This is a genomic window from Candidatus Dechloromonas phosphoritropha (assembly GCA_016722705.1).
GTDB classification, from domain to species: domain Bacteria; phylum Pseudomonadota; class Gammaproteobacteria; order Burkholderiales; family Rhodocyclaceae; genus Azonexus; species Azonexus phosphoritrophus.
The window spans coordinates 1-57,150 of record JADKGN010000004.1 but is presented as its reverse complement, the minus strand read 5'-3'; the positions used below and the strand labels follow the sequence as shown (position 1 = coordinate 57,150).

53 protein-coding genes, 1 tRNA gene and 6 pseudogenes (1 of these 60 only partly in view) are annotated in these 57,150 nt (G+C 59.5%); 32 read left to right on the top strand and 28 right to left on the bottom strand.

Features of this window, described 5'->3' with window-relative positions; translation table 11 throughout:
* The 7 genes from purB to IPP03_05945 all read left to right on the top strand — a co-directional run.
* Positions 1–957, top strand: partial view of an adenylosuccinate lyase gene (gene purB, locus IPP03_05975; protein ID MBL0352206.1) — the 3' portion only. Its footprint begins 411 nt before the window's first position; the window shows 957 of its 1,368 coding nt (coding positions 412–1,368); its start codon lies off the left edge, out of view; the stop codon is at positions 955–957.
* Positions 958–987: 30 nt separating this feature from the next.
* Positions 988–1,236, top strand: coding sequence for a hypothetical protein (locus tag IPP03_05970; protein ID MBL0352205.1), 249 nt, complete (start codon positions 988–990; stop codon positions 1,234–1,236).
* 99 nt (positions 1,237–1,335) lie between these two features.
* On the top strand, positions 1,336–2,730 hold the full coding sequence (locus tag IPP03_05965) for an IS1380 family transposase (protein MBL0352204.1): 1,395 nt from the start codon (positions 1,336–1,338) through the stop codon (positions 2,728–2,730).
* Between the two features lie 302 nt (positions 2,731–3,032).
* The gene (locus IPP03_05960; protein MBL0352203.1) at positions 3,033–4,565 is read left to right on the top strand and encodes a MarR family transcriptional regulator; all 1,533 of its coding nucleotides are present in this window, start codon (positions 3,033–3,035) and stop codon (positions 4,563–4,565) included.
* A 57-nt stretch (positions 4,566–4,622) separates the two neighbouring features.
* The gene (locus IPP03_05955; protein ID MBL0352202.1) at positions 4,623–4,904 is read left to right on the top strand and encodes a DUF2322 family protein; all 282 of its coding nucleotides are present in this window, start codon (positions 4,623–4,625) and stop codon (positions 4,902–4,904) included.
* Between the two features lie 124 nt (positions 4,905–5,028).
* Complete coding sequence (locus IPP03_05950; GenBank protein MBL0352201.1) at positions 5,029–5,484, top strand: cytochrome c; 456 nt, start codon at positions 5,029–5,031, stop codon at positions 5,482–5,484.
* 68 nt (positions 5,485–5,552) lie between these two features.
* Positions 5,553–6,242 (top strand): cytochrome b/b6 domain-containing protein, encoded by a 690-nt coding sequence (locus IPP03_05945; protein ID MBL0352200.1) that lies wholly within the window; start codon positions 5,553–5,555, stop codon positions 6,240–6,242.
* A 61-nt stretch (positions 6,243–6,303) separates the two neighbouring features.
* On the opposite strand, the gene IPP03_05940 is transcribed toward IPP03_05945, so the two are convergent.
* Entirely contained in the window at positions 6,304–7,494 is a 1,191-nt protein-coding gene (locus IPP03_05940) for a cation transporter (protein ID MBL0352199.1), read from the bottom strand.
* A gap of 320 nt (positions 7,495–7,814) precedes the next feature.
* On the opposite strand from IPP03_05940, the gene IPP03_05935 reads away from it, so the two are divergent.
* Positions 7,815–8,834, top strand: coding sequence for a PstS family phosphate ABC transporter substrate-binding protein (locus tag IPP03_05935; protein MBL0352198.1), 1,020 nt, complete (start codon positions 7,815–7,817; stop codon positions 8,832–8,834).
* A gap of 69 nt (positions 8,835–8,903) precedes the next feature.
* On the opposite strand, the gene secF is transcribed toward IPP03_05935, so the two are convergent.
* From secF to queA, 5 genes are read right to left on the bottom strand one after another with little or no spacing between them, the layout of a single operon-like run.
* On the bottom strand, positions 8,904–9,851 hold the full coding sequence (gene secF / locus IPP03_05930; GenBank protein MBL0352197.1) for a protein translocase subunit SecF: 948 nt from the start codon (positions 9,849–9,851) through the stop codon (positions 8,904–8,906).
* Between the two features lie 12 nt (positions 9,852–9,863).
* Entirely contained in the window at positions 9,864–11,741 is a 1,878-nt protein-coding gene (gene secD / locus IPP03_05925) for a protein translocase subunit SecD (GenBank protein MBL0352196.1), read from the bottom strand.
* 48 nt (positions 11,742–11,789) lie between these two features.
* Positions 11,790–12,146: a preprotein translocase subunit YajC gene (gene yajC, locus IPP03_05920; protein ID MBL0352195.1), complete on the bottom strand. Its 357-nt coding sequence runs from the start codon at positions 12,144–12,146 to the stop codon at positions 11,790–11,792.
* Positions 12,147–12,186: 40 nt separating this feature from the next.
* A complete protein-coding gene (tgt, locus tag IPP03_05915; protein MBL0352194.1) occupies positions 12,187–13,299 on the bottom strand; it encodes a tRNA guanosine(34) transglycosylase Tgt in 1,113 nt (370 codons plus the stop codon).
* On the bottom strand, positions 13,289–14,335 hold the full coding sequence (gene queA / locus IPP03_05910) for a tRNA preQ1(34) S-adenosylmethionine ribosyltransferase-isomerase QueA (GenBank protein ID MBL0352193.1): 1,047 nt from the start codon (positions 14,333–14,335) through the stop codon (positions 13,289–13,291). The genes tgt and queA overlap by 11 nt, the downstream gene beginning before the upstream one ends.
* A gap of 280 nt (positions 14,336–14,615) precedes the next feature.
* On the opposite strand from queA, the gene IPP03_05905 reads away from it, so the two are divergent.
* A complete protein-coding gene (locus IPP03_05905; GenBank protein MBL0352192.1) occupies positions 14,616–15,725 on the top strand; it encodes a hypothetical protein in 1,110 nt (369 codons plus the stop codon).
* Positions 15,697–16,149, top strand: a complete 453-nt coding sequence (locus tag IPP03_05900) for an ArsR family transcriptional regulator (GenBank protein ID MBL0352191.1) — start codon at positions 15,697–15,699, stop codon at positions 16,147–16,149. The genes IPP03_05905 and IPP03_05900 overlap by 29 nt, the downstream gene beginning before the upstream one ends.
* Positions 16,150–16,597: 448 nt before the next feature.
* Here IPP03_05900 and IPP03_05895 read toward each other — a convergent pair whose 3' ends face one another.
* Genes IPP03_05895 through IPP03_05880 form a run of 4 tightly spaced genes read right to left on the bottom strand, consistent with a single transcriptional unit; the run spans position 16,598 to position 18,563 of the window.
* A complete protein-coding gene (locus IPP03_05895) occupies positions 16,598–16,828 on the bottom strand; it encodes a TM0996/MTH895 family glutaredoxin-like protein (GenBank protein ID MBL0352190.1) in 231 nt (76 codons plus the stop codon).
* A 20-nt stretch (positions 16,829–16,848) separates the two neighbouring features.
* Positions 16,849–17,172 carry a hypothetical protein gene (locus IPP03_05890; protein MBL0352189.1) on the bottom strand — a complete coding sequence of 108 codons (324 nt, stop codon included), beginning with the start codon at positions 17,170–17,172 and terminating at the stop codon, positions 16,849–16,851.
* A 9-nt stretch (positions 17,173–17,181) separates the two neighbouring features.
* Entirely contained in the window at positions 17,182–18,201 is a 1,020-nt protein-coding gene (locus tag IPP03_05885) for a permease (GenBank protein MBL0352188.1), read from the bottom strand.
* Between the two features lie 11 nt (positions 18,202–18,212).
* Positions 18,213–18,563, bottom strand: coding sequence for a helix-turn-helix transcriptional regulator (locus IPP03_05880; GenBank protein ID MBL0352187.1), 351 nt, complete (start codon positions 18,561–18,563; stop codon positions 18,213–18,215).
* Between the two features lie 237 nt (positions 18,564–18,800).
* On the opposite strand from IPP03_05880, the gene IPP03_05875 reads away from it, so the two are divergent.
* Complete coding sequence (locus tag IPP03_05875) at positions 18,801–19,367, top strand: cold shock domain-containing protein (GenBank protein MBL0352186.1); 567 nt, start codon at positions 18,801–18,803, stop codon at positions 19,365–19,367.
* A gap of 19 nt (positions 19,368–19,386) precedes the next feature.
* Here the strand turns inward: IPP03_05875 and IPP03_05870 are convergent.
* Positions 19,387–19,575: pseudogene (locus tag IPP03_05870) on the bottom strand (DUF4102 domain-containing protein).
* Between the two features lie 146 nt (positions 19,576–19,721).
* Between IPP03_05870 and IPP03_05865 the strand changes: the two are divergent.
* Positions 19,722–21,016: pseudogene (locus tag IPP03_05865) on the top strand (IS4 family transposase).
* Between the two features lie 332 nt (positions 21,017–21,348).
* Here the strand turns inward: IPP03_05865 and IPP03_05860 are convergent.
* The 3 genes and pseudogenes from IPP03_05860 to IPP03_05850 all read right to left on the bottom strand — a co-directional run bounded on the left by IPP03_05860 (position 21,349) and on the right by IPP03_05850 (position 23,723).
* Positions 21,349–21,633, bottom strand: coding sequence for a helix-turn-helix domain-containing protein (locus tag IPP03_05860; protein MBL0352185.1), 285 nt, complete (start codon positions 21,631–21,633; stop codon positions 21,349–21,351).
* A gap of 5 nt (positions 21,634–21,638) precedes the next feature.
* A complete protein-coding gene (locus IPP03_05855; GenBank protein ID MBL0352184.1) occupies positions 21,639–21,974 on the bottom strand; it encodes a type II toxin-antitoxin system RelE/ParE family toxin in 336 nt (111 codons plus the stop codon).
* Positions 21,975–22,329: 355 nt separating this feature from the next.
* Positions 22,330–23,723: pseudogene (locus IPP03_05850) on the bottom strand (IS1380 family transposase).
* 309 nt (positions 23,724–24,032) lie between these two features.
* Here IPP03_05850 and IPP03_05845 point away from each other — a divergent pair.
* Positions 24,033–24,908: a J domain-containing protein gene (locus IPP03_05845; GenBank protein ID MBL0352183.1), complete on the top strand. Its 876-nt coding sequence runs from the start codon at positions 24,033–24,035 to the stop codon at positions 24,906–24,908.
* 55 nt (positions 24,909–24,963) lie between these two features.
* On the top strand, positions 24,964–25,530 hold the full coding sequence (locus tag IPP03_05840; protein ID MBL0352182.1) for a hypothetical protein: 567 nt from the start codon (positions 24,964–24,966) through the stop codon (positions 25,528–25,530).
* A gap of 786 nt (positions 25,531–26,316) precedes the next feature.
* On the opposite strand, the gene IPP03_05835 is transcribed toward IPP03_05840, so the two are convergent.
* The 3 genes from IPP03_05835 to IPP03_05825 form a co-directional block, all read right to left on the bottom strand.
* The gene (locus tag IPP03_05835) at positions 26,317–26,886 is read right to left on the bottom strand and encodes a hypothetical protein (protein MBL0352181.1); all 570 of its coding nucleotides are present in this window, start codon (positions 26,884–26,886) and stop codon (positions 26,317–26,319) included.
* Between the two features lie 117 nt (positions 26,887–27,003).
* Positions 27,004–27,534 carry a hypothetical protein gene (locus IPP03_05830; protein MBL0352180.1) on the bottom strand — a complete coding sequence of 177 codons (531 nt, stop codon included), beginning with the start codon at positions 27,532–27,534 and terminating at the stop codon, positions 27,004–27,006.
* Positions 27,535–27,644: 110 nt separating this feature from the next.
* Positions 27,645–28,055 (bottom strand): hypothetical protein, encoded by a 411-nt coding sequence (locus IPP03_05825; protein ID MBL0352179.1) that lies wholly within the window; start codon positions 28,053–28,055, stop codon positions 27,645–27,647.
* A 508-nt stretch (positions 28,056–28,563) separates the two neighbouring features.
* On the opposite strand from IPP03_05825, the pseudogene IPP03_05820 reads away from it, so the two are divergent.
* Positions 28,564–28,923 (top strand): annotated as a pseudogene (locus IPP03_05820) (transposase).
* A gap of 239 nt (positions 28,924–29,162) precedes the next feature.
* On the opposite strand, the gene IPP03_05815 reads toward IPP03_05820, so the two are convergent.
* From IPP03_05815 to cobA, 7 genes are all read right to left on the bottom strand, one after another.
* On the bottom strand, positions 29,163–29,921 hold the full coding sequence (locus IPP03_05815) for a hypothetical protein (GenBank protein MBL0352178.1): 759 nt from the start codon (positions 29,919–29,921) through the stop codon (positions 29,163–29,165).
* A 277-nt stretch (positions 29,922–30,198) separates the two neighbouring features.
* Entirely contained in the window at positions 30,199–30,501 is a 303-nt protein-coding gene (locus IPP03_05810; protein MBL0352177.1) for a helix-turn-helix domain-containing protein, read from the bottom strand.
* Between the two features lie 293 nt (positions 30,502–30,794).
* Positions 30,795–31,379 carry a hypothetical protein gene (locus IPP03_05805; protein MBL0352176.1) on the bottom strand — a complete coding sequence of 195 codons (585 nt, stop codon included), beginning with the start codon at positions 31,377–31,379 and terminating at the stop codon, positions 30,795–30,797.
* A 104-nt stretch (positions 31,380–31,483) separates the two neighbouring features.
* Positions 31,484–32,698 (bottom strand): integrase arm-type DNA-binding domain-containing protein, encoded by a 1,215-nt coding sequence (locus IPP03_05800; protein MBL0352175.1) that lies wholly within the window; start codon positions 32,696–32,698, stop codon positions 31,484–31,486.
* Positions 32,699–32,862: 164 nt separating this feature from the next.
* Positions 32,863–32,947: transfer RNA gene (locus IPP03_05795), tRNA-Leu, on the bottom strand.
* 25 nt (positions 32,948–32,972) lie between these two features.
* Positions 32,973–33,374: a hypothetical protein gene (locus tag IPP03_05790; protein ID MBL0352174.1), complete on the bottom strand. Its 402-nt coding sequence runs from the start codon at positions 33,372–33,374 to the stop codon at positions 32,973–32,975.
* The gene (gene cobA, locus IPP03_05785) at positions 33,371–34,135 is read right to left on the bottom strand and encodes a uroporphyrinogen-III C-methyltransferase (GenBank protein MBL0352173.1); all 765 of its coding nucleotides are present in this window, start codon (positions 34,133–34,135) and stop codon (positions 33,371–33,373) included. The genes IPP03_05790 and cobA overlap by 4 nt, the downstream gene beginning before the upstream one ends.
* A gap of 697 nt (positions 34,136–34,832) precedes the next feature.
* Between cobA and IPP03_05780 the strand changes: the two genes are divergently transcribed.
* The 7 genes from IPP03_05780 (at position 34,833) to IPP03_05750 (ending at position 40,125) form a co-directional block, all read left to right on the top strand.
* Positions 34,833–35,099 (top strand): cytochrome c, encoded by a 267-nt coding sequence (locus IPP03_05780; protein MBL0352172.1) that lies wholly within the window; start codon positions 34,833–34,835, stop codon positions 35,097–35,099.
* A gap of 8 nt (positions 35,100–35,107) precedes the next feature.
* Entirely contained in the window at positions 35,108–36,274 is a 1,167-nt protein-coding gene (locus IPP03_05775) for a protein nirF (GenBank protein MBL0352171.1), read from the top strand.
* Positions 36,274–37,242 carry an Lrp/AsnC family transcriptional regulator gene (locus tag IPP03_05770; protein MBL0352170.1) on the top strand — a complete coding sequence of 323 codons (969 nt, stop codon included), beginning with the start codon at positions 36,274–36,276 and terminating at the stop codon, positions 37,240–37,242. Before IPP03_05775 ends, IPP03_05770 begins: the two co-directional genes overlap by 1 nt.
* Positions 37,235–37,720: an AsnC family transcriptional regulator gene (locus IPP03_05765; GenBank protein MBL0352169.1), complete on the top strand. Its 486-nt coding sequence runs from the start codon at positions 37,235–37,237 to the stop codon at positions 37,718–37,720. Before IPP03_05770 ends, IPP03_05765 begins: the two co-directional genes overlap by 8 nt.
* Positions 37,717–38,202 (top strand): Lrp/AsnC family transcriptional regulator, encoded by a 486-nt coding sequence (locus tag IPP03_05760; protein ID MBL0352168.1) that lies wholly within the window; start codon positions 37,717–37,719, stop codon positions 38,200–38,202. The genes IPP03_05765 and IPP03_05760 overlap by 4 nt, the downstream gene beginning before the upstream one ends.
* A 133-nt stretch (positions 38,203–38,335) precedes the next feature.
* Positions 38,336–39,513 (top strand): IS3 family transposase gene (locus IPP03_05755; protein ID MBL0352167.1). Its coding sequence is split into 2 segments (ribosomal slippage): positions 38,336–38,588 and positions 38,588–39,513, totalling 1,179 coding nucleotides; the frame shifts between segments, so codons are not numbered across the junction.
* A 150-nt stretch (positions 39,514–39,663) separates the two neighbouring features.
* Positions 39,664–40,125 carry a hypothetical protein gene (locus IPP03_05750; GenBank protein ID MBL0352166.1) on the top strand — a complete coding sequence of 154 codons (462 nt, stop codon included), beginning with the start codon at positions 39,664–39,666 and terminating at the stop codon, positions 40,123–40,125.
* A 32-nt stretch (positions 40,126–40,157) separates the two neighbouring features.
* Here IPP03_05750 and IPP03_05745 read toward each other — a convergent pair whose 3' ends face one another.
* Entirely contained in the window at positions 40,158–41,690 is a 1,533-nt protein-coding gene (locus tag IPP03_05745) for a MarR family transcriptional regulator (protein ID MBL0352165.1), read from the bottom strand.
* A gap of 397 nt (positions 41,691–42,087) precedes the next feature.
* Here IPP03_05745 and IPP03_05740 point away from each other — a divergent pair, with 397 nt between their 5' ends.
* Entirely contained in the window at positions 42,088–42,375 is a 288-nt protein-coding gene (locus IPP03_05740) for a TIGR02647 family protein (GenBank protein ID MBL0352164.1), read from the top strand.
* Positions 42,376–42,448: 73 nt separating this feature from the next.
* Here IPP03_05740 and IPP03_05735 read toward each other — a convergent pair whose 3' ends face one another.
* Positions 42,449–42,727 carry a hypothetical protein gene (locus tag IPP03_05735; protein MBL0352163.1) on the bottom strand — a complete coding sequence of 93 codons (279 nt, stop codon included), beginning with the start codon at positions 42,725–42,727 and terminating at the stop codon, positions 42,449–42,451.
* A gap of 329 nt (positions 42,728–43,056) precedes the next feature.
* Between IPP03_05735 and IPP03_05730 the strand changes: the two genes are divergently transcribed.
* On the top strand, positions 43,057–43,491 hold the full coding sequence (locus IPP03_05730; protein MBL0352162.1) for a glycine zipper 2TM domain-containing protein: 435 nt from the start codon (positions 43,057–43,059) through the stop codon (positions 43,489–43,491).
* 117 nt (positions 43,492–43,608) lie between these two features.
* Here the strand turns inward: IPP03_05730 and IPP03_05725 are convergent, their stop codons facing one another.
* Both IPP03_05725 and IPP03_05720 read right to left on the bottom strand, forming a co-directional pair.
* Positions 43,609–45,141 (bottom strand): fumarate hydratase, encoded by a 1,533-nt coding sequence (locus tag IPP03_05725; protein MBL0352161.1) that lies wholly within the window; start codon positions 45,139–45,141, stop codon positions 43,609–43,611.
* 13 nt (positions 45,142–45,154) lie between these two features.
* A complete protein-coding gene (locus IPP03_05720; protein MBL0352160.1) occupies positions 45,155–45,691 on the bottom strand; it encodes a TIGR00645 family protein in 537 nt (178 codons plus the stop codon).
* Positions 45,692–45,955: 264 nt separating this feature from the next.
* Between IPP03_05720 and acs the strand changes: the two genes are divergently transcribed.
* The 8 genes and pseudogenes from acs to IPP03_05680 all read left to right on the top strand — a co-directional run.
* Entirely contained in the window at positions 45,956–47,917 is a 1,962-nt protein-coding gene (gene acs / locus IPP03_05715) for an acetate--CoA ligase (GenBank protein MBL0352159.1), read from the top strand.
* 227 nt (positions 47,918–48,144) lie between these two features.
* Positions 48,145–48,339, top strand: a complete 195-nt coding sequence (locus IPP03_05710) for a hypothetical protein (GenBank protein ID MBL0352158.1) — start codon at positions 48,145–48,147, stop codon at positions 48,337–48,339.
* Positions 48,340–48,342: 3 nt separating this feature from the next.
* Positions 48,343–51,046, top strand: a pseudogene (locus tag IPP03_05705) (histidine kinase).
* A 16-nt stretch (positions 51,047–51,062) separates the two neighbouring features.
* Entirely contained in the window at positions 51,063–51,431 is a 369-nt protein-coding gene (locus IPP03_05700) for a response regulator (protein MBL0352157.1), read from the top strand.
* Between the two features lie 52 nt (positions 51,432–51,483).
* Positions 51,484–53,640, top strand: a complete 2,157-nt coding sequence (locus tag IPP03_05695) for a DNA polymerase III subunit epsilon (protein ID MBL0352156.1) — start codon at positions 51,484–51,486, stop codon at positions 53,638–53,640.
* A gap of 1 nt (position 53,641) precedes the next feature.
* Complete coding sequence (locus IPP03_05690; GenBank protein ID MBL0352155.1) at positions 53,642–54,712, top strand: hypothetical protein; 1,071 nt, start codon at positions 53,642–53,644, stop codon at positions 54,710–54,712.
* Positions 54,713–54,765: 53 nt separating this feature from the next.
* Positions 54,766–56,558, top strand: a pseudogene (locus IPP03_05685) (CBS domain-containing protein).
* On the top strand, positions 56,558–57,150 hold a 593-nt coding region (locus tag IPP03_05680), incomplete at its 3' end, for a hypothetical protein (GenBank protein ID MBL0352154.1). The pseudogene IPP03_05685 and the gene IPP03_05680, both read left to right, overlap by 1 nt.

The following is a 57,150-nucleotide window of genomic DNA, read 5'->3' as shown; positions in this document are numbered from 1 at the left end:
GCCCGCGAACAGGCGATGTTGCCGATGCTCGACAAGTTGCTCGCCCGCCTGCGCGAACTGGCCCACGCCAATGCCGAGGTGCCGATGATGAGCCGCACGCACGGCCAGCCGGCAACGCCGACAACGCTCGGCAAGGAAATGGCCAACGTCGCTTACCGCCTGCAGCGCGCCCGCGAGCGTATCGCCGCCGTCGAGTTGCTCGGCAAGATCAACGGCGCGGTCGGCAACTACAACGCCCATCTCTGCGCCTACCCGGGTTACGACTGGGAAGGTTTCGCGAAGCAGTTTGTCGAATCGCTTGGCCTTGTCTTCAACCCTTACACCATCCAGATTGAGCCGCATGATGCGCTGGCCGAGCTGTTCGATGCCTTTGCTCGTGCCAACAGCATCCTGATCGACTTTGATCGCGATGTCTGGGGTTATATCTCGCTCGGCTTCTTCAAGCAGAAGGTCAAGGCTGGCGAAATCGGCTCGTCTACGATGCCGCACAAGGTCAATCCGATCGATTTCGAGAACTCCGAGGGTAACCTTGGCCTGGCCAACGCCGTATTGAAGCACCTTGCCGAAAAGCTGCCGATCTCGCGCTGGCAGCGCGACCTGACCGATTCCACGGTACTGCGCAACATGGGCGTCGGCCTCGGCTACTCCCTGCTCGCCTACGATTCGTTGTTGAAGGGCATGAGCAAGCTGGAAGTTAATGCCGACACCATGAAGGCTGATCTCGACGCCAACTGGGAACTGCTCGCCGAGCCGATCCAGACCGTCATGCGCCGCTACGCCGTGCCGAATGCTTACGAAAAGCTCAAGGAACTGACGCGCGGCACCCGCGTTTCGCGTGAGGGTATGCAGGCCTTCGTATCAACGCTGGAAATCCCGGAAGCTGCCAGGGCTGAACTGCTCAAGCTGACGCCGTGGGATTACACCGGCAAGGCCGCCGAACTGGCGAAGCGCATCTGAGAGGCCGGAACGATGACCCGCAGGAGGCGAATGCCACGGGTGCCCGTGGCCCTGGTCACCGGAACTCCCGGCTCGACCGCGCGTGCCCCGTCGCGCCTGCGGGCTGGACTCGCCGGTGGGTTGAAGGGGTTCTTCCTCGGCCTGCTACCGGCAATCTGGCTGCTGACCCCGATGGGGGTAGGCTACGCCGATCAAAGGATTGCCTTCGCTATCCCGGTCGCAACTTCCCTGGCCGGATTCATCGCCGGCCTGATCTTCACCAAACGGAAATCGAGCTAACCCGAATTTTTCATAAAAGCAGGCGAATCTCGTTTAACCCATTGATATAATTGGGGTTACGCCAATAACGCTTCGTAAGAAGCCTAAACGAGACCGCCCATGGACAATTCTATCCCAACCCAGCTTCGCTTTCCCGCCAGCGCCGGATTTACGATCCGGGCAGAGTTTGACGGCGGGGCGATGTCCTCCGACTTTGGCGCACTCCTGTTGCGTGGCATCGACCTGCAAATCGGCCTGATTCCCCGCCTGGTCAGCGCGATTCACGACAAACGCCACGCCTCGTACATTGACCATCCCCTGGCCGACCTGCTCCGCCAGCGGATATTCCAGACCGCCAGCGGTTACGCCGACGGTAATGACGCCAACACGCTGCGGCGCGATCCGCTGTTCAAACTGGCGGTCGGTCGTGCCCCGCTGGACGAGGGAAATGACCTGGCCTCCGGCCCCACGCTCTCCCGGCTCGAAAACAGCGTATCGCGCAAAGACATTTACCGCCTGGCCAAAAGCTTCGTCGACGCCTTCATCGCCAGCTACGCCCAGGCGCCTGCCGTGATCGTGCTCGATATGGATCACTCGGAGGATGCCACTCACGGGCAGCAGGAACTGGCGTTCTATAACCCCCACTACGGGAATCACTGCTACCTGCCGCTGTTTCTCTTCGAAGGACTTTCCGGGAAGTTCATTACTGCCGTCCTGTGTCCGGGCAAACGCCCGACTGGCAAGGAGAACGCGGCCATCATCAAGCGCGTGCTGCGCTTGCTCCGCCAGGCTTGGCCCGAGACCCACATCATTCTGCGCGGGGATGGCCACTTCTCGAATCCCGAACTGATGGCCTTGTGCGCGTCCGATCCGCATCTGGACTTCCTCTTCGGCCTGGCCGGCAACCAGGTGCTCTCGCCCAAGGCCGAGCCGCTGCTGAAGAAAGCCCGTGCGCTGCACCAGACACACAGCGCCAACGCCCAGCGCCTGGGGAACGCCGAGCCTGCGGCGACACGACTGTACGACGATATCGAGTATCAGGCGGGCTCGTGGCCCAAGGCTTACCGCGTGGTGGTCAAGGCCGAGGTGATGGCCTTGGGTGACAACCCGCGGTACGTGGTGACCTCGCTGTCCGACCCGACGCCTGATGTGCTTTACAAAGAGCTGTACTGTGCTCGAGGGCAGGACGAGAACTTCATCAAGGCGGTGAAGAACGACTTGGCCAGTGACCGGACCTCCGATCATGCCTTCCTCGCCAATCACCTGCGGCTGTTCTATTCGTGTGCGGCGTATGGGTTGATTCACGGCTTGCGCGAGAACACGCTGGTGCATACGGAACTGGCCAAGGCGCAACCGCTGTCGATTATCCTGAAACTCTTTAAGTTGGCGGTGCGCGTGGTGCAGTACAAGGATCGGATCAAGCTGTCCTTGCCTACGTCGTGTCCGATGAAGGGGGTGCTGGCGCGGGTGACCGAGTTGCTTTACCTCGTCCCGCGCCCGCCGGCACCGGCCTGATCGACTCGGCGACGCCGTCTCATGCTGCCGACTCGAATCCGCTTGAGCGGAGGTGAGGTCTCGCCAGCGCTCTGTCCAGGGATCGATGGCGGCAGGGTGTGATGCCCAAAAGTTGGGGTATTTGGCCGATCGTGGCGGGTTGGCAGCAAAATTCGCAGCAAGCTGACTCGCATCACGGCTGGAATGGCACGACATTGACATCGCGCGGCGGGTTTATGAAACATCCGGGCTAAATGTCTTTTGCTGAAAACCTAAGCCGGACGAGCCGGAACCAAACAGGTATTACGATAGAAGCCTGACGAATGACCGAGGAGGCGATCATGTTGGCGATGGCTCTGGCGGAACGATACGCGACGAACATGCATGGCGTGCTTTCGTGCTTTGACCGGATCATTATCACCGGCACGCTGCCTGGTGCGTGCTACGCGGCAGGAATGACGAGTTATTTGTACACGCACGGAATTCGGGTATTCGACTACCCGCGATTTGCCGAGCCGCTGCGAGATCGCATTCGTGAGCGTGCGCAGGAGGTGTGTCTGGCGGCGGGTATTGAAATCGAGCACGTCAGCAAAAGCCATATTCGCAAGGAAGAGTTGGTCGCGCGAGTGCTCGCCGGTCGCGGCGACGCACCGGGTTTGGTGCATGTGCTCTCGGCCATGGAAGCCTGTCCGAGCTACAAACCGTGGCATGACAAAGGCAGTGGCAAGACTTACCTGCGCCCCGATCAAGGCAAGTGCCTGCACTACTACTTCTATTTCATCGACGAGGAACTGGGGTTGTGCTACCTGCGTGTGCCGACGTGGGCACCGTTCGGGTTGCAGTTCTACTGTAATGGTCACAGCGCTCTGGCAAGAACTCTGACGCGAGAAAGGATCGACTTCCTCCAGCAGGACAACGCCTTCCTGCGTGTCGCCGACATCGCGCAGGCGCAGGCGCTGGCGGATGCGTTCAGTCCCGACGTACTTCACCCGCGACTGGATCGCTATGCGCAGTGGTTGTGCCCAGTGCTTGACGTCTTTGGATCCTCGTATCACTGGAGCTTGCGCCAAGTCGAATACTCCACCGACCTGATGTTTCGCAGTGAGCAGATATTGGTTCCACTGTATGACGCCATTTCGCGCCAAGCGGTCTTGGCCGCCAACGCAGAACGCGTCTCCAGCTTTCTGGGCAAGAAGGTCACGCCACAACTGGCCCAGGAGATCGGTTCCCGGTTGTCCACCCGTATCGAGGGGCGCTGCATCAAGCACACCATGGGCGCCGCTGGCGTCAAGGTGTATGACAAATTCTCCCGCGTACTGCGGGTCGAAACGACCGTCAATGACGTGAGTTTCTTCAAACACCACCGCAAGGTGGAACACAAGGACAGGCACGCCACCCGAGAATTGGCGCCCCTGAAGAAGACAATCTATAGCCTGATCGACCTGCGCGACATCCTGCTCGGCTGCAACCAACGTTACCTGGCGTTCCTCTCCAGCCTCGATGACCCCAGTGCCGGCGAGCGTGACTTGGAGCGATTGAGCATGCCACGGTTGGGGGCGGCTCCCGGTGTCAAAGGGGTGAACTTCTTTGATCCTGCCGAGAAAGCCTTGCTGAAAACCATGCAACGCGGCGAGTTCAACATTCACGGTTGGCGTCGTGCCGATCTTCTCAGCTATCTGAAGCTCACTCCGTCCGCCATGTCGCGCCAACTTGCCCGACTGCGTACGCTCGGCTTGATCAAGAAAGTCACTCATACCTATCGCTACTACCTCACTCGATTGGGACGTTCAGTCGTCGCTGCGGCCTGCTCATTGACCCGCTTCAACATAGTGCCAACCATGGCTTGCGCATCCTGAATTCTTCTCATGATTTGTGATGATTGAACTGGTTAGTGACTAAAAAAACTCCCGGGAATTTCCCACCTCGCAGCTATCAACCTGCTCGACGCCGACGGCAATGTCGTTGCCGCCATCGAGAACAAGCCGGGCAGCCAGGGTTCGCTGGCGGTCTATAACCATCTGGCGCAAACCTTCGGCTCGATCAACCGCGAGGCCGCAAGGAAAGGCCTGGAAATCTTCGCCGAGCATACCGAGGATGCCCGGATCAACCCTGGCAGACACCCCAATATCGACCGCCTGATCGCCGTCGAGCAGGATGGGCCGGCATTGCGTGTCAAGCACGTTTTCGAGTTGTGACCCGGGTGGGGTTAGCTGTCGTCCACTGCATGGGGAGCGCTATAATATTGCGGAATTTAAGCGGCTTGGGCCTCGCATACTGTCCGCAACCTGGAATTTCCTCAACCACCATGGAGAACACGCGATGAAGTCGAAACTTCTGCTTGCACTTTTGGCTATCACCCTGACCGGCACGGCCGTGGCGCAGATCAAGCCAGAAGATGCCATCAAGTGGCGCCAGTCCGGTTACGGCTTCATGGCCTGGAACATGGCCCGCATCAAGATGAACGTTGAAGGCACCTACAACAAGGAGGAGGTCATCAAGGCCGCCAATGCGATTCAGGCCATCGCCAATTCGGGTATGGGCGCCCTTTTCATGCCCGGGACCGACAAGGGTACCGGCTGGGAAAAGACCAGGGTCAAGCCCGCATTCTTCACCAACCGGGATGGTGTAAACAAGGTGGCGCTGGCGTTCATCAAGGAAGCCAACGAAATGGCCAAGGTTGCCGCGGTTGGTGATGCGGCGGCGACCAAGGAGCAACTGGGCAAGTTGAGCGCTAGCTGCAAGGGTTGCCACGACGACTTCAAGATCAAGGACTGATCGGTTTGCCGTGAATCGTGCCGCAGGCGCCGCAGGGCGCCTGTTCCATTTGACGAAGGAGGATGGCCATGAACCAACAAAAATTCCGCCTGTGGGATCTGCCGACCCGCGTCTTCCACTGGGCGCTCGTCCTTGCCGTTGTCGCGGCCATTGTCAGCGGCCAGCTCGGCGGTAACCTGATCGACTGGCACGGCCGCATAGGCCTCTTCATCGTCGGGTTGCTCGCCTTTCGCCTGGCCTGGGGCGTGGTCGGTTCGACCTATGCCCGTTTCCTGCAATTCCTGCCGACGCCGGGAAAGATCGCATCCTACCTGCGTGGCGAATGGCAAGGCGAGGGCCACAGCCCGCTCGGCGCGCTGTCGGTTTTCGGTCTTCTGGCGCTGTTGACCGCGCAAGTTGGCAGCGGCCTCTTCGCCAATGACGACATCACCTTTGTCGGTCCGCTGTTCGATCTGGTTGACAAGAACCTGAGCAATCGTCTGACCGGAATTCACTATCTGGTTGCCAACGCGATCTATGTACTGATCGCACTGCACATCGCCGCGATTGCCTTCTATGCTCGCGTCAGGAGGCGGAATCTCGTCAAGCCGATGCTGACCGGCTGGATGGACGGCAAGGGAGACTCGGCGACGGGTGGTGGCGTGCCAGCCCTGATTCTTGCCCTCGTAGTTGCTGGCGCAGCGGGCTATGGCGCAAGCGGCGCCTGGTTGCCGGCGCCTCCGCTGCCGCCACCCGCTGCCGAGACACCGAGCTGGTGAGGCTGCCGCCGCCTTGTCGGAGGCGACGCGAGAAGAATCAGCCCAAGCGCCCGGGCGGCAATCAGTGGCCTTTGGCCGGAAAGACTCGCTGCCGGTAGTTGATCGACAGGGCGCTGACCAGCGGATTCCTGGTCAGTTGCTGGCAGATTTCGTGTTCGGCGCGGCTCACGGCCATCGCATTTTCGAGCGTATCACGCGGCAGGTAGACCTCGGCCTCGACCCCGTCGTCGAGATAGTGCAGGAGAATGCGCTGCGGTTCAGGCAGGCCGGCGAGCAGGGGCGAGAGCGCCTTGGTCAGTTCTTCGCGGTCGGCCATGTTCTGGCTCTTGAGGTCGTGATCCGGATTGTCTTCGACGTCGACATGAACGAGCACATCGGAAACCGACTGGTGGCTGTTGAGTATCCGCTGGCGGGTCAACTCGGCGATGCGATGACCTTCCGATACGCTGATTCGCGGATCCACGCAGATGTGGGCATCGACCAGCGAGCGATGCGCCATGCGGCGGGTGCGCAACTCATGCAGGCTGGTGACCCCGGGGGTGTCGACGACGACCTGGTGGATGCTGGCGACTTCCTCGACCGACAGCCCAGTGTCGATCAACTCCTGAACCGCATCCCAGGCGAACACCGCACCCATGCGGACGATCATGAAGCCGACGATCACGGCGGCAACCGAGTCGGCGAAGGTGTAGCCCATCATGTTGGCGACGATCCCCAGCGCAACCACCAGCGAAGAGGCGGCGTCGGAGCGCGCATGCCAGGCGTTGGCGATGAGCATCGGCGAACGCAGCTTTTCGCCGACGCGCAGCATGTAGCGAAACAGCCCTTCCTTGGCGACCAGCGCGAGGCCCGCGGTCCATAGCGCCAGCGGCGCCACCGGCGGCAGGTTGTCGAGATTCTGAAGCTTCATCCCGGCGCTCCAGATGATCCCGGCGCCGGTCACCGCCAGAATCGCTCCGAGGGCAAACGATGCCATCGTTTCGATGCGTGCATGGCCGTAGGGATGTTTTTCGTCGGCCGGTTCCTTACTGTGATGGGCGGCGAAAAGGACGAGAAAGTCGCAGACGAGATCGGAAAGCGAATGCAGGCCGTCGGCAATCAAACCCTGGGAATGGGCAACGATACCCGCGAGAACCTGGGCACAGGTGAGAAAAACATTCACCACCACGCTGATCCACGTGACCCGCTGGGTCATGCCGTGGCGGGCGGGGTCGTCGAAAGAGATTTCGGGAAGGTTGTCGTGGGTGCTCATGGTCGAGGCAGGATCTCAAAGATAGTTGACAGCGGCAGGAAAAGCTTGGTCGAAAACGCAACGTTTAAGTATCCTGCAAACTGGCAATCGCAGTCAAAGGTTATTGCCAAGGATGGTCCTGAAACACTGTCCTTGAAGGGATTGTGCTCGCCGCCGCCAGCGGGTCTTGCCTCGGCAAGAAGACAGCGGCGGGCGAGAAGCGCGGTTTCGGTTAAAACCGCATGTCATGGCCGCGGGAGCGGCAGTGCGATGTAACACCGGCTGTTGCCGCGGCCGGTTTTCTCGATTTTTCCAGTCCATTACAGCCACGGAGACTCACCATGAAACGTATGTTAGCGCCACCCGCATCTTCACTTCTTCCCGCTGTCGCGTTTTGTGCGACGCTTGCTTTCAGCCCGGTGGCCCTCAGCGCCTCGCCCGTGGTCAAGGTCGACGGTTCGAGCACGGTCTATCCGATTACCGAAGCTGCCGCCCAGGAATTCCAGACCGCCAAGCTGCATGAGGTCCACGTCAATGTCGGTGTTTCCGGAACCAGTGCCGGGTTCACCAAGTTCTGTGCCGGCGAGACCGACATTACCAATGCATCGCGACCGATCCTGAAAAAAGAAATGGACGAGTGCGCCAAGGCCGGTATCCGCTTCTACGAGATGCCGCTGGCTTACGATGCACTGACAGTCGTGGTCAATCCGCAGAATAGCTTTGTAACCAGCATGAGCGTGGCCGAGTTGAGAAAGCTCTGGGAGCCGAAGGCGCAAGGCAAGATCAATACCTGGAAGGACCTCAACCCGGCATGGCCCGCCCAGAAGATCAATCTCTATGCGCCAGGCGCCAATTCGGGCACCTTCGAGTCCTTCACCGAGGTGGTTGTTGGCACCTCCAAGTCCAGCCGCACCGACGTCAGCAGGACTGAAGACCATGGTGTTCTGGCGCAGCGGATCGCTGAAGACAAGGACGGCCTGGGCTATCTGAGCCTCGACTACTATGTCGAGAACCAGAAGAAGCTGAAGGCGGTGGCGATCAGCGACGGGAAGGCGGCTGTCTTGCCGACGGCCGAGCACATTCGCGATGGCAGTTATCAGCCGCTGTCGCGCCCGGTCTTCATCTATGTCAACGAGAAGTCGCTCGAGAAACCCGCGGTCAAGGAATTTGTCGAGTACTTCATGAACAACGGCGTCCGGCTGGTCGAGGAGGCGAATTACCTGCCGCTACCGGCCAAGGCATACACGAGCAATATCGAACGGATGAATGCCAAGAAGGTCGGCACGGTTCACGGCGGTGAGAACAAGGCCCGCCCGCGCACTGGTGAAATGATGAAGTTGCTCGACTCGTTGACTTTTTGACGCCCGCGATCATCGTCTGATGCAAGCCGCCCGCAGTCGGGCGGCTTTTCTTTCGCCCCGAGGAACGCGTCAGACGACCGCGCCTTCCTCGTTGGCGCCTTCAACGATCTTCTTCTGCTTGGTGATGAACTGCTCGCGGGAAACGCCCAGCCACATGACCAGCGGGCTGGCTACCAGCACCGAGGAGTAGATGCCGAACAGGATGCCGATGGTCAGCGCCAGCGAGAAGTAATGGAGCGTTTCGCCGCCGAAGATCAGCATCGACAAGACCATCATCTGCGTGCTGCCGTGGGTGATGATGGTCCGGCTGATGGTGCTGGTGATGGCGTGGTCGAGCACTTGCGGCGTCGTCAGGCCCCGCGTCTTCTTGAAGGTCTCGCGGACACGGTCGAAGACGACGACCGACTCGTTGACCGAGTAGCCGAGAACGGCGAGTACAGCAGCCAGTACCGACAACGAGAACTCCCACTGAAAGGCGGCGAAGAAGCCGAGGATGATGATCACGTCGTGCAGGTTGGCGATGATCGCCGAGACCGAGAAGCGCCACTCAAAGCGGAAGGCGAGGTAAATCATGATGCCGACGACCACGAGGAGCAGCGCCATCGCGCCGTTCTCGGCCAGTTCCTTGCCGACCTGCGGACCGACGAACTCGACGCGGCGCAAGGTCGCGCCCGGTGCTTCGGCGGTCAGCGCCTGCAGCACGGCTTCGCCTTGCTTGGCCGTATCCTGGGCGTCACGCAAGGGAAGTCGGATCAGCACGTCCTGCGAGGAGCCGAAGTTCTGTACCGAGAAGTCGTTGAAGCCGGATTTGCCGAGGGCGCCGCGGATCTTTTCGAGGTCGGCGGTCTGCTGGTAGTTCACCTCGATCAGCGTTCCGCCGGTGAATTCGACCGACAGATGCAGCCCCTTGGCTAGCAGGAAGAACACGGCGAGCAGGAAGGTGATCAGCGAGATGATGTTGAACTTCAGCGCATGGCGCATGAAGGGGATGTCTTTTCTGATGCGGAAGAATTCCATGACCGTTTTCCCTTATTTCTGGCCGTTGACCACGGCAGCCCCAGGCTTCCAGACCTGGCCGATGGCGACCTTGGCCAGTTTCCGCTGGCGGCCGTAGATCAGGTTGACCAGCGAGCGCGAGACGACCACCGACGAAAAGATCGAGGTCATGATGCCGAGGCAGTGCACCACGGCGAAGCCACGAATCGGCCCGGAGCCGAAGATCAGCAGGGCGAGGCCGGCGATCAGCGTGGTGATGTTCGAGTCGAGAATGGTCCCGAAGGCGCGTTCGTAGCCTTCCGAAATCGCCGCCTGCGGCGGCATGCCCGCACGCAGTTCCTCGCGGATGCGTTCGTTGATCAGCACGTTCGAGTCAATCGCCATGCCGAGCGTCAGCGCGATGGCGGCAATGCCGGGCAGGGTCAGCGTCGCCTGGAGCATCGACAGGATGGCGATCAGGAAGAGCAGGTTCGAGGCCAGCGCCAGTACCGAGACGACGCCGAACATCTGGTAGTAGAGAATCATGAACAGGGCGATGGCGGCAAAGCCCCACATCGTCGAGTGGAACCCCTTCCTGATGTTGTCGGCGCCGAGGCTGGGGCCGATGGTGCGTTCCTCGATGATGTCCATCGGCGCGGCGAGCGAGCCGGCGCGCAGCAGCAGTGCGGTGTCGTTGGCTTCCATGCTGCTCATGCGGCCGGAAATCTGCACGCGGCCGCCGCCGATCTCGGTGCGGATGACCGGCGCCGTGACGACTTCACCCTTGCCCTTCTCGATCAGCAGGATGGCCATGCGCTTGCCGACGTTGTCGCGGGTGATGTCCTTGAAGATGCGGGCGCCCGCGGAATCGAGGGTCAGGTGGACGGCCGGTTCCTGCGTCTGGTTGTCGAAGCCGGGCTGGGCGTCGGTCAGGCGGTCGCCGGTCAGCACGACCTGCTTCTTGACCAGCAGCGGCTGGCCGCCACGCTCGTTGTAAACCTCGGTGCCGAAGGGCGGATTGCCGGCCAGCGCCGCGTCAAGCGCGCCGGGGGAGTCATCGACCATGCGGATTTCGAGGGTGGCGGTACGGCCGAGGATGTCCTTGGCCTTGGCGGTGTCCTGGACGCCGGGCAACTGGACGACGATGCGGTCGGAACCCTGCTGCTGGATCACCGGTTCGGCGACGCCGAGTTCGTTGATCCGGTTGTGCAGCGTCGTGATGTTCTGCTTGAGCGCGAATTCGCCGATCTTCTTCTGAGCTTCCGGCTTGAGCGTGGCGACCAACCTGAGGTCGCTGCCTTCACCCTGCTCGGTGACGAGCAGATCAGGCTGGCTGTCGGCGATGGTGTCGCGCGCCTTGTCGCGGACATCGGCCTCGCGGAACTTGATGACCAGACGGTCACCCTCGCGGGTGATGCCGGCGTGGCGCAGGTTCTTGTCACGAAGGACAGTGCGCAGATCGGCTGACAGCGAGTCGAGACGCTTGGTCAGCGCTCCTTTCATATCCACCTGCAACAGGAAGTGCACGCCGCCACGCAGGTCAAGGCCGAGGTACATCGGCAGCGCGTGTAGCGCGGTCAACCATTGCGGCGAGGCGGAAAGCAGGTTCAGCGCGACGACATACTGCGGGTCGGTCGGATCCGGATTGAAGGTTTTTTCCAGGATATCCTTGGCCTTCAACTGGATGTCGGGGGTCGTGAAACGGGTCTTGACGCCGTTGAAGTCGAGCTGGATGCCGTCGTGCGCGATACCGGCACCTTTCAGGGCTTCCTCGACGCGGGCCAGCGCCTTCTGGTCGACCTTGATCGTCGCCTTGGCGCTGGAAACCTGGACGGCCGGCGACTCGCCGAAAAAATTGGGCAGGGTGTAGACGAAGCCCATAACCAGCGCGATGGCGACGGTGATGTACTTCCAGAGTGGGTAGCGATTCATGGCGGCTTCAAGGCAGAAAAGGCGGCCATAAGCCGCCTCTTGGGGTGGTTACAGCGTCTTCAGCGTGCCCTTGGGCAGAACCAGGCCGATGGATGGTTTCTGTACGATAACTTCTACGCCCTTGCCTTCCATACCCTTGGCCCCTTCTACCCTGGCAATTTCTACAGTGACATAGCTTTCCTCGACCTTGACGATGCGGCCGAGAATGCCGCCCTGGGTGATGACTTCATCGCCTATGCCCAGCGCGGCGATCAGTGCCTTGTGTTCCTTGGCCTTCTTCATCTGCGGCCGAACCATCAGGAACCAGAGGACCGCGAACATCAGGATCATCGGCAGGAACTGCATCATGCTGCTGGTCGGATCGGAGGACGCGGCGGCGGTTTGAGCGTGGGCAAGACTAATCATGGTTCAAACTCCTGAAAGCTGAAAATCAAAACGCGTGATTCTAACACTGACCGGACGTTCGATCGTGCGCAAAGCGCGCTGCCCACGCGTCGAGGCTGCCCGCAATGATGGCCGCACGCATTTCGGCCATGATGGTCTGGTAGAAATGCAGGTTATGGATGGTGTTGAGCATGCTGCCGAGAATTTCACGGGCCCGGAACAGGTGGTGCAGGTAGGCGCGGCTGAAATGGGTGCAGGTATGGCAGGTGCAGCTCGGGTCGAGCGGCCCGGTGTTGGTCTTGTGCCGGGCATTCTTGATCCTGACGTCGCCGAAGCGGGTGAACAGGTGGCCGTTGCGCGCATTGCGTGTCGGCATCACGCAGTCGAACATGTCGATGCCGGCCGTGACCGAATGCACCAGATCCTCCGGCGTACCGACACCCATCAGGTAGCGTGGCTTGTGTGTCGGCATTTTCGGGGCGAGGTGGGCAAGGATGCGCACCATCTCTTCCTTGGGTTCGCCGACCGAGAGGCCGCCGATAGCCATGCCGTCGAAGCCGATGGCGTCGAGCCCGGCGAGCGACTCGTCGCGCAGGTCCTCGTGCATGCCGCCCTGGACGATACCGAAGAGGGCGTTTGTGTTCTCCAGTTTGTCGTGCTCGTCGCGGCTGCGTTGCGCCCAGCGCAGCGAGAGGCGCATCGACTTCGCGACGTCGTCGCGCGTTGCCGGGTAGGGCGTGCATTCGTCGAAGATCATGGCGATGTCGGAATTCAGCCCGTGCTGGATCTGCATCGAGATTTCCGGCGTCAAAAAGAGCTTGGCGCCGTCGATCGGTGAAGAGAATTTGACGCCGTCCTCGGTGATCTTGCGCATGGCGCCGAGCGAAAAGACCTGGAAGCCGCCGGAATCAGTCAGGATCGGCTTCAACCAGCCCATGAACCCGTGCAGTCCGCCGTGCGCGTGGATGACGTCCAGCCCCGGGCGCAGCCACAGATGAAAGGTATTGCCGAGGCAGATCTGCGCGCCGATATCGGCAAGCGCCTGCGGCGTCATCGCCTTGACCGTTCCGTAGGTGCCCACCGGCATGAAGACCGGGGTCTCGACCACGCCGTGGGCCAGCATCAGTGTGCCGCGACGGGCCGCGCCATCGGTCTTGAGGAGTTCAAACTGCATCGGATTTGTCCAGGAGCATGGCGTCGCCGTAGCTGAAGAAGCGGTAGCGATCGCCGACGGCGTGGGCGTATGCGGCGCGGATGGCATCGTAACCGGCGAAGGCCGAAACCAGCATGAGCAGCGTCGATTTCGGCAGGTGGAAGTTGGTGATCAAGCGGTCGATGACCTTGAAGCGATAGCCAGGGGTGATGAAGATGTCAGTCTCGGCCGGGCCGGGCCGCACGGCGCCGTCGATCATGGCGGCCGACTCCAGCGCGCGCAGGCTGGTGGTGCCGACGGCAATGACACGCCCGCCGGCACCACGGGTGGCGGCGATGGCGCTGGCGGTGGCGGGTGGGATGTCGAAACGCTCGCTGTGCATCCGGTGCTCTTCGATCTTGTTGGCGCGCACTGGCTGGTAGGTGCCGGCGCCGACGTGCAGGGTCAGGAAGGCGGCGCTGACGCCTTGCGCCCGCAGCCTGGCCAGCATCCCCTCGTCGAAATGCAGGCCGGCGGTGGGGGCGGCGACGGCGCCCGGTTCGCGGGCATAGACTGTCTGGTAGCGGGCCTCGTCGGTCGCATCGGGGCGGTGTGCAATGTAGGGCGGTAGCGGCAGCTTGCCATGCTGCTCGGCGAGTTCCCAAAGGCTGCCACGGTCGACCAGTTCCAGGGTGAACAATTCGCCGCCGGCACCGGCCCGGCCGGTAACGCGGACCGTGAAGGCATCGGCGAGCCGTATCTTGGTGTCCGGCTTTGGCGACTTGCTGGCGCGGATCTGTGCGATGGCGTGCTGTGCGTCGACAATGCGCTCGAGCATGACCTCGACCCGGCCGCCGCTTTCCTTCCGTCCGAAAAAACGCGCCTTGATGACGCGCGTATCGTTGAATACCAGCAAGTCACCGGCACGCAGCAGTCCGGGCAGGTCGGCGAATTTGCGGTCAAAGCGCTGTTGACCGCAGACATGCAGCAGCCGGCTGGTGGTGCGTTCGGGCGCCGGGTGTTGGGCTATCAGTTCGGGCGGAAGGTGAAAGTCGAAGTCGTCGACGGTCAACGCCATGGGCAAGGATACGCTTGGCAAACAAAAACGGCTTTCCGGAGGAAAGCCGACTTGTCGTTACTGGTGCCCGTGCCTGCATCGAATAAACGGCGGAAATAATTGCAGAGCAAGGGGTTACGTTTCACAATTTTCGGGTTCCACCCAAAGTTACTCACACTTGAATGGTGCAATTTTTTGTTGGTGTCACAGGCCACGAATTATATCAGGGCGATTACCCCCTCTCCTCACCCTAAGCCGGACGAGCCGGAACCAAACAGGTATTACGATAGAAGGCTGACGAATGACCGAGGAGGCGATCATGTTGGCGATGGCTCTGGCGGAACGATACGCGACGAACATGCATGGCGTGCTTTCGTGCTTTGACCGGATCATTATCACCGGCACGCTGCCTGGTGCGTGCTACGCGGCAGGAATGACGAGTTATTTGTACACGCACGGAATTCGGGTATTCGACTACCCGCGATTTGCCGAGCCGCTGCGAGATCGCATTCGTGAGCGTGCGCAGGAGGTGTGTCTGGCGGCGGGTATTGAAATCGAGCACGTCAGCAAAAGCCATATTCGCAAGGAAGAGTTGGTCGCGCGAGTGCTCGCCGGTCGCGGCGACGCACCGGGTTTGGTGCATGTGCTCTCGGCCATGGAAGCCTGTCCGAGCTACAAACCGTGGCATGACAAAGGCAGTGGCAAGACTTACCTGCGCCCCGATCAAGGCAAGTGCCTGCACTACTACTTCTATTTCATCGACGAGGAACTGGGGTTGTGCTACCTGCGTGTGCCGACGTGGGCACCGTTCGGGTTGCAGTTCTACTGTAATGGTCACAGCGCTCTGGCAAGAACTCTGACGCGAGAAAGGATCGACTTCCTCCAGCAGGACAACGCCTTCCTGCGTGTCGCCGACATCGCGCAGGCGCAGGCGCTGGCGGATGCGTTCAGTCCCGACGTACTTCACCCGCGACTGGATCGCTATGCGCAGTGGTTGTGCCCAGTGCTTGACGTCTTTGGATCCTCGTATCACTGGAGCTTGCGCCAAGTCGAATACTCCACCGACCTGATGTTTCGCAGTGAGCAGATATTGGTTCCACTGTATGACGCCATTTCGCGCCAAGCGGTCTTGGCCGCCAACGCAGAACGCGTCTCCAGCTTTCTGGGCAAGAAGGTCACGCCACAACTGGCCCAGGAGATCGGTTCCCGGTTGTCCACCCGTATCGAGGGGCGCTGCATCAAGCACACCATGGGCGCCGCTGGCGTCAAGGTGTATGACAAATTCTCCCGCGTACTGCGGGTCGAAACGACCGTCAATGACGTGAGTTTCTTCAAACACCACCGCAAGGTGGAACACAAGGGACAGGCACGCCACCCGAGAATTGGCGCCCCTGAAGAAGACAATCTATAGCCTGATCGACCTGCGCGACATCCTGCTCGGCTGCAACCAACGTTACCTGGCGTTCCTCTCCAGCCTCGATGACCCCAGTGCCGGCGAGCGTGACTTGGAGCGATTGAGCATGCCACGGTTGGGGGCGGCTCCCGGTGTCAAAGGGGTGAACTTCTTTGATCCTGCCGAGAAAGCCTTGCTGCAAACCATGCAACGCGGCGAGTTCAACATTCACGGTTGGCGTCGTGCCGATCTTCTCAGCTATCTGAAGCTCACTCCGTCCGCCATGTCGCGCCAACTTGCCCGACTGCGTACGCTCGGCTTGATCAAGAAAGTCACTCATACCTATCGCTACTACCTCACTCGATTGGGACGTTCAGTCGTCGCTGCGGCCTGCTCATTGACCCGCTTCAACATAGTGCCAACCATGGCTTGCGCATCCTGAATTCTTCTCATGATTTGTGATGATTGAACTGGTTAGTGACTAAAACCTCCGCACGAAAAATCTGACCATGCGCGCAGTCCTGAGACTTGAACGCCTAAACTTTTTATGCTTCCAGGCGTGTAGCAGGTCAGTGCAGCCAGCCTCGCTTGTTGAGGAAACTCTTTCTCAGGCCGATTATCGGGCGGGCAGGGCTGCGACCAAGTCGTCGTACACGACAATGGTAGAGTCGTCATTGATCCCCCAGCGTTGCATCATGATCGCGCGGGGGGCATGCCCGACAGTCATAGGGCGGCGGGCGTAATAGCGGACATTGAGAATGGCCAGCTTGGGATCATCGAGATGTTCGGCAAGCCAGTCTACTTGACCAGAAAGTCTGGTTAGTTGCCGGCAAAAGCGTTGCCGGCCAGCAGCACAAACAGTAGCCAGAGCTGGACAGCGAGACAGCACATCAGAACCATCCCTCGACCTTGCTTCGCGTCGGGATGCCGCCCGCATGTACCACCTTGCCGTCAATCACGACGCCCGGCGTGCTCATCACGCCGTGTGACATGATCGCCTTGAGATCTTCGACTTTCTCGAGCTGGATGTCGATGCCTTTGGCCTTGGCGACCTCCTCAATCAAAGCGTAAGTGCTTTTGCAGTTGGTACAGCCTGTACCGAGTATCTTGACGTTTTTCATCATGTGTCCTTTCGGGTGGTTCAGCAACAGGCGTTGCCCTTGGCGGTGGGTGTGCAACAGGCCGTCTCCGGCATAGCCTCTATAGTCGGTGCCGGCGGTTCGGCGGGAGGCCAGGCCGCAGCGACCACGGCAGCTTCTTCGTCGAAGCTGCGGTCGAGCATTTCGCCGGCCTCGTCGCGGATATGGCGGGTGATGTCGATCGCCAGCGCAATCTGCTCCTCGCTGATGCCGTAGCCGCGCAAACGTTGGATTTGGCACAAGCCTTGTTTCGGATGATTGGATGCAATGTTGGCAGCCAGTGAAACCAGCGCGACGATGGAAGGATGCCGGACGGCGTCAGGCATGTAAACTCCTTACAAGACAGCATTGAAGATCAGGCCGACGATGAGGATGCCGCAGGCGACCACGGCGGCGAAAGTCAGGATCAAGGGCAGTTTCAGCACCTTGGGCAGGATGACCATCTCTGGCAACGAGAGCGCAATAACGCTCATCATGAAAGCGAGCACGGTGCCGAGTGCCGCGCCCTTGCCAAGCAGTGCTTCGACGATCGGTATGATGCCGGCAGCGTTGGTGTACATCGGTACCCCGAGCAGCACCGCAGCGGGAATTGACCACCACGGTGCGTCCTTGCCCATAAAAGAGACCATGAAGTCCTGCGGTACATAACCGTGGATGCCGGCGCCAATGGCGATGCCGGCGAGCACCCAGGGCCAGACGCGGCCGACGATTTCCTTGACATGCGCGACGCCAGCATCGATGCGATCAGCCCAGGTCGGTGCCGTCCCTTCGTAATCCGCCGATTGCGTCGATTGCATCTCGCGTACCCAGTATTCGAGATGTTTTTCCATGCCGAGTCGGCCGATGACGACGCCAGCGACGACAGCCACCGCGAGCCCGAGGCCAAGATAGAGCGCGGCGACTTTCCAGCCAAACAGCCCGAACAGTAGCGCCAATGCGACCTCATTGACCATGGGCGCCGAGATGAGGAAAGAGAAGGTGACGCCGAGCGGCACGCCGGCCGAGAGAAAGCCGATGAATAATGGCACTGCCGAACAGGAGCAGAAGGGCGTGACCACACCGAGGCTGGCAGCCATGATGTTGCCGACGCCGAGGCGGCGCCCGGAAAGCAAGGCACGTGTTCGTTCCGGAGCAACAAAAGTATGCACAACACCCATCAGGAAGACGATGCCGGTGAGCAGCAACAGCACCTTTGGCGTGTCGTAGAAGAAGAAATGAACCGCTTCGCCCAGGTGTGTCTCACGGGACAGGCCGAGTAGTGCGATCACGGCATTGGCGAAGGGGATCAGGCTGGCGTAGGCGGCAATCCAAGTTGCGAGGCCAAGCACGAGCCAGCTCAGGTGGGCGCGCCGCATGGTAGCCGTATTCACGCTTCCACCTTAGCTTGTCGCTTGCCAGTTGTTGCGGCGGCCTGGGTTTTCGGCAGGTATTGATCGCCCTGACAACTGTTCTGTGTCAGGAATGAGTTGAGTTCGTCCATCGTTGTGTACCCGGCGGAGTAATGGATGGATCGGCTTTCGCGTTCTCCCTTGATGAGGCCAACGCGGCTAAGATGGGACAGATGGAAGGAAAGCGCGGCATTGGGAATCCCCGGTTTTTCACCGATAGCCGTGGCATTGATGCTATCGGGTCCGGCCTCGATCAACAGGCGAAAGATGGCGAGGCGGGATTCATGCCCCAGGGCAGCGAAGATTTCAGCACCGATTAACGTATTCATGTTTCCAGGTTTATAGAAACATCAATGGGTGTCAAATGGCTTTTTTGTGACAGACCATCAAGTGTTTGGTAGCTACTGTTCTGCTGTACGCCATGGCAAGACTGAAACGCTCGGTCGATTTGTTTGCATTGGCTGTAAGTGTCAATGCGCGTTAAATTTTGACCAAGGTTGGTAGCCGCCTGACATAGGCGAACATGTGGATAATTGAGCCTGAATTGTTGCTCGACGCACTTGGCTATGGACACACGTATCAACGGCACGCTGAAGACTTGGAACGAGACTCGGGGATTCGGTTTTATCACCCCGCTGAACGGGGGGCAGGACCTTTTTGTCCACATCTCGGATTACCCAAAACGAGGTGGCCAACCGAAGATTGGGGAGCCTGTATCGTTTGAGGTTGCCCTCAACAAGGATGGGAAGAAAAAAGCTGTTCGAGTTCAGCGTCCTGGTGGCGAGCCCACCGTAGCACGTAGAGCCCCTCCGCGCGCGTCGGTTCGGCAAGGAACCTCGCTACTTGGCCGACTTGTCGGGGTCGTCCTTATCGGCATGCTTTTGGCCGCCGGCTACAAGTTTTTGGCTCCCAAGTTCAACGCCTCATCAGTGGAATCGGCCACTCTGGCTAGCACTCCCGGGGCCGCTTCCCCAGGTCGATTTTCCTGTGATGGCCGGACCTACTGCTCACAGATGACCTCCTGCGCCGAGGCCACGTATTTCCTGAGAAATTGCCCGAATACCCAAATGGATGGCGATGGGGATGGTGTGCCATGCGAATCCCAGTGGTGCACGAGTCTGTTCTCGAAATAGCTTGGCCGTGTTCTCCGCCATCCTTCAGCCCGACGGCGGGGTAGACTCCGTGAGCTAGGGTCTTTTCCTTGCCGCTGAATCGGTACTTCTGCTGCCAATACTTTGAGCCATTCGGATCGATCAGCAGGAACAACCCTTTCTCGTCCGGTAGCTTGCATGCCTTCTCGGCAGGCTTGGCGGCTCGAATTGCAGTGTCGCTTGGTGGCATTTGGGGAATACGCTTTTCAAAAAATCTTTGTACCCCCGTTTTATCCATCCCATTACACACAACTTCAACACCTCTGCGTAACATGCTGACTTTACAAGAAATGCTGGGTGGATGTGATGGGTTGGGCAGCGGAAGAATTCAAGGCGATCGACCTGGGCGACCGGCGTCTGGACAAGCGCACGGTGCTGCTGGCGGAGCGCATGGCAGCCAATCCGATGGCCAGTATCCCGCAAGCCTGCGGCGGCTGGGCGGAAACCCAGGCGGCGTATCGTTTTTTGCGCAGGACGACATCGAATGGGAAGCCATCCTGGCCTCGCACTGGGGAAGCGCCGAAACGCGCATGCGGGCGCATCCGGTGGTGCTGTGCATCCAAGACACCACGGAACTCGACTTCAATGGTCAGCGCATTGCCGGTCTGGGGCCGCTCTCGTATGAAGCCCAACGCGGGATGTACGTGCATCCCACCTACGCGGTCAGTCCGCAGCGTGAACCCTTGGGTGTTCTGGACGCCTGGATGTGGGCACGCGAACCCAAGGACGCGAGCGGCCAACGAGGTGGCCTGCTGGAAAGCACCCGCTGGACGGAGGGCTACACCCGCATCGCGGAGTTGGCGAGCAGCATGCCGGACACCCGGCTGGTGTATGTGGCGGATCGGGAGGCGGACATCGTGGCCCTGATGGTGCAAGCCCGCGAGCTGGGGCATCCCGCCGACTGGCTGATTCGTTCCCAGCACAATCGGGCGCTTCCCGAGGGCGGCAAGCTGTGGACTGAGGTCCTGGCCAGCGAAGCGCTCGGCGGCATCCGCTTCACGATGCCTTCGCGGCAAGGACAGAAGGCGCGGGACGTTCGGCAACGAGTCTGGGCAAAGCGGGTGACGGTCTCCGACGGCAAGGGGAGCCGGATCGAGGTGAGTTGTCTGGTGGCGCGAGAAGAAAGTGCCCCCGAGGGCGTGAAGCCGGTGGAATGGCGGCTGCTGACCAATCGGCCGATTAACTCTTTCGAAGCGGCGACCGAACTGATCGACTGGTACCGGGCGCGCTGGGAGATCGAACTGTTCTTCCATGTCCTCAAGAACGGCTGCCGCGTAGAGGCGTTGCAGTTGAGCACCGTGGCGCGGCTGGAACGGGCGCTGGCGCTGTTCATGGTGGTGGCTTGGCGGATTGCCCGACTCATGCGCCTGGGCCGTACCTGCCCAGACCTGGATGCGGCCTTGCTGTTCGAGCAGGACGAATGGCAAGCGGCTTACATCCTGAATCGGAAGAAGGTGCCCAAGACGCCGCCCAGGCTCAATGAAGTGGTGCGCTTGGTGGCGATGCTTGGCGGATTTCTGGCCCGCAAGGGCGATGGCGAGCCAGGGGTGAAGACCCTTTGGCTTGGCCTTCAACGCGTCGTCGATTTCGCCGCCGGGATCAGATTCGCGAGAGAGGCTCATGCGTTATGACGCGAGTTCAACTTCAAAGTGTAATTTTGAATAATTTGTGTGTAATGGAATGCGTTTTATCTCCCCATGTACCCCCGGATTGCAATAGCCTATATCGGACTGCTTTAGACGTAAAAAAGGCCGTAACCCTTGTATTTACTGGAGTTTCCGGCCTTCTTTGGACTGCTGAAAATAGCTGTTTGGTGCCGAGCCTGCATCGAACAAAGCCGGGAATGACTTGCGGCGCAAGGGTTCGCGTTTTCGGATTTTCGGAGTTACCCCCAAAGTTACCCCCGCCAAAACGATGCTGCAATTTTTTGACGGGGTCGAAGGCGGCAAATTATATCAGGGTGTTATTGCAGGGCGGTGAGCACGGCAGTCGGGTTTTTGTCGATCACGTTCAACAAGACCAGTGCCGGCCCTTGCGGGCTACGGTCACCGCGCTCCCAATGGCGCAGGGTCGCCACGGAAAAACCGAAGCGGGCGGCAAACTGTTCTTGTGTCATGGCAACGCGGGTGCGCAGCGCCTTCACGTCCACCGACTGCGGGCGATAGACACGCACCGCCTCATTGTCGCCGTGCGCGTGGGCGATGGCTTCCTGTAGCCCTTGCTTGATGCTGTCGAACGCCTTGCTCATGTTGCTTACTCCTCATGCCAGGCAGCGACCAGCAGCCCGACCAATTCAGCCAGTTCGTTGCGCTCCGCCTTGCTCAGGTTCGCCCGTTCGTTTTTGGCGAACAGGGTCAGCAGGTAAAGCGGCACGCCATCGCTGTGAAAATAATAGATCACCCGCACCCCACCGCTTTTCCCCCGGCTGCCTCGCGACCAGCGCAGCTTGCGCACGCCGCCAGTACCTTCCATCAGGTCGCCAACTCGAGGATGCGCGGCCAGGTAGTGCAGCAAGTCCCGGCGCTCGTCATCGGCCAGCAGCTTTTCAGCGCGGCGGATGTATTCGGTGGTTTCGGCGATGGTTTGCACAGGATAGATTCTAATCCAATGGATTAGTTCAAGGATAGTCTATCTGACCGGCCGGTGTGCGGCGGCTAAATTAAACGCACGCGAAAAATAGTCCCGAAAGCATGCGGTGGATGTCTCTCGAACTAACCCGGATGTTTCATAAACCCGCCGCGCGATGTCAATGTCGTGCCATTCCAGCCGTGATGCGAGTCAGCTTGCTGCGAATTTTGCTGCCAACCCGCCACGATCGGCCAAATACCCCAACTTTTGGGCATCACACCCTGCCGCCATCGATCCCTGGACAGAGCGCTGGCGAGACCTGACCTCCGCTCAAGCGGATTCGAGTCGGTAGCATGAGACGGCGTCGCCGAGTCGATCAGGCCGGTGCCGGCGGGCGCGGGACGAGGTAAAGCAACTCGGTCACCCGCGCCAGCACCCCTTCATCGGACACGACGTAGGCAAGGACAGCTTGATCCGATCCTTGTACTGCACCACGCGCACCGCCAACTTAAAGAGTTTCAGGATAATCGACAGCGGTTGCGCCTTGGCCAGTTCCGTATGCACCAGCGTGTTCTCGCGCAAGCCGTGAATCAACCCATACGCCGCACACGAATAGAACAGCCGCAGGTGATTGGCGAGGAAGGCATGATCGGAGGTCCGGTCACTGGCCAAGTCGTTCTTCACCGCCTTGATGAAGTTCTCGTCCTGCCCTCGAGCACAGTACAGCTCTTTGTAAAGCACATCAGGCGTCGGGTCGGACAGCGAGGTCACCACGTACCGCGGGTTGTCACCCAAGGCCATCACCTCGGCCTTGACCACCACGCGGTAAGCCTTGGGCCACGAGCCCGCCTGATACTCGATATCGTCGTACAGTCGTGTCGCCGCAGGCTCGGCGTTCCCCAGGCGCTGGGCGTTGGCGCTGTGTGTCTGGTGCAGCGCACGGGCTTTCTTCAGCAGCGGCTCGGCCTTGGGCGAGAGCACCTGGTTGCCGGCCAGGCCGAAGAGAAAGTCCAGATGCGGATCGGACTCGCACAAGGTCATCAGTTCGGGATTCGCGAAGTGACCATCCCCGCGCAGCAGGATGTGGGTCTCGGGCCAGGCCTGGCGGAGCAGGTGCAGCACGCGCTTGATGATGACCGCATTCTCTTTACCGGTGGGACGCTTGCCCGGACGCAGGACGGCGGTGATCAGCTTCCCGGAAAGTCCTTCGAAGAGAAACAGCGGCAGGTAGCAGTGATTCCCGTAGTGGGGGTTATAGAACGCCAGTTCCTGCTGCCCGTGAGTGGCATCCTCCGAGTGATCCATATCGAGCACGATCACGGCAGGCGCTTGGGCGTAGCTGGCGATGAAGGCGTCGACGAAGCTTTTGGCCAGGCGGTAAATGTCTTTGCGCGATACGCTGTTTTCGAGCCGGGAGAGCGTGGGGCCGGAGGCCAGGTCATTTCCCTCGTCCAGCGGGGCACGACCGACCGCCAGTTTGAACAGCGGATCGCGCCGCAGCGTGTTGGCGTCATTACCGTCGGCGTAACCGCTGGCGGTCTGGAATATCCGCTGACGAAGCAGGTCGGCCAGGGGATGGTCAATGTACGAGGCGTGGCGTTTGTCGTGAATCGCGCTGACCAGGCGGGGAATCAGGCCGATTTGCAGGTCGATGCCACGCAACAGGAGTGCGCCAAAGTCGGAGGACATCGCCCCGCCGTCAAACTCTGCCCGGATCGTAAATCCGGCGCTGGCGGGAAAGCGAAGCTGGGTTGGGATAGAATGGTCCATAGGCGGTCTCGTTTAGGCTTCTTACGAAGCGTTATTGGCGTAACCCCAATTATATCAATGGGTTAAACGAGATTCGCCTGCTTTTATGAAAAATTCGGGCTAACATCTGGATCGCCTGCGCTGCAATGGTTTGCTATTTATCAATTTCCGACATGCCCCCAACGTTGCCTCCAGCCGATTGCTGCTATCTCTATCGTTCGGTTTGTCGAGAATTTACGATGCCAAAAACTCAGACCCTTGTGGTTCCTTGGGGCATAATCCAAATAACATTATCACTCGCCGCTCTGAGGAATACGGGGCGTTTCACAGATGAGAGACTATTACGCGATCCTGGGGGTTACCCCGCAAGCCGAAGATGTGGTCATCAAGGCAGCATTTCGCGCCCTCGCTCAACGCTATCACCCGGATAAGTATTCGGGGTCTGCCGACGAGGCTCACCGCAAGATGGCTGAGATCAACGAGGCATACGGGGTGCTTTCTGACCCCGTCAAACGCAAGGCTTACGATGCTGAGTATCAAAGCACCGGCATGGGCGAGAGTGATTTCGATGCCGGTGATGCCGCCGCTGACGAGGGGGTGCAACAGTTTAGTCAGGACTGGGAAACGGCAGTGGAGTATTACCCTGACCTGACAACATTAGCAGCGACGCTGGCAAAGACCTCCAAGAGTTTGGCCTTCACGTTTCGCCTGTACATGATTACAGAAAAGGCATTCAAGAATCGGCGACAGGTCTCAGAGGTAATGCACAATGCCTTTCTGACGAGATATTTCGGCGAGCAGAAGGCTGTCCTTGACTTCGCTAAAATGCTAATCACAACTGGCCGCAAGGATGCTGCAAGAGCGCTAAATGAGGCAGTCCGGGTGCTGGGCGATGATCTTGATCCAGCTTTGGTGATCAATAAGATCACGGGCAGGTTTGGTGTTTTTCCCGAAAACCAGAGCAGACCCGCCCCAGGAAGAAATGCAGACCCTTCGAGCGCCATGTCCTTGGCAAAGGCAATGGCGCCTAACGCGACAGTCGACGACGTAAAGCGTGTGTTGCTTGAATATGGCGGCGATTTTATGATTATCGGCCTTAACTTTGCCGTCCATTGGAATGGTCAGCAACGCACATTTGCTTCTGGTCGCCACTGTATTGCTTGGTTTCAGGAGCAAGTAGGCCCATCGCTAGCTGGTGCAAGATAGGGGCCAGAAGAGTCAGGAAATTTCGGGGGTACATCGTGAGCCGTAGGGGGTGTTAATGAAAACTGGTTTGTTGTTACTTCTCACGCTTGTCACACTATCAGAAGCAGCCCACGCCGACGCGATCAAGTGCCGGATGCCAAATGGCAAGGTTGTTATCACTGATGGTGCTTGTTCTGGGGGAGCAAGCGTGGAACAGGTTCGCCCAAGCGAATATATTTCGCCTCAACGGCAGCGCCAAGCTTATGAAGTCAATGCGCGTACAGCAGCACAGGTCGAAGGCATCGAGGCCGAGAAAGCCGCCGATCGTGCGGCACTACAAAAGCAACAACGTGCAGTAGCAGCAGAGGATGCTCGACAAGCATCAATTCGCTTACAGCAGGAAATTGCAGAGAATCAGCGACGCCAGCGTGATTTGGAAATAGCGCGTGCGGCGAAGGAGGCGCGGCAACCTGAGCTAGCTGCCGACTATCAAGCGCCAGCCCCACTGTCTGTAATCAAAAGCTGCAATGGAGCAAGTTGCTCGGATCAAACCGGACAGCGATATACGACAGAGGCCGGCAAGACCACACGCAGCGATGGAGCGCGTTGTTACCAGCGAGGCAAGGTAATGTATTGCGACTGAGGAAGTTGACTCGTTTTGACTGAGGATGTCTAAGGGCCGGGTAGCAGTTGCTTCTCCAGATCCACGGCGAGAAATCTCGGGCTGGTACCCTCGCAACGGGAATCTGGACATTGAGGATGCTCCATATTATTATCGGTACTAGGCAATCACATTAGATGCCTAGACGTCGGTGGGCAATCCCCCGAGTTTGTAGTGCTGATCACGCGCTAGAGGGTCAGTACCATTGCCTAGACGCAATGTCGGGCGTGGGTTATTCCTTAACTTCAGGGGTTTCTCATGGCCGCATACAGCCGCCCGTTTCTCGTTACGTCCCGCAAAATTGCTTTTCACAAACAATCTGGCCGCTGCTTTTATTGTCGGCAACCCATGTGGCTAGGTGACGTGCAAAATTTTGCACAACAGCACCATCTGACTCTCAAACAAGCAAAACTCCTTCAATGCACTGGTGAACATCTAGTCCCTCACAAGGATGGTGGCACCGGTTGGCCGGAGAACATAGTTGCAGCCTGTCACCTGTGCAATCACAGGAGGCACGGTCATGGTCGAGAGATCGCTCCGAGCGATTACTGTTCGCTAGTTGCAAAGCGAATGGCAAAAGGAGGATGGCACCCCGCCAGGGTCGTCTAAATTGGGCATTCGATGGTTCGGCCTCCTTAACCACGCCCACCGTCACATGTTCAAGTTTTCAGCAGCTTGGCTAGTTCCCGCAGCATTGGCCGTGTGCCACCCTTGTAGGCATTCCGAGAAACAGCCGCCTTGCCTCCTGCCGACTTCGGACCGGTCGACTTATCCCAAGGTCGCCATTGCCGAATCAGCGCCGATTGTCGTGCCCTGCGTTCCGGTGTCCAGCCGTTGCTCATGTTGTTGCTCCAAAAGTTTGTTTGGCTCGATTGAGTTTTCCCAGCCTGCGGGGGCGGGCATGGTGCCGTTATTCACCTGCTGCGGCCCGTTGGCGATGTTGGCCTGCTTGGCGTAGATCACGGGCGGGTTCTTGATCGCCGCCAGCGTTTCCAGAGTCGCCCGGCACTGGCTCTGCGCCTTCAGCGCGAGCCGCAGGTACCGCTCGAAGGCATCCATGTACTCGCCCATGTTCGAGCCTGCTCGGCGTGCCAATTCGTTGAATATGGCATCCAAGGTATTGGCCTGGGTCATCAATAGGCTGTCGGCGCGTGACAGGTCGCCACTTATGATTTTTTTGTTTTCGTCGCTTAACAGGTGAATCAAGGCATTGAGATTCGTCTCGCCATAGGACTTGCTGAAAGCCTCCGTAGTGACGGCGCCGCGCACTGCCGGCGAGCAAGCGAGTTTTGCCGTGTACATTTCCTTTTCTTCGGCAGACTCAGCCTTGACCGCCAAGTTATCCGAGCCAGAATTTTTTACCTTCGCCGCAGCCGGCGTTTTGCTTCGTGATTTCGTGCTGACCATCATTCATTTCCTCGTTCAGTTACCCATGCACTGCACTACTACATGGTATTAATTCATAGTCTGCATTTTCTGCCCCCCTACTTCCTGCACTTTCTGCCGGATGTTCGGGGGTGAAACTGCACTTTCTGCCGGATCAATCCTGCACTTTTTGCCGGGAGCTTTTTTTTCAGCAGGTTTCCAGTCACGCCACGCACAAGGCTTGTAGCCATCCATAAAAAGGCCTTCGCGTTGCTTGATCGGTAGCCAAGTCACGGCATACCTTGCCCATGCGCCGTTAGCCCCATGACTGCGCGTGCGGTAGATCAGGCCATGCGCTATCAAGGCTGCAATGGAGTCGCGCAAGGTGTGTTCGCTGCCGATACCGTAACGCTTGCACCATTTGAATGATGCTTGCAGATGGCCGTTGTTATCCTTTTTCAGTTGTCGAGCAAGAAGTAGCAACAGCAATACCGCCGTCGGCTTCAGGTCGGCAAATGCGGGTGATTCAATCACGCGATGTTCTATCGCTGCATAATGTTCTGTTTTTCCGATACGCCGTGGTTTTTGTCCACGCCTTGCCTGTTCTTGACGATCAATCATCAACCGCCCTCCGTCAAGCGCCGTAGGAAGAGATAGACGCCCCAGGCTTCGCAGATTGAAAGCGTCGCAAGGTCAGGTACTACACCCAATCCTCTCAACTTAGTCCATAGTCATACGGCGGGTTTGTAAGCAAAGGACAGGTGAGGCTTTCGCTGGTTTGGCCGAGGTCGAGCACGATCAGGGATAAATTTCTGAAGGTTTTTGACGATTTCCGAGAAGATTTCCTTGGTAACTCGGGTGGTGATTTGCTGCACACCCGCCAAGACTCGGGGCAAGATACGACGTACGGTATTGAAGGCCATCGTCCGATTCACTCGCCATGGCGAATCGCTGGGCAGCCGCTCTTCCGCAGCCAGGTAGGTGGCCAGGGCATTGAGATTGTCACACACCATCTTGGCCCCAACATCCTGGCAGGCGGCCAGCCAAGTCAGGCCGGACGTGTGCTCCAGATTGAGCCGGTGTTTGATGCGCTTGAACGCCTCCTCGATACGCCAACGGCTGTGATAAAGGGCTGATTCCATTTTCACACCAATTAAGCAATAATAAGTGCATCTCAATGAGATCTGAGGTGTGGCATGGGAAGGCCGTTCAAGGGAGAGGGGTCGGTAGCGGAGGCGCTGAAGATTGTCAAAGAAGCCAAGAGTGTGGAACAACTGCGCCAGGCCCAAGCGGTTGTTCTGCCGTTGTGCTACGGTTTGAATCTTGAGCAGACCGCCGCGGTGATCGGTGTTTCGCTCAGTTGGGCCTCACGATTACGCAACGCGTTTCTGGCTGGACATCGGGTAGGCGGTGAATCGGAACCTGCACGAGGCGGACGCCACCGGGAGAATTTCACCCGAGCGCAAGAAGCCGAACTGTTGAAACCCTTTTTCGACCAAGCGGCCAAGGGCGGTATATTGGTCGTCAGTCAGATCAAGCCGGCCCTGGAGAAAGCGCTGGGACGCCCGATGGCGCTGTCCTCCGCCTACAACGTGCTGCATCGCAACGGTTGGCGCAAGCTGGCGCCAGACAAGCGACATCCGCAAAGTGATCCGACCGCGCAGGAGGCGTGGAAAAAAACTCCCCGACACCCTTGCCGAACTCCGGAGAGATTTCGCTCAAGGAACCCCGATCCGTCTGATGTTTCAGGACGAAGCGCGCTTCGGGCGCATCAACGATGTGCGTCGTGCCTGGGCGCCCCAACCCATTCGACCGTTGTGCCGGGCCATGCTCACCCACCAATACACCTACGCCTACGCGGCCGTCGATGTGGATACGGGCGCGCTTGACTCGCTGATCTTGCCGCACGTCAATACGCCGTGCATGCAGCTATTCCTCGACGAAGTGGCGGCACGCCATCCGATGGATCGGATCGTCATGGTCCTTGACGGTGCGGGCTGGCATGCCAGCCAAGCACTCAGAACACCCGAAAACATACACCTGCTACCGTTGCCTCCCTATGCCCCTGAACTCAACCCGGTCGAGCATCTCTGGGATGAACTGCGCGAGAAGTTCTTCCACAACCTGGCCTTCGATAGCATCGATGCACTTGAAGATCAACTCGAATCGAGCCTCAAAACCCTTGAATCAGAGCACCAGCGTGTCCGCTCAATCGTACACTGGCCGTGGATAGTTAATGCATTAACGAATTAGAAACGGAATGAGAAGCTTGTGGCCGGATACCGCGCGGTATCAAGCAAGGAGGTCATCAAGACCCGTACCTTGCCAGTCGGCGTCACCTGACGAATCAGGCGAACCATAGAAGGCAGACGCGGACACTCGTAATCAATGGCATCCTGACGATGCGGTGGCGGCAATGTCACCTGCGCCTCATCTTCTCCGGATCGCATGAACTGGGTGATGGCAGAAAAGGAAGCGGACGAATCACAGCGTATGCAAAAGGGGATACCTCGATGCAACAGCGCCGCGACCAACCAGGCACCCGGATACCCGCGATCAAGCACCAGCATGTCCTGAGCACCGAGTCGGTCAAGCCGCTCAAACAACATCTGACGTTCGCCGACCAGCGAACTGTGCAAAATCAGCGAGTCGAACAATTCGATCCCTGGCCGAAACAAACCGAAGATGGCCGCTTCTCGAATATGGCGGCGCCCTTCCAGGTCAAGCAAGGTCAGACGTACCTTCGATGCATCCGCCGCCAAGACCCGCAAGCCTTGCCAGTCCGGCTGCTGCGGAACGACCTCATCGACCAGGCGCAGCAATTCTGTATTGAGCGGCTCAAAGAGATTGGCGACCAGATGGCTGCGCGCCTTTGAGAAGGCACTGGCCGTGATCGCCCGACAAAGGCGGGTTCTTCCGGCAAGCAGGGCAAAGAAGGAATCAAGCTCCGCCTGAACTGCGCCGCGAATGCCGGTGAGCAGGAAAGCGATCAGATTCGTGAATGGCAATTCACGGTTTCGGGTGAAAAACCGAGGCTCGCGGCGGGCGGCGGCAAGGAAATTGGCGCCATGAATGTAGTCCGTTAGCCGTGAAACGATATTGGCATATTTAGGCCGTCATATAACGCCTATTTATATCAATTGGTTACATGCTCGATTATATCTTGGCGCGGCCAGATGGCAAAGTTGCCAAAATTAGATGACAGACCGCTAAGTCAAGAGGATTGGTACTACACCAAGCCCTTGAAAGCGATAGGCGAGCGCGTACAGGCTTTCCAGCCAATCATCATTTGCCATGATCTACGCCCCCCGCCAGCAGAACGTATCGGGCGACACTGTGTAGCCTGCCGCACTCCGTTTGCTGCCGCGTTCGCAAAGTCTGAATGTTGTACCCGTGCCGGTGCTTCAGTTCATGGACGCGAGCCGCAGGCATCAGAATGTCCAGGTTACGCCGCGCCTCGATTGTCGTCACTGGCCCGCAGCGCAGGGCATCCAGCAGGCGTTTGCGTTGTGCCGATGCGGAAAGGTCTGCATAATGGGCGGCGAGTGTTTTACGGGCTGCCTTCGGGTGGCCTTTTTCTTTTTTCACGATCGCCCCCTACTTCGCAGATGCCAGATAGGCGCGGATTGAGTCGACCGACCATACGGTTGTCCGGGGGCCAAGTTTTTTTGCTGCCGGTGCTTTGCCACTACGAACCCATGCCCACCAAGTCGACTTGCTGACAGGGATAACTGCAGGGATTGGCGGATTTGCTTTCGCATCGCCAATGATATTCCGGAGGCGAAGAAAGCCGGTTTCGGGGAGTTGATGAGCCATGGTTTCCTTGTTCGTCCGTTGTTGGACGTGTTTTTCAAGGCTCCATGTTGCGGCGTTTTGAAAATCTAGTCAGACACAGGTTTTTCAGGTTTTGTGTCTAGATTTGCATGACCATGATCGAGTGTTGGCCGACCGCTTCGCCGTGGCATCGCAATTGTTCCGTGGCCAAATGCATAGACTCCACCATCCGGGTTACCCCTTGGTAAGTCTTTAACAAATTGCCCGTGCTGTTTGTAGATATCCTCAACATCCCGCCTTGAGATTTCCAGCTCGTCTGCAACCCCTTGGAAATCAAGGTCAGCATTAAGCCCGCCACCAGCGAGCCGATGATTTTGCAGATACCCCAGCACTTTGGAAGCAAGGTCTTTTTGGCGAGCCGCCTTTTCTCGCTGACCTTTCCTGATCTTAGGCCAGCCAAAGACCACGTTGGGGTCTTCAACCTTGCCTGCTTCAAGTTCCGCTTCTGCTTTCAGCAATGCATCTGTTGCCCATTCGGGGATGACCGCTTGGAACCTAGCACATAAGAAGACGACGAAAAGAAGTGCTGAGCGATCTCCAGAATCAAAAGCTATGCGGACATCATCGATATAGCGCAGGATGGCGTCATCGCCAAACATTTTCTCTTTTAGGCTTTCAGAAAGCTCGATCATGGCGCCCCTTTCACGCTCTACCCTTATTCAGAAGCCATAGAGGCCACGCCAGCCGCGTAAGGGTGTCCCGGCTTTCCCTCCGTCGAGGTAGGCGCAGGTAACCTTTATGCTGCGCTGCCGTGCAGCGGAATGACGTCCGCCCCCGCCTTCAGTTTGTCGAGATAATCCGCCCATAGCTGCATCATCGCTTTGCGTTCTTTTAGGAACTTGGTGCGGTTGTATGCTGTACCAAGGGTATCCGACACGCTGTGCGCAAGTTGGTGTTCAATCACTTCCGGCTTCTGATGCAGTTCCTCGTGCAGAATCGTTCGCGCCATCGCCCGGAAGCCGTGTCCGGTGATTTCCGTTTTCGTGTCGTAACCCATGCGGCGCAGAGCAGCATTCACGGCGGCTTCTGACATTGGTTTCTGTGGATCGCGGCCGGGGAAGACGTAGCGCCCATGTCCGGTCAGGGCATGTAGCTCTTTCAGGGTCGCCACCGATTGCGATGCGAGTGGCACAAGGTGTTCTGTTTTCGTCTTTGTCACCAGATAGCGCCACTCGGCTTTGTCGAAGTCAAACCCTGCCCATTCTGCCTTGCGTAGCTCGCCAGGACGCACGAACAGCAACGGGGCAAGTAGCAATGCTGACTTGACGACGAACGTGCCTCTAAAGCCGTCGATAGCCCTCAATAGCTCGGCAACTTCTGCCGGGTTCGTAATGGAGGGCAGGTTCGCGGTTTTTGCAGGCGGGATTGCGCCGCGAAGGTCAGGGCAGGGATCGCGTTCAGCTCTGCCGGTGGCGATAGCGTAGCGGAAGCATTGGCTGATTTCGCTTTTGGCTTTGTGCGCCGTGTAGCGTGCACCTCGTTCATCTATCCGCCGCAAGGTTGCCAGTATCTCGGGGGCGGTGATTTCAGCGATTGGCCTGCCACCCATCCAAGGGAATACATCTTTTTGCAGCCGGGCCAGCGCCTTGGTGTATTGGGCAGGTTCTACAGTGCTGCGTTTGTGTTCGAGCCATTCGCGGCAAATCACCTCGAAGCTGTTGGTGGCGCGTTCAACTTTCGTCGCCTTGGTCGCCTTCCGGTGTTCGCCGGGATCAATTCCAGACGCGAGCAGTTTGCGAGCCGCCTCTCGCTGCGTCCTTGCTTCCTTGAGGCCAACATCTGGATATACCCCAAGTGAGAGGAGTTTTTCCTTGGTGTCGACCTTGTAACGGAATCTCCACCATTTGCCGCCAGTAGGGGTAACTATCAAAAATAAGCCACGTTCGTCAAACAACTTGATCGGCTTGGCGCAAGGCTTGGCATTCCGCACTGCTGTGTCGGTTAGAGGCAATTGGGGTAACTCCTTTCGTCACTAGGCGGTTACCCCTAAGAGTTACCCCTGATTTGATTCGGATGGTGTTGGACTAAGTTACCCCATATAAGCCAAAAAGACAATAAAAAACCCGCACTTAGGCGGGTTCTCTGGACTTGCTTGGACTGCTTAAAACAGCTACTTGGTGCCCCGAGCCAGACTCGAACTGGCACACCTTGCGGCGGCGGATTTTGAATCCGCTGCGTCTACCGATTCCGCCATCAGGGCAAATGGATGGCGGATTATCTCCGAATCACCGGCGCGGTTCAAGCGATTCGGCGCACGGGAAGGTCCGCGAGAGGGCGGCGGCGACGAGCGCGGCCGTGCTGGCTTCAGGATTGGGCGGTTGCCGGTCCAGGTAGGCGAGTACAGAGCGCACCAGGCGGTAGGACAGGTCGGCGCTTTTCGGCAGGCAGAATGCGTTGAGCTTGACCCCGACCGATTCGGCCAGGTGGTCGCTGACGGCGTAACCGTCGACGAAGCCTTCCAGGTAACCGAGGCAGCGCGCGCCCTTGGGCGACTGATAGGCATTTGGACTGGTGGCGCTGGAAGCGAAGCCGGCTTCGGCTGCCAGGCAATCCTCGCGCAGTTCCTTACCGGAATAGGCGTGGGCCGGGAGCGCGAAGATAGCGACAAGAAGGACGAGGAGTTTCATTTCTGCTCGAACCAGTTGAGTTTGGCGTGCAAATTGACGACACTGCCGACGACGATCAGTGCGGGGGGCGTGATTCCGGATTCCTCGATAAGCCGCGGCAACGTGTCCAGGGTGGCGACGAGCGTCTGTTGCGTCGGCAGTGTGCCATTGCGTATCACCGCCGCAGGAGTCGGCGAGGGGAGTCCGTGCCTGACCATCTGCCGGCAGATTTCCTCGGCAGCGGCTATGCCCATGTAGAAGACGATCGTCTGGCCCGGCCGGGCGAGGGCCGGCCAGTCGAGGTTGACGGTGCCGTCCTTGAGATGCCCGGTGACGAACGTGACGGACTGGGCATGATCGCGATGCGTCAGCGGGAATGCCGAATAGGCGGCGCAACCGGCCGCGGCGGTCACGCCGGGAACAACTTCGAAGGGAATGCCCGAGGCGGCGAGCGTCTCCAGTTCCTCGCCGCCGCGTCCGAAAATGAAGGGGTCGCCGCCCTTGAGGCGGACCACCGAGAGCCCCTCGCGCGCCAGATCGACCAGGAGTTTGTTGATCGAATCCTGCGGCAGGGTGTGATGGGAGGCTTCCTTGCCGGCATAGATGCGACGGGCATCGGCGCGTGCCAGATCCATGATGCCGTCGCCGACCAGATGGTCGAAAACCACGGCGTCGGCCCGAGCGATCAGGCGCGCCGCCTTGACCGTCAGCAGGTCCGGGTCGCCGGGGCCGGCGCCGATCAGCCAGACCTTTCCGGCCTTGAGGGTATATTGAGTTTCCATGGCGCCATCGTCTCTTCGGGCGCCCATCCTAATGCCGGATTCCATGCCTGCCAATAGGCGACAGGAATTGCGCAGTCGCAAGTGGCTATCAACAACTATGAAGATAATCCGAAATGGTCATAATTGATTGAAAATAAACGGTTTCACATACAGTGAAAGATTGATCCGGATCAATGTCGCGCAAAGAGCTCAGGTTCAACCTATGGTCTATTGCGCTTATGCCGGGGTGCCCCTTGTTTGGTTCCAGGAGAGAAAGATGAAAAAAACCGTAGTTGGGATACTTGCAGTGACGGCTATGGGGTTCACCGTGAGCACCATCGGGCTTGGCGTCGACGGTGATGTGAAGGCTGTGAAGCAGTAAGAGAATCATCGGCTCGGGGATTGATACGCATGTTCACCGGTCGGTTTCACCCGGGACGAGCGTCGGCGCTGCTGGCGCTTGTTTTTTTCACCGTGGCTAGGCAGACGGTTGAGGTCGTTGTCGAGAAATATGCCTACACGCCGCAGGAAGGCGGGTGTGCGTCGGAACGCTTTTTCCCCGACAAAAGCTGGTAGCGGCAGTTTACACAGGCGGGCCGCTACCCATACCATTGCGGCCCGCATCCGGAAATGAAAGGCTTGATCATTGTTGGCGAGTAAGTTGTTTTTTGCCCTGTTTTTGCTGTCGACCGCAACAACCGGAAGTGCCGAGCCAGCAATGGCTGCTGAACCGGATGCAGCCCGGCAAAAGGAACTGGTGCACCTGGTGCGCCAGGACTGTGGCTCGTGTCACGGTTTGACGCTGCACGGTGGCCTCGGCCCCGCCTTGTTACCTGAAACCCTGCACGACAAGCCGCCCGAGAGCCTGGTGGCGACCATCTATTCCGGCCGGCCGGGTACGCCGATGCCGCCCTGGAACCAGTTCATGTCGGAAGCCGAGGCGGGCTGGATCGTGCAAAAATTGATGACCAATTTTCCCGAATAGAGGATGTGATGCGCCTATTTCTGAGTTTAGTCGTCGCGCTGTTGCTGAGTGCCTGCGCCGGAACGCCACCGGTGCGCGGTACCGGTGACCTTGGTCTGATCATCGAGCGCTCCAGCGGTCATGTCACGCTGGTCAATACGACGTCGCGCCAGCCCTATGCGCGGATCGGCGGGCTGGGTGATCTCTCGCATGCGTCCGCCGTCTATTCGCGCGACGGGCGTTACGCTTTCATCTTCGGCCGTGATGGCGGGCTGACCAAAGTCGACTTGCTCGAAGGCCGCATCGTCAAGCGCATCATCCAATCGGGTAATGCCATCGGCGGCTCGATTTCCCAGGATGGACGCATCGTCGTCGCCCAGAACTATACGCCGGGCGGCATCAAGGCCTTTGATGCTGAAACGCTCGAATTGCTCTCCGAAGTACCGGCCGAGTACGCGCCGGGCAAGTTTTCGAAGGTTGTCGGCCTTGCCGATGTGCCGGGCAACAAGTTCGTATACGCGCTGTTCGATGGCGGTGAAATCTGGGTCAGCGATTTCAGCAATCCGAAACAGCCGAAGACGCAGCGCTATCCAGCCGGCATCCAGCCTTATGACGGCATGGTGACGCCGGATGGCCGCTACTTCCTGGCCGGCTTGTTCGGCGAGGATGGGGTGGCGATGCTCGATGTTTGGCAGCCGGAAAAGGGCGCGCGCAAGATCCTCGAAAACTACGGGCGCGGAGAGGAAAAATTGCCGGTGTTCAAGATGCCGCACCTGCGCGGCTGGTCGGTGGCACAGGGCAAGGCCTACCTGCCAGCGGTTGGTCGCCATGAGGTGCTGATCGTCGATGTCGGCACCTGGAAGGAAGTCGGTCGTATTCAGGTGCGCGGCCAACCGGTGTTCGTCATGGCACGCCCGGATGGACGTCAGGTGTGGGTTAATTTCGCCTTCCCGGACAATGCGAAGATCGACGTCATCGATACGCTGGCCGGCAAGGTCGTTCATCGCATGGAGCCGGGCAAGGGCATCCTGCATATGGAATTTGCACCGCGCGGTGAAAACGTCTGGCTCTCGGCGCGCGATGACAACAAGGTGGTGATCTACGACACGATGAATTTTGCGCTGCTCGGCGAGTTCGCCGCCGATAACCCGTCGGGCATCTTTTTCACCTCGCGCGCCCAGCGCATCGGTTTCTGATGGACAGCGCGCTCGAGTTCCGTCTGCTCAACGAGTTCCAGCGCGATTTCCCGCTCTGTCCGGCGCCCTTTGCCGAACTGGCGGCACGCCTCGGCGTTGGCGAGCGAACGCTGCTCAACGGTCTCGAAAGGCTGCGGCGCGAAGGCAAGATCTCGCGGGTCGGTGCGGTCTTCGCGCCCAAGCGGATCGGCGCCTCGACGCTGGCCGCGATGGCGGTCGATCCGGAACGGCTCGAAGCTGTGGCCACCACGGTCAACCGCTTCCCCGAGGTTAATCACAACTACGAGCGCGAGCACCGCTACAACCTGTGGTTCGTCGTCACCGCCGCCAGCGAAGGCCGCCTGCAGGCAACATTGAAGGCGATCGAAGGGACGGCAGGACTCCCGTTGCTCGTACTGCCGCTGCTCGAAGAGTTTCACATCGATCTGGGTTTTCCGCTGCATGGCCAGACGCGCAAGACACACGCAACAGCACGTGCCGTGCAGCCCGCAGCCCCGATCGACGAAGCCGGACGGCGCCTGGTATCGGTGTTGCAGGAAGGGCTGCCGCTGTTCATGCGGCCGTTCGCGCTGATCGCCGAACGTATCGGCGCCTCGGAAAGCGAAGTCATGGGGCGCATCGGCAACTGGCTCGAAGATGGCGCCATCAAGCGTTTCGGCGTTGTCGTCAGGCATCGCGAACTCGGCTACACGGCCAATGCGATGCTGGTGCACGACATTCCCGATCAGCGGGTCGCGGAACTCGGTCGTGCATTGGCCGAGGAGCCGGCGGTGACGCTCTGCTATCGTCGTCCGCGTGTGCTGCCCGACTGGCCGTACAACCTGTTTTGCATGATCCATGGCCGCGAACGTGGCGAAGTCGAAGCCATCATCACCGATCTGCGCCGGCGTCACGGAATCGACGATTGCGCGCGTGACGTGCTGTTCTCGTTGACCCGCTTCAAGCAGAACGGCGCGCGCTATGCCTGAAATCGACACATCCCAAGGAGTCTTGCTTCGCAGTGCGGTCGACCGGCAAATCATCGACAAATTGCAGGGGGATTTTCCGCTCTGCGACGAGCCCTACGCGGCGGCCGCCGCCCAACTCGGCATTTCCGGCGATGAACTGTTGACCCGTTTACAGCGCCTGCTCGACGCCAAGGTGCTGACCCGTTTCGGGCCGATGGTGCAGATCGAGCGCATGGGCGGTGCCTTCGTACTCGCCGCTCTGCAGGTGCCGGAGGCGCGCTACGATGAAGTGACGGCGCTGGTCAACGCGCTGCCGCAGGTCGCCCACAACTACCGGCGTGAGCATCCGTTGAATATGTGGTTTGTGCTGGCGACCGAAACGCCGCAGGGTATTGCCGATGCGATCACGACGATCGAACGGGATACCGGGTTGCCAGTCTTCGCCTTTCCCAAGGAGTGCGAGTATTTCGTCGAAATGAAACTCGCGGTTCGTGCATGAGCGATAGCCCCAGCCTCGACGGCATCGACCGCGCGCTGATCGTCGCCACCCAGGGCGGCCTGCCGCTGGTGGCCAGACCTTACGAACAGATCGGCGCGCAAATCGGCATTGCCGGCAACGAAGTCATGCGCCGTCTGCAGGCCATGCTCGATTCCGGAATCATTCGCCGTATCGGCGCCGTGCCGAACCACTATGCGATCGGCTGGACAGCCAATGGCATGACCGTCTGGGACGTGCCGGATACGCGTGTCGACGAACTCGGTGCACGTGTCGGCAGTCTGCCGTTCGTGACCCATTGCTACCGTCGACCGCGTGCCTTGCCAGCTTGGCCGTACAACCTGTTTGCGATGGTGCACGGGACTTCGCGCGACGAAGTCAGGGAAAAGGCGGCGCGAATCGCTGAACTGCTAGGCGAGAACTGCCAGAGCAGCGATGTGCTGTTCTCGACGCGCATCCTCAAGAAAACCGGCTTGCGGATCTGAAACGGCTTTGTGCGTGGCACTCTGCCTTCCTGGTATGCGGTGTGCCAAATTGGCAGTTTCGCATTCTGAGCTTCCCCCGGAAATTAGTCTGCCAAGGGTGACCTAAAATTGAGTCACTTTTGGAAGGCATGAAATGAAGATACCGAAGCAGGCCTACACGACCGAGTTCAAGGAACTGGCGGTCAAGCGGGTGAAGGATGGTCAGAGCATCAGTCGCGTGATCAAGGAACTTGGTCTGGGCGACCAGACGTTGCGTAACTGGGTAAAATCGTCAGCAGAAGGCAGACTCAGAGGCGTAGGAAACCGAGAGGTGACGCCCGAGGAAATGGAGATCTCCCGGCTGCGAGCGGAGAACCTGCGGCTCAAACGGGAGAACGAAATCCTAAAAAAAGCGACGGCGTACTTCGCAAGGGATGTCCTGTGAAGTACGCCTGGATTGCCGAACAAGGCTTGCGCTACCCGCTCGTTGATCTGTGTGAGGTGCTCGATGTCAGCGTCAGCGGTTATCGCGCCTGGAGGCGCGGCGGTCGGCCGGATCGCAAGCGACTGACCGATCTCCAGATGCTGGCACTCATTCGTGCCATTCATGCTGAGATCAGGGGTGCCTACGGCAGTCCGCGCATGGTCCGAGAACTGCGGAGCCGGGGCTTCCCAGCCAGCAAGGGGCGGGTTGAACGGCTGATGCGTGAAAACAGCATTCATGCCCGCCACAAGCGGCGCTACAAGGTCACCACAGACTCGAAGCACGGCTTGCCAGTTGCTGACAATTTGCTCGACAGAAACTTCACACCAGCGGCCCCGAATCAGCTCTGGACGTCTGATATTACCTACCTGTGGACCGACGCAGGCTGGCTGTATCTGGCCATCGTGCTCGACCTGTTCAACCGCGAAGTCGTGGGCTGGTCGCTGAAGCCGCGCATGACGGCAGATATCGTGACGGATGCGCTGACCATGGCCTGGTTCCGCAAGCGTCCTGCAGCGGGATTGATGCACCACTCGGACCGAGGTAGCCAGTACGCCAGCCATGCGTTTCAGGACAAGCTCAGGGCTTACGGCATGATCTGCTCGATGAGTCGCAAAGGAAACTGCTGGGATAACGCGCCGACGGAAAGCTGGTTCAACAGCTTCAAAAACGAGTGGGTGCATGGCATTCGCTACGCCAGTCACGCCGACATGAAGGCCACCAGCTTCGAGTACATTGAGGTGTTTTACAACCGGAAACGACAGCACTCGACGCTCGGTTACCAATCACCAATTCAGTTCCTTGAAAACTGGCTCAGTGAGCAACATCAGCAAAAACTGGTAGCATGAAATCCACCCTTTGGCAGACGAAATACAGAGGGAAGCTCACTTCACGATTTGACCTTTGTGGACGTAGCACGCACATACACCGCATTCTTGGTCTCGCACTGGGAGAAACACAGTATCGACATCGGCGCCACGGCCCGGACTCTTCTCGTAATGAAGGAGAAAGCTTGGGTCTGGATCCAAGGCGGACGGTCGATCTATAGAGAGGTCATCGATAGACTGCTTGATCACATAAACTCGGCAGGGGCACAGGACTGGATAGCGCTGCTTGAGTTTTCAGACAACGCGCCGGAATGGACTGAAGCTAACGAAAAACAGCGAAGCGCGGGTCTTGAGTACTATCGCCGCCACGGAGTGGACTATGACCGCGACGGTTGCTCTGACGTCAGCGACCTAGAAGAGTTGCGCGGGTCACTTAACGAGCTCCATGAGCGCTTCGGGGTCGACTTCGGACAAACCATAGCGTCGATTGAATCCGACATAGCTGAGCGCGAAGAGAGCGCTCGCGACGATGATGTCGAAGGAGGTGGATTCTCACGCGGATCCGACCCATCGCCAGCGGATATCGTCACGGAGGATGATGTTCGCGAGATGTTTAAGACCCTTAGTCACTAACCAGTTCAATCATCACAAATCATGAGAAGAATTCAGGATGCGCAAGCCATGGTTGGCACTATGTTGAAGCGGGTCAATGAGCAGGCCGCAGCGACGACTGAACGTCCCAATCGAGTGAGGTAGTAGCGATAGGTATGAGTGACTTTCTTGATCAAGCCGAGCGTACGCAGTCGGGCAAGTTGGCGCGACATGGCGGACGGAGTGAGCTTCAGATAGCTGAGAAGATCGGCACGACGCCAACCGTGAATGTTGAACTCGCCGCGTTGCATGGTTTGCAGCAAGGCTTTCTCGGCAGGATCAAAGAAGTTCACCCCTTTGACACCGGGAGCCGCCCCCAACCGTGGCATGCTCAATCGCTCCAAGTCACGCTCGCCGGCACTGGGGTCATCGAGGCTGGAGAGGAACGCCAGGTAACGTTGGTTGCAGCCGAGCAGGATGTCGCGCAGGTCGATCAGGCTATAGATTGTCTTCTTCAGGGGCGCCAATTCTCGGGTGGCGTGCCTGTCCTTGTGTTCCACCTTGCGGTGGTGTTTGAAGAAACTCACGTCATTGACGGTCGTTTCGACCCGCAGTACGCGGGAGAATTTGTCATACACCTTGACGCCAGCGGCGCCCATGGTGTGCTTGATGCAGCGCCCCTCGATACGGGTGGACAACCGGGAACCGATCTCCTGGGCCAGTTGTGGCGTGACCTTCTTGCCCAGAAAGCTGGAGACGCGTTCTGCGTTGGCGGCCAAGACCGCTTGGCGCGAAATGGCGTCATACAGTGGAACCAATATCTGCTCACTGCGAAACATCAGGTCGGTGGAGTATTCGACTTGGCGCAAGCTCCAGTGATACGAGGATCCAAAGACGTCAAGCACTGGGCACAACCACTGCGCATAGCGATCCAGTCGCGGGTGAAGTACGTCGGGACTGAACGCATCCGCCAGCGCCTGCGCCTGCGCGATGTCGGCGACACGCAGGAAGGCGTTGTCCTGCTGGAGGAAGTCGATCCTTTCTCGCGTCAGAGTTCTTGCCAGAGCGCTGTGACCATTACAGTAGAACTGCAACCCGAACGGTGCCCACGTCGGCACACGCAGGTAGCACAACCCCAGTTCCTCGTCGATGAAATAGAAGTAGTAGTGCAGGCACTTGCCTTGATCGGGGCGCAGGTAAGTCTTGCCACTGCCTTTGTCATGCCACGGTTTGTAGCTCGGACAGGCTTCCATGGCCGAGAGCACATGCACCAAACCCGGTGCGTCGCCGCGACCGGCGAGCACTCGCGCGACCAACTCTTCCTTGCGAATATGGCTTTTGCTGACGTGCTCGATTTCAATACCCGCCGCCAGACACACCTCCTGCGCACGCTCACGAATGCGATCTCGCAGCGGCTCGGCAAATCGCGGGTAGTCGAATACCCGAATTCCGTGCGTGTACAAATAACTCGTCATTCCTGCCGCGTAGCACGCACCAGGCAGCGTGCCGGTGATAATGATCCGGTCAAAGCACGAAAGCACGCCATGCATGTTCGTCACGTATCGTTCCGCCAGAGCCATCGCCAACATGATCGCCTCCTCGGTCATTCGTCAGGCTTCTATCGTAATACCTGTTTGGTTCCGGATCGTCCGGCTTAGGGGGTGAACGCATGGAGAGATTCGAATGCTCAGGGTATGACAGACCACTCTTGGGTCTGGACGGGACATTCATGTGTTGAGCCGCAACTGTCCGTTCAGGCCGGCTTCCGATCATCGGCCTTAGCCGACAGTGGAGTTCGCTGTCGACTCAGGCTGTTTCCGAGTGAACCCGAACATGCGGCAAACACAAAATCAGGGCCCCCTCTTTTTCGGCAGTCTCGGTTCAAATTGATGACTCGGCAAAACGCACCGATTTCCAGGGCGGCCCGAGACACGCTGACATCCGGATCGTCAACCGAAAGCCACTGTAGAATCAACGGCGCGCCAACCACTGAAAGGTTTGACCATGCCCTATACGCCTGAACTGATCGATGAACTGAATATGCTGATTCGCTTCGACTTGGCGACCAATCAACAAGGCCTCAAGGTTCACACCCGCACGGCCGATGCCAAGGTGATTTCCGCTACCCGGCGTCTGTACGACAAAGGGCTGGTTACGCAGCAAGATGGCGGCTATCTGACCAGTCTGGGGCGCAACGCCGTGGACCATGCGCATGCCGCGTTGGCTCTGCTGACCGAGGGCAGCGCACATGTTGCTGCGACGCCCAAACCTGAAGTTGTGACTTCCGCCTGATCGGCAATTGCCCGGACGGACAACCGGGCGGTAGTGATCGATAGCTGAAAACGCGTCCGAACGCGCCCCTGGTTTAGTGTCCGTGCGAGCGCTTGTTGTGAGGCTTGGCGACCACCGGCTCGGGCACCTCGGGCGGGTGGCGAATCACGGCCATGAGTTCGTCAGGCTCGTACCAGAACTCGCCATGGGGGCCACTGAGACGGCCGGTAATCAGCAGGATCAGACCATCCACCACATTGATCTGGGTGATCGTTTCCCAAGTATCGGTTGGGTGTTTGCTGGTGCCGAGACCGTTGTAGATTAAATCACCGAACTGGACTTCGCCCGCGGCAATCTTGATTCTGGTTGTCATACCCGCCCTCCTGAAGCGCCCGCCGCCCACGCACGGACTTTGGCCGATCATGCGCCTTTCCTGGCGCCCGCGCCACGTCTTCGCCGTGGGTGAACAGGATCAGCGGGGAGTTTCCGGCATTCCGCGCTTTATTCTCAGGCTACGAATCTACTTCGGGAAGCGGCGTTGTTCACCGCTTCGGGAGGCCAATTATCGTTTATGTGGCGCTTGGCCAGGGACATGACTTGCGGAAAGGCATGCTAGCATCGTGAATCTGAGAAGGATCGCCCGCTTCCTCTCGGCTTCGGTTGTACGATTGAAAAATTCTCACTTGTTGAAAGGAATACCCTATGAAATCTAATACCCTGATCGGCGCGCTTGTTCTCGGCTTGAGCCTTGTCGGGCCAATGGTAGAAACGGTGCAGGCGCAAACCGGCAGCCCCGCAGCCCAATTCGAAGGCCGGGTTGGCACCGTTGAATCCGTTCGTACGCAGGCTGTGCCGAATTCCGGTTCCACCCTCGGTACTGTCGGTGGCGCTGTTGTCGGCGGCGTACTCGGCAATCAGATCGGCCAGGGAAGGGGGCGGACCGTCGCCACGGTGGGCGGCGCTGCAGCCGGGGGCATGGTGGGTAACCGTATGACCAGCGGCACCTCGACGGTGTGGGTCGTCAATGTGCAATTCGATGACGGTGCGAACGCCAATATCGAGCAGGCTTCCCAGCCGCCGGTGCGGGCCGGTGATCGCGTTCGTGTCACGAATGGCGGGCTGGAACGTCTTCGTTGATTTTCCAATGGTGATTTTTGCCGTTTTTTGCGGGTCGACCGCAACAGACGGCAATTTTTCGCCATTAAAAAGCCCCCGACTGGCGGGGGCTTGGCGATTCTAAATGCAGGCTGGAGTTCAGGCCGTGACCGGAATCTTGCCGATCTTGATCTGCCATTCCTTCGGACCGGTGTTGTGCACGCTGATGCCTGATGAGTCGACCGCCACGGTCACCGGCATGTTCTCGACGTCGAACTCGTAGATGGCTTCCATGCCAAGATCGGCGAAGCCGACGACCTTGGCCGACTTGATCGCCTTGGCCACCAGGTAGGCGGCACCGCCGACGGCCATCAGGTAGGCTGACTTGTTGTCCTTGATCGCCTCGATGGCGACCGGGCCGCGTTCGGATTTGCCGATCATCGAGATCAGGCCGGTCTGTTCGAGCATCATGCGGGTGAACTTGTCCATGCGGGTGCCGGTCGTCGGGCCGGCCGGCCCGACGACTTCGTCGCGCACCGGGTCGACCGGGCCGACGTAATAAATAACGCGATTGGTGAAGTCGACCGGCAGCTTCTCGCCCTTCGCCAGCATGTCGGCGATGCGCTTGTGCGCGGCATCGCGGCCAGTCAGCATCTTGCCGTTAAGGAGCAGTTTCTGGCCCGGCTTCCAGGCGGCGACTTCTTCCTTGGTCAGGGTGTTGAGGTCGACGCGGGTCGCTGCCTTGAAATCTGGCGTCCAGGTGACCGCCGGCCAGTCTTCCAGCTTCGGCACCTCCAGCCTGGCCGGGCCGGAGCCATCGAGGTGGAAATGGCAGTGACGAGTCGCCGCGCAGTTGGGAACCAGCGCGACCGGCAGGTTGGCAGCGTGGCACGGGTAATCCAGCACCTTGACGTCGAGCACGGTGGTCAGGCCGCCGAGGCCCTGGGCGCCAACGCCGAGCGCGTTGATCTTTTCCATCAGTTCGAGGCGCAGTTCTTCCGGGCGGGTGAGTTTTGCGCCCGTGGCCGCCTTGGCTTTCAATTCGTGAATGTCGACCGGCGCCATGATCGATTCCTTGGCCAGCAGCATCGCTTTTTCCGGTGTGCCGCCGATGCCGATGCCGATGATGCCGGGCGGACACCAGCCGGCGCCCATTTCCGGAATCTTCTTCAGTACCCAGTCGACCAGGTCGTCGGATGGGTTGAGCATGGCGAACTTGGCTTTGGCTTCCGAACCACCGCCCTTGGCGGCGCAGATCACTTCGACATGATGGCCGGGAACGATCTCGAAATGAACGACGGCCGGGGTGTTGTCCTTGGTGTTCTTGCGGGCGCCGGCCGGGTCGGCGAGCACCGAGGCGCGCAGCGGATTGTCCGGGTTGCCGTAGGCGCGACGGACACCCTCGTCGATCATCTGCTGGATGCTCATCGTCGCATCCGGCCAGGTGACGTTCATGCCGACCTTGATGAAGACCATGCCGATGCCGGTGTCCTGGCAGATCGGGCGATGGCCCTCGGCGGACATCCGCGAGTTGGTCAGAATCTGGGCAATGGCATCCTTGGCGGCGGGGCTTTCCTCGCGGTCGTAGGCTTCGCCGAGCGCCTTGATGTAATCCAGCGGGTGGTAGTAGCTGATGTACTGGAAGGCATCGGCAACGGACTGGATCAGGTCTTCCTGTTTGATGGCGGTCATGCGCAACTCCGGATTAATGATGTTTTTGATGTTGCAGGGCGAGGGTCTGGGTCATGGTCCTGTCGACAATGGCCATGGCCAGGGCGGAGAGAAGGAAGACGACGTGAATGATCACCTGCCACTGCAGCGTGTGCCCGGTCAGATTGGCGGCATTGATGAAGCTTTTCAGCAGGTGGATCGACGAGATGCCGATGATCGCCGTCGATAGCTTGATCTTGAGTACGCCGGCATTGACATGCGACAGCCATTCAGGCTGGTCGGGGTGACCGTCGAGATCGAGGCGCGAGACGAAGGTTTCGTAGCCGCCGACGATGACCATGATCAGCAGGTTGGCGATCATGACGACGTCAATCAGGCCGAGGACGACCAACATGACTTCGGTTTCGCTGAAGTTGCTGCCGGTGAATGCGCCATGGACGAGATGGCTCAGTTCGACCATGAACAGCCAACAATAGATGGCCTGGGCGACGATCAGGCCGACATAGAGCGGCGCCTGTATCCAGCGACTGGCGAAGATCAACGTTTCGAGGGGTTTGACTAGCGAACTCATGGTTTGGGCGGCACTTTGAAAGACGCGAATTTTATCATGGCACACTGGCATGGACGCCGCGTCCCCTTCGGGCGGCGGTATTTTGCTGCGGCGCAGCGTGATTTCGTAAGGGCTTTGTAAGATTATCCGCGTCTAATCCTGCGCACTGCTGACGAGAGGAGTGGGTTATTCTCCAGTTTGCGTGGCTTTAGTTGTCCCGGGTGACAGCCCGAGGCCAGATTGGTTTTTCCAACATGGATGCGAAGTACCTCATAGGAGAACAATATGTCTAGTGAATCCGTGCAACTGATTTATCCGTCTGACGAAACCGTCAGAAACGCGACGATTTCCGGGATGGACGCCTACAAGGCACTGTGCGCCGAAGCTGAGGCCGACTATGAAGGGTTCTGGGCCAAGCGCGCACGGGAAATGATCAGTTGGAAAGAGCCGTTCACCCAGGTGCTCGACGAGTCCGACGCCCCGTTCTTCAAGTGGTTTGCCGACGGCAAGCTGAATGTGTCCTATAACTGTCTCGATCGCAACGTCGAGGGTGGCCTGGGCGACAAGGTTGCCATCATTTTCGAGGCTGACAACGGCGACGTCACCACTATCACCTACAAGGATCTGCTGACCAAGGTCTGCAAGATGGCCAACCTGCTGAAGTCCAAGGGGGTCAAGAAGGGCGACCGCGTCGTCATCTACCTGCCGATGACTATCGAAGGTGTTGTTGCCATGCAGGCTTGTGCCCGCGTTGGCGCCATCCACTCTGTCGTCTTCGGCGGTTTTTCGGCTCAGTCGCTGCGCGACCGCATGAGCGATGCCGGCGCCGTCATGCTCATCACCTCGGACGGCCAGTTCCGTGGCGGCAAGTCGATTTCGCTCAAGACCATCGCCGATGAGGCCTTTGCTCTGGGCGGCTGCGAGTGCGTCAAGAACGTCATCGTCTTCAAGCGCACCGGCGGCGAGTGCAACATGCTCGCCGGTCGCGACGAATGGCTGCACGACCTGCTGCCTGGTCAGCCGGAAACCTGCGAGCCGGAATGGGTCGAGGCCGAGCATCCGCTGTTCCTGCTTTATACGTCCGGCTCCACCGGCAAGCCCAAGGGTGTCCAGCACTCCACCGGAGGTTACCTGCTGCTCGCCATCATGACCATGAGGTGGACCTTCGACATCAAGCCGCAGGATATCTTCTGGTGCACTGCCGACATCGGCTGGGTGACGGGTCATACTTACATCACTTACGGCCCGCTCGCCTGTGGCGCCACCGAAATCGTCTTTGAGGGCGTGCCGACCTACCCGGATGCCGGCCGGTTCTGGAAGGTCATCCAGGACCGCAAGGTCAGCGTCTTCTACACCGCGCCGACGGCAATCCGTTCGCTGATCAAGGCTTGCGACGCCAATGCCGCAGTGCATCCCAAGAGCTACGACCTCTCTTCGTTGCGTATTCTCGGTACCGTCGGCGAGCCGATCAACCCGGCTGCCTGGCAGTGGTATTACGACAATGTCGGCGGCGGCCGCTGCCCGGTCGTCGATACTTTCTGGCAGACCGAGACTGGCGGTCACATGATCACGCCGCTGCCGGGCGCTACCCCGCTGGTGCCGGGCTCCTGCACGCTGCCGTTCCCGGGCATCATGGCGGCCGTGGTCGATGAGACCGGCGCCGACGTGCCCCTGGGTCAAGGCGGCATCCTTGTCGTCAAGAGGCCGTGGCCGGCGATGATCCGCACCATCTGGGGCGACCCGGATCGCTATCAGAAGAGCTACTACCCGGCCGACTTCCAGGGCAAGTACTACCTGGCGGGCGACGGCGCCATTCGCGACAAAGATACCGGTTACTTCACCATCACCGGCCGCATCGACGATGTGCTGAATATTTCCGGGCACCGTATGGGCACGATGGAAATTGAGTCGGCTCTGGTCTCCAACCCGATGGTCGCCGAAGCAGCAGTCGTTGGCCGCCCGGATGACCTGACCGGTGAAGCCATTGTCGCCTTCGTGGTTCTGAAGGGCAAGCGCCCGACCGGCGACGATGCCAAGCGGATCGTCAAGGAGTTGCAGAACTGGGTGGGCAAGGAGATCGGTCCGATCGCCAAGCCGAAGGACATCCGCTTCGGTGACAACCTGCCGAAGACCCGTTCGGGCAAGATCATGCGCCGTCTGCTGCGTGGCCTGGCCCGGGGCGATACTGCGGCGCAAGATACGTCCACGCTGGAAAATCCGGCGATTTTGGAGCAGTTGAAGGGTTAAGGGGTTGGCCGGGTCTTGGCGATGCCAAAACCCGGCGATCCTGGAACAGGGCAAAGGCTGATTCCGGGTTGCTGCAGGGAGACGGCAGGCTTGCCTTCGGCGCACAATGGCAAGGAGGAGACAATGGTTGCCTATCGGGTGACCCTCCGTGTGTTCGTTCGGGACCGCATGCCATCGACGGCCGGCACGTTTAGCGTGCCGGCCGTTTTATTTTCCGGGAGCGTTTCATGAAGCGTGCGGATCCTGTACGGCAGCGCCTGGTGGCACTCGGTCTCCTGGGCGTGCTGCTGCTGAATTTTCCCATGCTCGGATTGCCGGGCGGATACTGGGGGGCGATTCCGGCGCCGGCCCTCTATTTGTTCGGTGTCTGGGCCACAATTGTCGGGCTGGCCGCGCTAATCGTCGAAAAGCGGGGTAAATAGGGGTTGCCGACCAGCCTGATACTGCTGCTCGCGGCGGGCTATCTCGGCGTGCTGTTCGCCGTCGCCCGCTTTGGCGATGCCCGGGCCGATGCCGGCAGGTCGATCATTTCGGCGAATGTCTATGCGTTGTCGCTGGCGGTCTATTGCACTTCATGGACGTTCTACGGCAGCGTCGGGCGCGCCACCTCGGGCGGGCTGTCGTTCCTGACCATCTACCTCGGTCCGACGCTGATGTTGCTGTTCGTCGGCGTCATCATCAAGATGATCCGTATCAGCAAGGCGGAGCGCGTCAACTCGATCGCCGATTTCATCGCCACGCGTTACGGCAAGAGCCAGCTGCTGGCCGGGCTGGTCACGGTGATTGCGGTGATCGGTACCCTTCCTTACATCGCCTTGCAACTCAAGGCCGTGGCCGCGAGCCTCGAAATCCTCATCGGCCAGGAGAGCAGTTACATGCCGTCGATGATCGACCTCACTTTCGTGATCGCCACACTGCTGGCGATGTTCCTGATCCTGTTTGGCACGCGCCATCTCGACGCGACCGAGCGTCACGAGGGGATGGTGGCGGCGATCGCCTTTGAATCGGTTATCAAGCTGCTTGCTTTTCTGGCGGTTGGCCTGTTCGTGACCTATGGCATGTTTGGCGGCTTCGCCGACCTGTTCGAGCGGGCCGCCGCCGCCCCCGAACTGGCCCGCCTGCTGCATCTGGATGCGAGCCGAGCCGGAACATGGGCTGCGCTGACTCTGCTGTCCGGCCTGGCCATTATTCTTCTGCCGCGCCAGTTCCAGATCATCGTCGTCGAGAATGTCGACGAGTCACATCTGCGACGGGCGGTCTGGCTGTTTCCTCTCTACCTGGTGCTGATCAATATCTTCGTACTGCCGCTGGCGCTGGGTGGATTGCTTTATTTTCAAGGGGAGGGCAACCCCGATACCTTCGTTCTCACTCTGCCGCTCGCGCACGGTGCCAGGGCGCTGGCATTGCTGGTCTTCATCGGCGGCCTCTCGGCGGCGACCGGCATGGTGATCGTCGAGACCATCGCCCTGTCGACCATGGTCTGCAACGATCTTGTCATGCCCTGGCTGCTGCGCTCGCGATGGCTGGGCATCAGCGAACGGCGCGATCTGACGGGCCTGTTGCTCGGCATCCGGCGCGCTGCCATCGTCGTCATCCTGCTGCTCGGCTACATCTATTTCCGTGCCGCCGGCGAAGCCTACGCGCTGGTCGGCATCGGGCTGATTTCCTTTGCCGCGGTCGCGCAGTTCGCGCCCGCCATGTTCGGTGGCATGTACTGGAAGCAGGCGACGCGTGCCGGCGCTGTCGCCGGCCTGGCCGGCGGCTTCGCCGTCTGGCTATATACGCTGTTGCTGCCGTCCTTCGCCAAGTCGGGCTGGATCGACGCAGGCTTTGTCGAACACGGCCCGTGGGGCATTGGCGCGCTCAAGGCGCATGCGTTTTTCGGACTTTCCAGATTCGACGAAATCACGCATAGCCTCTGGTGGAGCCTGCTCGTCAATATTGGCCTGTTCGTGACGGTTTCGTTTGCTACACGGCCCAGCGCCATCGAAGCCGAGCAGGCGGAGCGCTTTGTCGATGTCTTCCATTATCGTGGCAGCGCGAGTGCCACGCGCTTGTGGCGCGGCACCGCCTCGGCCGAGGAACTGGTCGATCTGGTCGAGCGTTTTATTGGCGCGACGCGTACCCGGCAGCAACTTGCCGAATTTGCGGCCGTGCATGGCGCCGATGACTGGCGGAAGCTGCCGGCTGATGCCGAGTTCGTGCGATTTGCCGAGGCGCAGTTGTCGGGTACGATCGGTTCAGCCAGCGCCCATGCCATGGTCGCTTCGGTGGTGCGCGAAGAGGCGCTCGGCCTTGACGAGGTGCTCGACATTCTCGACGAGGCATCGCAGGTCAGGGCCTACAGCCGCGAGTTGGAAGCCAAGTCGCGTGAACTCGAGACGGCGACTGGCGAACTGCGCGAAGCCAACGAGCGCCTGCGCGAGCTCGATCGCATGAAGGACGATTTCATTTCGACGGTGACCCATGAGGTTGCGTACACCGCTGACCTCGATCCGGGCCTTTTCCGAGATGCTGCACGAAGACCCGCAAATCGACCTTGCCGACCGAACCCGCTTTCTCGGCATCATCGTCCACGAGGCCGAACGGCTGACCCGGCTGATCAACCAGATTCTCGATCTGGCCAAGCTCGAATCGGGTCGCGCCGAATGGGCGACCGGTGAGGTCGACATCGGCGAAGTAGTCCGCGAAGCGATGGCGTCGCTGAGCCAGTTGTTCCGCGACAAGGCGGTCACGCTGGACAGCGAGATTCCGCCGCACGGACCGGTGGTCATTGCCGACCGTGACCGCCTGACCCAGGTCATGGTCAATCTGCTGGCCAATGCCGTCAAGTTCGTTCCTGGCGATACCGGAACTGTCACCGTGCTGGTGACCGCCGACGCCCGCGCGGCGCGCGTCGAGGTTGCCGACAACGGGCCGGGGATGACTGCCGAAGAAGTGTCCGTCATCTTCGAGAAATTTCGTCAGGGTGGAAACACGATGACCGACAAGCCGCAGGGTACGGGGCTCGGGTTGCCGATCAGCCGGCAGATTGTCGAGTACTTTGGTGGTAATCTCTGGGTTGAAAGCCGGCCCGGCGCCGGTGCAAAATTCATCTTCACGGTGCCCTTGCCAGTGCCGGAAAAATAAGAGGGAGGCGCAAGGCATGGTCAAGAAGATTCTCATTGTCGACGACGAGCCCAATATCGTCATTTCGCTCGAGTTCCTGATGAAGAAGGAAGGTTTCGAGGTGGCAGTAGCCAATGATGGCGACGAGGCGCTGGCCATGGTCGCCAGCACCAACCCGGATCTGCTGCTGCTTGACGTGATGATGCCGAAGAAGTCAGGCTTTGAGGTCTGCGAAGCCCTGCGCGCCGATCCCGGACGCGCAGGTCTGAAGATCATCATGCTGACCGCCAAGGGGCGCGATACCGAGATGGCCAAGGGTTTGGCGATCGGCGCCGACGCCTATGTCACCAAGCCGTTCTCGACCAAGGATCTGGTCAACAAGGTCAAGGAAATACTCGCTGTCTGACCTGTCGCGGTCGACCGCCGTTACAGCCTGAAATTCGATCCGGATGGACGCCATGAAGGCAAAATATCGATTCCTGCTGGCAGTCATTGTGCTAGGTCTGCTGATGACCGGGCCATTCATGGTCACCTTTCTGCTCGTCTGGCTGGACATGAGTGCGAGCGAGCACGCGGAATTGATTCACTTGCTGCTTTCTTACCTGCCGACCGGCATTGTGATGACGGCGTTAGGCTTTGCAGTCGGCGTGGTCGTGCTGAACACGCTGTTCAAGCAGTATGTCGACGGGCTGATGAGCATGTCCGAAAAGCTGCGCCTGATGCTCGGAGCCAACCGCAATTTTCGGGTAACGCCGGAAGGTCCGCCGGAGGTCCAGCATCTGGCGCGCGCCGCCAACGATCTGGCGCAGCAGCGCGACGTCCTGCTCGACGACGTCAGCGAGCAGATCGCCGCGGCCAAGGCGTCGGTCGAGGAAGAGAAGAACCGGCTCGCCGCGCTGATGTCGGAACTGGCGCAGGCCGTGGTCGTCTGCAACCTCGACGGACGTATTCTGCTCTACAACAATCGCGCCCGTCTCCAGTTCAAGGCGCTGGCGCAGGGGCCGACGTCGGTGTCCGGGGGTGCCCTGATCGGCCTCGGGCGCTCGATTTTCTCGATTCTGGAGAAGAATCAGGTGCAGCATGCCGAGGGCGTCGTCCGCCAGCGGCTGGCGGCCGGCAAGACCGCGTTGTCGAACTTCATCACGACGCTGCGCGGCGGCCAGTTGCTGCGTGTCCAGATGGTACCTGTGTTCAGCGGCAGCGAGCGTGGCGACAGGATGTCCGGCTTCGTGCTGACGATCGAGAACATTACACGCAACATCGAGGAGGAGACGCGCCGCAACCAGGTGTTGCACGCGTTGACCGAAGGCAGCCGGGCGTCGCTCGGCAGCATCCGTGCGGCGGTGACGAACCTGATCGATTACCCGGACATGGAGCCGGAAATGCGTGAGCGCTTTCTCGGCGTCGTCGGCGACGAGGTCGCGGGCATGAGCCAGCGCCTCGACCGCACGATGGTCGATTTTTCGGACTCGATGAAGATGCGGTGGCCGCTGGAAGACATTCTCGGCATCGATCTCATCCTTGCCGCCCAGCGCAGGATCGAGGAGAAACTGCAACTGCCGACCAAGACCGAAGGGCTGGACAATGCGCTGTGGGTCAAGGCCGAAAGTTTTTCGCTGGTTTTCGCGCTGCTCTTCCTGGCTTCTAGGCTGCAGGATCACTATAAACCACGGGAACTGCGCTTCCGGTTGGCTGCCGAGGGTAAGCTTGCCTATCTCGACCTGATCTGGGCCGGGCCGGCGATGTCTTCGGAAACCTTCTACACGTGGGAAATGGAGTCGATGCGTGTCGGCGTTGAAACGTCACCGCTCACCGTGCGCGACGTCATTGACCGCCATGGTGGCGAAATCTGGTATCAGCGTGAAAAGGCCGCCCACCGCGCCTATTTTCGCTTCGTGCTGCCGGTGGCGACACCGGAAATCGAAGAGCAGCAGGAGGACAACAAGCGCGGCGCGGGGCGGCCGGAATACTACGATTTCGATCTCTTCAACTATGAAGACAAGTCCGTCGATCTCGAGCGCAAGCTGAGCGAACTGACCTATACCGTCTTCGACACGGAAACGACCGGGCTGCAACCGTCGGCCGGCGACGAGATTATCCAGATCGGCGCGGCGCGCATCGTGAACAATCGCCTGCTGCGCCAGGAGGTCTTCGATCAACTGGTCGATCCGGGACGGCCCCTCAAACCTGAATCGATCCCGATTCACGGTATTACCGAGGACATGGTGCGCGGCAAGCCGAACATCGACCTGGTTCTGCCGGCGTTTCACGAGTTTTGCGCCGACACCGTGCTGATCGCTCACAATGCCGCTTTCGACATGCGCTTCCTGCAACTGAAGGAGAAGCAAACCGGCGTTCGCTTCACGCAACCGGTCCTCGATACCTTGCTGCTGTCGGCGGTGGTTCATCCCAATCAGGAGTCGCACAGGCTGGACGACATCCTGGGTCGTCTGGGCATCGAGATCGAAAGCCGTCACAACGCCCTGAAGGATGCACTCGCGACAGCCGAGGTGTTCCTGAAATTGGTTCCGCTGCTGGAATCGATTGGCATCGTAACGGTGCGCCAGGCGCTGGAAGCTTCCGAGAAAACTTACTTCGCCAGGGTCAAGTACTGACATGCCCTGGTCCCTGGAAGACATCCTTCCCTGCCGTCGGCGTCTGGCGCTCGAAAGCGATCTGGATACATTCGCTTCACTCGAGGAGGCGCCGCAGATCGCTGTCCTGGTTCTGGAGTTCCTGCGGGACTTTGCTGCGCGGGATCTGAGCGGGGGCCTGCTGGCACACCTGATCGCAGCGTTCAATGATCGCCTGACGGTCCGCGTCATCGAACTCACGGCGCGTCGCCACCGTATGCCAAAGGGTTCGTGGTGCTGGCTGGCGCTCGGTTCGGAAGGGCGGCACGAACAGACTCTGGTCAGCGATCAGGACAACGGCTTGGTGTTCAGCGCCAGCGACCAGTATGAGGCAGTGGCCTTGCGCGAAGTCTTTCTGCCCTTTGCCCAAGACGTCAATCGGCGCCTCGCCGACTGCGGCTTCCCGCTGTGCAGGGGCGGGATCATGGCCGGCAATCCGGCGTGGTGCCTGTCGCTCGATGAATGGCGGCAGCGCTTTTTCGATTGGGTGCGCTGCCCTGAGCCGGAGGCACTGCTCAACGCCAGTATTTTCTTTGACCTTTACCCGCTGTACGGTGACCTTGATCTCGGCGAGAAACTGCGCAGCCTGCTGCTCGCCCTGACTGCCGACACTCCGGCATTCCTCCATCTGATGGCGGTCAATGCCTTGGTGGTCGATGTGCCGCTGAATTTTCGCGGTGATGTCGTAGCCGGCGAGGGGGGAGGCGGCAACGAGGTGGACCTCAAGAAGTTCGGCAGCCGCATCTTTGTTGACGTCGCCCGGATCTTCGCGCTGTCGAGTGGTGTCCGGTCGGTCAACACCAGCAAGCGCTTGGCCGAGTCCGGCCCCGCGGTCGGGATGACTGGCAGCGAGATTGCTGCGGTCGACGCCGCTTTTTCGCATATTTTGCGGCTGCGCCTGACTCGGCAGATCGCCGCCGGACCGGCAGCGGCCGAAGCCGGGAACGGCGTTCCGCTGAATAGTCTGAACGAGATGGACATTGCGATTTTGAAGGCGTCGTTGCGGCAGGCGAGGCGACTTCAGCAGCGTCTCAAGTTAAACTATGATCTTTGAATGGAAATGAGGTTGTCGTGAGTCAAAAGGAAAAGGCCATTGGCCAGGCAGAAATGGATCTACGGCAGCAGGGAAGCCGCCGCGTCGCGGGGAGCACCCAGAAATTCCTCAAGCATTACGCGCCCTTTGACAAGATGAAGAGCGATGCCCTGCAACTGTTCGCGGAAAAGGCGCAACTGGTCTTTCACGCGGCCGACAGCGAGATTGTCGGCCCGGATTCTGGCAATGTCCGCTTCTTCTACGTGATCGAGAGTGGCAAGGTACAGGCGCGCCAGGCCGGCGAGGTGACGGTTACCGAGTATTCGGTCCTTAACCTGGGGCTGGGCGAGAGTTTTTCGATCGGTGCAGCGACTTCGGGGCGGCCGACGACGAATACCTACACGGCGGTCGAGGATACCTTCTGCTACCAGTTGCCGACCCGGGACCTGTTGGAGCTGATGGCGATCAGCCCGGAATTCACCCCTTTTCTGCACGCAACACATTGCCAGCCTGCTGCAGCAGTCGCGGCTGCAGCTGCAGCAGCAGTTCGCTCAGCGTGCCAGCGAACAACAGACGCTCAATTCGCCGCTGACCAAGATCGGCTCACGCTCGCCCATCTCGGTGGTGCCGGAAACGCCTTTGCGGAGCGCGCTGGAGGGCATGTCGAAGGCGGGGGTTGGTTCGCTGATCATCGCCGGCGCCGACCGCAGGCCGGTTGGAATCTTCACCCGCTCCGATCTCCTCGATCGTGTCTTTCTGGTTGCTTTGCCGGATTCGGCGCCGATCAGCGAGGCGATGTCGCCTCATCCCTTCATGCTGGAGGAGAACGCAACCGCCTACGACGCGATGCTCGCGATGGCCACCCACGGCATTCGCCACGTGCTGGTGACCGATGCCGAAGGCAAGCTGACCGGAGTCGTTTCCGAGCGCGACCTGTTCGCCCTGCATCGCGTCGGTCTTCATCTCGGTACTCAACGACGCGCTGACGCGCCGTGTCCTTGAACTCAATCTCCACAACCACCATTTCGATGGCGTCGAATGGGCCTGGCTGGCATTCGGCTCGGAAGGACGCGACGAGCAGACGTTCAGCACTGACCAGGACAACGGGATCGTCTTCATCTGTCCCGATGCTGCCGAAGTCAAGGATCTGCGCAAGCGCCTCGTGGCATTCGCGCTGGACGTCAACAAGGATCTCGACCGCTGCGGCTTTCCACTGTGCAAGGGCAACATCATGGCCAGCAATCCGCAGTGGTGCCTGACCCTCGATGAGTGGAAGAACCAGTTCGGCAAGTGGGTGAGCTCTCCGGAGCCCGTGGCCCTGCTCAATGCCTCGATCTTCTTCGACTTCCGCGCGCTGTTCGGCGCTGCCGACCTTGCGGAACAGATGCGCCGCTATCTGCTGACCGCGGCCGGTGGAAATTCGCTGTTCCTGCAGGCCATGGCACGAAATGCCCTTGGCGTGGCGCCGCCGCTGGGGACGATTCGCGACTTCATCACCGATCTCGAGCCCGGACATCCGGGCAAGATCGATCTCAAGAAATACGGTTCGCGCATTTTCGTCGATGTCGCCCGAATCCATGCGCTGGCCACCGGCGTCCATAACACGAACTCGGTCCAGCGTCTGCGCATCGCTTCAAAGCGACTGGCGATACGCGACGAAGAGGTCGATGCGGTGCTCGAAGGGCTCGATTTCATCCAGATGCTGCGCTTGCGTCACCAGTTCCTCGACGACAAGCCCGGCGTTCAGGGGAACAACCTGATCGATCCCAACGAACTGAACGAACACGATCGCCGGGTTCTCAAGGAGTCCTTCCGTCAGGCGCGCAAGATCCAGAACCGTCTCAAGCTCGACTACCAGGTGCGCTGATGGCTTTCAAACTAAGCAAGCTCCTGGGCAAGGGCGGAACCAGGTCACCGGAGAAACTGCCCGCCGACGTACGCAAGGAGCTCGAGGCCTGGCGTGCCAGCCCGTCGCCCGAACTCGATGAGTGGCATTACCATGTGCGCTACGTCGTGGTCGACATTGCGACATCGGGGCCGGCGCCGGGTGGAGCGTTGCTTGGTATTTCGGCCGTGGGCGTGCAGGGGGGCGATCATTCCGGCGGACGCCTTCACCTTCGACCTGGTCGCGGGGACATCGACGCTGATGCGGTCGACCGCCAGTTGATGGCATTTCTCGCCTACACGGCAAAGGTGCCGCTGGTGACCTTCCACAGCCCGTTCGTCAGCAACTTCGTGAAACCTGCGTTGCAGAATCGTCTGGGAGTCAATTTTCAGCCGCACTGGGTCGATCTCGCCTGGATGCTGCCGTCGCTGTACCCGGACAAGTCGGTGACGCTGCTGCCATTGGACGACTGGCTCGAGCGGTTGGGCATCCACGGCCAGGGCAGCGGGCGCCGCGACACGATGACCAATGCGTTGATGCTGGCGCGCCTGTTCCAGATGGTGCTGGTTCGCGC

Bases quoted from the DNA above. Each gene is read 5' to 3' on its own strand.
- IPP03_05970 (MBL0352205.1), top strand. From the start codon at position 988: ATGCCACGGGTGCCCGTGGCCCTGGTCACCGGAACTCCCGGCTCGACC.
- IPP03_05965 (MBL0352204.1), top strand. From the start codon at position 1,336: ATGGACAATTCTATCCCAACCCAGCTTCGCTTTCCCGCCAGCGCCGGA.
- IPP03_05960 (MBL0352203.1), top strand. From the start codon at position 3,033: ATGACCGAGGAGGCGATCATGTTGGCGATGGCTCTGGCGGAACGATAC.
- IPP03_05950 (MBL0352201.1), top strand. From the start codon at position 5,029: ATGAAGTCGAAACTTCTGCTTGCACTTTTGGCTATCACCCTGACCGGC.
- IPP03_05945 (MBL0352200.1), top strand. From the start codon at position 5,553: ATGAACCAACAAAAATTCCGCCTGTGGGATCTGCCGACCCGCGTCTTC.
- IPP03_05940 (MBL0352199.1), bottom strand. From the start codon at position 7,494: ATGAGCACCCACGACAACCTTCCCGAAATCTCTTTCGACGACCCCGCC.
- IPP03_05935 (MBL0352198.1), top strand. From the start codon at position 7,815: ATGAAACGTATGTTAGCGCCACCCGCATCTTCACTTCTTCCCGCTGTC.
- secF (MBL0352197.1), bottom strand. From the start codon at position 9,851: ATGGAATTCTTCCGCATCAGAAAAGACATCCCCTTCATGCGCCATGCG.
- secD (MBL0352196.1), bottom strand. From the start codon at position 11,741: ATGAATCGCTACCCACTCTGGAAGTACATCACCGTCGCCATCGCGCTG.
- yajC (MBL0352195.1), bottom strand. From the start codon at position 12,146: ATGATTAGTCTTGCCCACGCTCAAACCGCCGCCGCGTCCTCCGATCCG.
- tgt (MBL0352194.1), bottom strand. From the start codon at position 13,299: ATGCAGTTTGAACTCCTCAAGACCGATGGCGCGGCCCGTCGCGGCACA.
- queA (MBL0352193.1), bottom strand. From the start codon at position 14,335: ATGGCGTTGACCGTCGACGACTTCGACTTTCACCTTCCGCCCGAACTG.
- IPP03_05905 (MBL0352192.1), top strand. From the start codon at position 14,616: ATGACCGAGGAGGCGATCATGTTGGCGATGGCTCTGGCGGAACGATAC.
- IPP03_05895 (MBL0352190.1), bottom strand. From the start codon at position 16,828: ATGAAAAACGTCAAGATACTCGGTACAGGCTGTACCAACTGCAAAAGC.
- IPP03_05890 (MBL0352189.1), bottom strand. From the start codon at position 17,172: ATGCCTGACGCCGTCCGGCATCCTTCCATCGTCGCGCTGGTTTCACTG.
- IPP03_05885 (MBL0352188.1), bottom strand. From the start codon at position 18,201: ATGCGGCGCGCCCACCTGAGCTGGCTCGTGCTTGGCCTCGCAACTTGG.
- IPP03_05880 (MBL0352187.1), bottom strand. From the start codon at position 18,563: ATGAATACGTTAATCGGTGCTGAAATCTTCGCTGCCCTGGGGCATGAA.
- IPP03_05875 (MBL0352186.1), top strand. From the start codon at position 18,801: ATGGACACACGTATCAACGGCACGCTGAAGACTTGGAACGAGACTCGG.
- IPP03_05860 (MBL0352185.1), bottom strand. From the start codon at position 21,633: ATGAGCAAGGCGTTCGACAGCATCAAGCAAGGGCTACAGGAAGCCATC.
- IPP03_05845 (MBL0352183.1), top strand. From the start codon at position 24,033: ATGAGAGACTATTACGCGATCCTGGGGGTTACCCCGCAAGCCGAAGAT.
- IPP03_05840 (MBL0352182.1), top strand. From the start codon at position 24,964: ATGAAAACTGGTTTGTTGTTACTTCTCACGCTTGTCACACTATCAGAA.
- IPP03_05830 (MBL0352180.1), bottom strand. From the start codon at position 27,534: ATGATTGATCGTCAAGAACAGGCAAGGCGTGGACAAAAACCACGGCGT.
- IPP03_05825 (MBL0352179.1), bottom strand. From the start codon at position 28,055: ATGGAATCAGCCCTTTATCACAGCCGTTGGCGTATCGAGGAGGCGTTC.
- IPP03_05805 (MBL0352176.1), bottom strand. From the start codon at position 31,379: ATGATCGAGCTTTCTGAAAGCCTAAAAGAGAAAATGTTTGGCGATGAC.
- IPP03_05790 (MBL0352174.1), bottom strand. From the start codon at position 33,374: ATGAAACTCCTCGTCCTTCTTGTCGCTATCTTCGCGCTCCCGGCCCAC.
- cobA (MBL0352173.1), bottom strand. From the start codon at position 34,135: ATGGAAACTCAATATACCCTCAAGGCCGGAAAGGTCTGGCTGATCGGC.
- IPP03_05780 (MBL0352172.1), top strand. From the start codon at position 34,833: ATGGCTGCTGAACCGGATGCAGCCCGGCAAAAGGAACTGGTGCACCTG.
- IPP03_05775 (MBL0352171.1), top strand. From the start codon at position 35,108: ATGCGCCTATTTCTGAGTTTAGTCGTCGCGCTGTTGCTGAGTGCCTGC.
- IPP03_05770 (MBL0352170.1), top strand. From the start codon at position 36,274: ATGGACAGCGCGCTCGAGTTCCGTCTGCTCAACGAGTTCCAGCGCGAT.
- IPP03_05765 (MBL0352169.1), top strand. From the start codon at position 37,235: ATGCCTGAAATCGACACATCCCAAGGAGTCTTGCTTCGCAGTGCGGTC.
- IPP03_05760 (MBL0352168.1), top strand. From the start codon at position 37,717: ATGAGCGATAGCCCCAGCCTCGACGGCATCGACCGCGCGCTGATCGTC.
- IPP03_05750 (MBL0352166.1), top strand. From the start codon at position 39,664: ATGAAGGAGAAAGCTTGGGTCTGGATCCAAGGCGGACGGTCGATCTAT.
- IPP03_05745 (MBL0352165.1), bottom strand. From the start codon at position 41,690: ATGACCGAGGAGGCGATCATGTTGGCGATGGCTCTGGCGGAACGATAC.
- IPP03_05740 (MBL0352164.1), top strand. From the start codon at position 42,088: ATGCCCTATACGCCTGAACTGATCGATGAACTGAATATGCTGATTCGC.
- IPP03_05735 (MBL0352163.1), bottom strand. From the start codon at position 42,727: ATGACAACCAGAATCAAGATTGCCGCGGGCGAAGTCCAGTTCGGTGAT.
- IPP03_05730 (MBL0352162.1), top strand. From the start codon at position 43,057: ATGAAATCTAATACCCTGATCGGCGCGCTTGTTCTCGGCTTGAGCCTT.
- IPP03_05725 (MBL0352161.1), bottom strand. From the start codon at position 45,141: ATGACCGCCATCAAACAGGAAGACCTGATCCAGTCCGTTGCCGATGCC.
- IPP03_05720 (MBL0352160.1), bottom strand. From the start codon at position 45,691: ATGAGTTCGCTAGTCAAACCCCTCGAAACGTTGATCTTCGCCAGTCGC.
- acs (MBL0352159.1), top strand. From the start codon at position 45,956: ATGTCTAGTGAATCCGTGCAACTGATTTATCCGTCTGACGAAACCGTC.
- IPP03_05710 (MBL0352158.1), top strand. From the start codon at position 48,145: ATGAAGCGTGCGGATCCTGTACGGCAGCGCCTGGTGGCACTCGGTCTC.
- IPP03_05700 (MBL0352157.1), top strand. From the start codon at position 51,063: ATGGTCAAGAAGATTCTCATTGTCGACGACGAGCCCAATATCGTCATT.
- IPP03_05695 (MBL0352156.1), top strand. From the start codon at position 51,484: ATGAAGGCAAAATATCGATTCCTGCTGGCAGTCATTGTGCTAGGTCTG.
- IPP03_05690 (MBL0352155.1), top strand. From the start codon at position 53,642: ATGCCCTGGTCCCTGGAAGACATCCTTCCCTGCCGTCGGCGTCTGGCG.